Consider the following 57,671-nt stretch of genomic DNA (forward strand, 5'->3'; position numbering starts at 1 on the left):
AGTTTTTTCCTCGGGCGACATCGGTCGTTTGCGGTCTTTTTCGTTGCTGTCCGGTTTGCCCGGCCAGGCGCGAACCCAGAGGTTTTGTATGTCTGAATTCCAGCTAGTCACCCGCTTCGAGCCCGCCGGCGATCAGCCGGAAGCCATCCGCCTGATGGTCGAGGGCATCGAAGCCGGGCTGGCGCACCAGACGTTGCTGGGTGTGACCGGCTCGGGCAAGACCTTCAGCATCGCCAACGTCATCGCCCAGGTGCAGCGCCCGACCCTGGTGCTGGCGCCGAACAAGACCCTGGCCGCGCAGTTGTACGGCGAATTCAAGGCGTTCTTCCCGAACAACGCGGTGGAATACTTCGTTTCGTACTACGACTACTACCAGCCCGAAGCCTACGTACCGTCCTCGGACACCTTCATCGAGAAAGATGCTTCGATCAACGACCACATCGAGCAGATGCGTCTGTCCGCCACCAAGGCGCTGCTCGAGCGCAAGGATGCGATCATCGTCACCACGGTGTCGTGCATCTACGGTCTGGGTAGCCCGGAAACCTATTTGAAGATGGTGCTGCATGTGGATCGTGGCGACAAACTCGATCAGCGTGCGCTGCTGCGCCGGCTCGCCGACCTGCAATACACCCGCAACGATATGGAGTTCGCCCGCGCGACCTTCCGGGTGCGCGGCGATGTCATCGATATCCACCCGGCGGAATCGGATTTCGAAGCGATCCGCATCGAGTTGTTCGACGACGAAGTCGAGAGCCTGTCAGCCTTCGATCCGCTGACCGGCGAAGTGATCCGCAAGCTGCCGCGGTTCACCTTCTACCCGAAAAGCCACTACGTGACGCCGCGGGAAACCCTGCTGGGTGCCGTGGAAGGGATCAAGGTCGAGCTGCAGGAGCGACTGGACTACCTGCGGTCCAACAACAAGCTGGTGGAGGCCCAGCGCCTGGAGCAGCGCACCCGTTTCGACCTGGAGATGATCCTCGAGCTGGGTTACTGCAACGGCATCGAAAACTACTCGCGCTACCTGTCGGGCCGTGAATCCGGCCAGGCGCCGCCGACCTTGTTCGACTACCTGCCGGCGGATGCCTTGCTGGTGATCGACGAGTCCCACGTCAGCGTGCCGCAGGTCGGCGCGATGTATAAGGGCGACCGCTCGCGCAAGGAAACCCTGGTGGAATACGGTTTCCGCCTGCCGTCGGCGCTGGATAACCGGCCGATGCGGTTCGACGAATTCGAACACATCAGCCCGCAGACGATTTTTGTCTCGGCGACGCCGGGCAATTATGAGGCGGAACATGCCGGTCGCGTGGTCGAGCAGTTGGTCCGGCCGACGGGACTGGTGGACCCGCAAATCGAAATCCGCCCGGCGCTGACCCAGGTCGACGATCTGCTCTCGGAAATCTCCAAGCGCGTGGCGCTGGAAGAGCGGGTGCTGGTGACCACGCTGACCAAGCGCATGTCCGAAGACTTGACCGATTACCTGGCCGACCACGGCGTGCGCGTGCGATACCTGCACTCGGACATCGACACCGTGGAGCGGGTCGAGATCATCCGCGATCTGCGCCTCGGCACCTTCGATGTGCTGGTGGGGATCAACCTGCTGCGTGAAGGCCTGGACATGCCGGAAGTCTCGCTGGTGGCGATTCTCGATGCGGACAAGGAGGGCTTCCTGCGTTCCGAGCGCTCGCTGATCCAGACCATCGGCCGCGCGGCGCGCAATCTCAATGGCCGGGCGATTCTGTATGCGGATCGGATCACCGGGTCCATGGAGCGGGCGATCGGCGAGACCGATCGGCGTCGCGACAAGCAGATCGCGTTCAACCTGGCCAACGGCATCACGCCCAAGGGTGTGTTCAAGGACGTGGCCGACATCATGGAAGGCGCCACCGTGCCGGGTTCGCGCAGCAAGAAGCGCAAGGGCATGGCCAAGGCCGCCGAGGAAAGTGCCAGGTACGAAGCCGAACTGCGCTCGCCGGGCGAAATCGCCAAGCGCATCAAGGCCCTGGAAGAGAAGATGTACCAGCTCGCCCGCGACCTGGAGTTCGAAGCGGCGGCGCAGATGCGTGATGAAATCAGCAAGTTGCGGGAGCGGTTGATTACGGTTTGAGTTGTGCGGTGAATGTGAGGGCCTCTTCGCGGGCAAGCCCGCTCCCACAGTGGTTGTGGGTGGACACATAGGGTTTGAACACCTTCAATCACTGTGGGAGCGGGCTTGCCTGCGAAGAGGTTCGTCGAAGCACCGCACCTATCAAATAGTGCGCTTGCCCAGCCGCAACCCCACCTGCAAGCTCCTGACAGGCAACACCCTCCCAAAGCCGATCCCCCCCAATATCGGCTTATATGCCCCACTCACTAGAGCCGGGCAGCCTGCGCCTGTTACCATTCGCCCCCTGTTTTATCTTCGCTTTTCATTCTTTTCGAGACATGCCATGACCACCGTCCGCACTCGCATCGCGCCATCGCCTACCGGGGATCCCCACGTAGGTACCGCTTACATCGCTTTGTTCAACTACTGCTTTGCCAAGCAGCACGGCGGTGAGTTCATCCTGCGGATCGAGGACACCGATCAATTGCGTTCGACCCGCGAGTCCGAACAGCAGATTTTCGACGCCCTGCGCTGGCTGGGCATCGACTGGAGCGAAGGCCCGGACGTCGGCGGCCCGCATGGTCCTTACCGGCAGAGCGAGCGCGGCGACATCTATCAGAAGTACTGCCAGCAGCTGGTCGAGATGGGCCATGCCTTCCCGTGCTTCTGCACCGCCGAAGAGCTGGACCAGATGCGTGCCGAGCAAATGGCCCGTGGCGAAACCCCGCGTTACGACGGCCGTGCGCTGTTGCTGTCCAAGGAAGAAGTGGCTGCCCGCCTGGCCGCTGGCGAACCGCATGTGATCCGCATGAAGGTGCCGAGCGAAGGCGTCTGCGTGGTGCCGGACATGCTGCGGGGCGACGTCGAGATCCCGTGGGATCGCATGGACATGCAAGTGCTGATGAAGACCGACGGCCTGCCGACGTACTTCCTGGCCAACGTGGTCGACGACCATCTGATGGGCATCACCCACGTCCTGCGCGGTGAAGAATGGCTGCCATCGGCGCCGAAGCTGATCCTGCTGTACGAATACTTTGGCTGGGAACAGCCGGAGCTGTGCTACATGCCGCTGCTGCGTAACCCGGACAAGAGCAAGCTGTCCAAGCGCAAGAACCCGACCTCGGTCACGTTCTACGAGCGCATGGGTTTCATGCCGGAAGCCATGCTCAACTACCTCGGCCGCATGGGCTGGTCGATGCCGGACGAGCGCGAGAAGTTCTCGCTGCAGGAAATGGTCGACCACTTCGACCTGAAGCGCGTGTCCCTCGGCGGGCCGATTTTCGACATCGAGAAGCTGTCTTGGCTCAACGGCCAGTGGCTGCGTGACCTGCCGGTGGAAGAGTTCGCTGCGCGCCTGCAAACCTGGGCGCTGAACCCTGAATACATGATGAAGATCGCGCCGCACGTGCAAGGCCGGGTCGAAACCTTCAGCCAGGTGGCACCGCTGGCCGGGTTCTTCTTCGCCGGTGGGGTCAATCCGGACGCCAAGCTGTTCGAATCGAAGAAGCTCTCGGGTGATCAGGTTCGCCAGTTGATGCAGTTGATCCTGTGGAAGCTCGAAAGCCTGCGCCAGTGGGAGAAGGACAACATCACCGCGACGATCCAGGCGGTGGTCGACTCCCTGGAGCTGAAGTTGCGTGACGCCATGCCACTGATGTTCGCCGCGATCACCGGCCAGGCCAGCTCGGTGTCGGTGCTCGATGCGATGGAGATCCTCGGTCCGGACCTGACCCGTTTCCGTCTGCGCCAGGCCATCGACCTGCTGGGCGGCGTGTCGAAGAAAGAAAACAAGGAGTGGGAAAAACTGCTGGGCGCGATTGCCTGATCCTGCGTACCTGAAATTAATGAAATGGCTACCCCCGCCGCCCCCTGTGATCGCCCACTAAGCTTTCACAGGGGGCTCATCGGAGATCATTGCCATGAACAACGTAGCTATCGCCGCCATCGACCTGGGAAAACATACCTTTCACCTGCATGCGCAAGATGATCGTGGGCACGAGGTTTGCCGCAAAAAATTTACACGGGCGGCGCTCACGCAGCATCTGAGCAATCTCGCCCCCTGCACCGTCGTGATGGAAGCCTGTGGCGGCGCCCACTTCATGGCGCAAGAGGTCGCTAGGCTGGGGCATACACCCAAGTTAATTGCCCCTCATCTGGTACGCCCTTATGTGAAAAGCAACAAAAACGACTTCGCTGACGCCGAGGCAATCTGCGAAGCAGCAACTCGCCCGACGATGCGCTTCGTGCCCCCCAAAACCCAGGCCCAGCAGGCGCTGGCTATGCTCAACTCGACCCGTGATGCGTTCATCAAAGACCGCACCGCCACCGTCAACCGGATTCATGCCGCCCTGCTGGAGGTCGGCGTCAGCCTGGCCCCAGGCTTCAAATCCATCAAAGATCTCCCGGCGCTGCTTGAAGCGAGTTCATTTTCAGAATGCATCAAAAAGATTCTGACGACGCTTTATGAGCACTTCGACTATCTGAACGGGCGAATCAAAAACCTGGACAAGGACGTGGAGTGCCAGGCCGCTGAAGATGATCTGGCGGCTCGTTTGATGACCATGCCCTGTGTCGGCCCGATCACCTCCAGCGCCCTGGCTGCCGAGCTCGGTGATGGCAAGCAGTTCAAATGCGGACGAGGTTATGCAGCCTCCATCGGATTGGTGCCCAAACAACATTCCACAGGTGACAAAACCGTGCTTTTGGGCATCAGCAAACGCGGCGATCGAAACCAGCGGCGCCTGCTCATTCAGTGCGCGCGGGTTTATTTGATAAATCTGGAGCATCAGAAAGGCGCTTTGGCGGATTGGGTCCGTCAGCTCTTGGCGTCCCGCCATCACTCCAATCTTGTGGTCTGTGCATTGGCCAACAAGCTGGCACGAATCGCTTGGGCGATTGCGGCCCACCACTCTGAATTCGATGCGGGGCCAGCCGCGATGAACGCCTGACCCCGCTGTCACCCGAGCACCACCTACCTGGTTTTGCGATGCTGGATAACTGATGACGTGAACGGCCAACCGGCCTGACGACAACCCTGAGCTCCTACACGGCTGAAAGGCCGTCAAATTAATTAGGATCGTTGGGCATCGATTCTCATCGAGGCGCGGGGCCATCACCCCACTCAGACGCCGGATAGATGAAAGCAAGCCAAACACGACATCAACAACAGTATTGCAGAAAAGGGGGTAACCATAGATGTAGGAGCCGGCTTGCCGGCGAAAGCGGCCTCGAGCCTTGCGATGCCAGTGAAAACGCTTTCGCCAGCAAGCCGGCTCCTACAGCGATCATTCCTGAACCCCGGTGTTTCCGGGGGGAGGGCGGTAAGTGATTGTTATGTCGGCAAAAAACTTTGAAATATTTCAAAAATAAATTTGACAGGCTTTCGATACGCCCTTAAGATTCGCCCCGTCCTCAGCGATGACATCAACGATGAGGGGCTATAGCTCAGCTGGGAGAGCGCTTGCATGGCATGCAAGAGGTCGACGGTTCGATCCCGTCTAGCTCCACCAATTTACACTTCAAGGCCTGGCCACACCGGCCTTGAAGCGATCAACACTCAGCGTTGATCAGTTGTATAGAAGGGTTTGCGTCCCCTTCGTCTAGTGGCCTAGGACACCGCCCTTTCACGGCGGTAACAGGGGTTCGAGTCCCCTAGGGGACGCCAGTTTTACAGAAGCGATGTTGCAAGATGTCGCTCCGCCGCGAGGCGAAAAATCCGGGGCTTTAGCTCAGCTGGGAGAGCGCCTGCATGGCATGCAGGAGGTCAGCGGTTCGATCCCGCTAAGCTCCACCAATTTTACAGTTCAAGGTCTGGCCACACCGGCCTTGAATCGATCAGCTCTCAGCACTGATCAGTTGTATAGAAGGTTTTGCGTCCCCTTCGTCTAGTGGCCTAGGACACCGCCCTTTCACGGCGGTAACAGGGGTTCGAGTCCCCTAGGGGACGCCACGATTACCCGCTCTGCGGGATTTATAGGGGTCATTCAATCATTGAATGGCCCTTTTGTTTGTCTGGCGTTTGGCCAAATCCCCCTCTTTCTCTCAAACTGTTCTTCAGACCAGCGGTCACATCCACGACTTGCGGAAAATTATTATGAGAATAATATTCTAGTCGTAATATTCGGAGGCAACGATGAACGATAAAAAAGCTCAAACCCGCGAACGCATTCTCAAGGCCGCCAGCACCGCGCTGATCCAGCGCGGCCCGGCCGAACCGAGCGTGGGCGAAGTGATGGGCGCCGCCGGCCTGACCGTCGGCGGTTTCTACGCCCACTTCGACAGCAAGGACGCGATGATGCTGGAAGCGTTCAAGCAATTGCTCAGCCATCGCCGTGGCCTGATTGCCGACATGGATGCCGAGTTGACCGGTGAAGAGCGTCGCGCCCTGGTCGCTGCGTTCTACCTGTCACGCAGGCACCGTGATTCCTCTGAGTCCGCGTGCCCGATCCCGGCGTCTGTCGGCGAGCTGGGCCGGCTGCCGGACGAATTTCGCGTGGCCTTGAATGAGCATGTGGAAATGATGGTCGCGCAGTTGGCGGCCAGCCCCGAAGAGACCGACAAAGCCTTGGCCGACATGGCCTTGATGGTCGGTGGCCTGGCCCTGGCACGCGCGCTGGGGCCGGGCGAGTTGTCCGATCGACTGCTGCGCGCCGCCAAGTCGGCGGTGCTGTGACCTGAAGGCGTTAGCCTGGGGAGTGAGAGCGATGAGCACGTTGAAGTGGGTTCGTGGCGTTAATGGCACTTTGGGCTGGTTCGCACCGAAACTGGTGGCGAGCAAAATGCGACTGGCGTTCATGACGCCGCGGGACCTGCCGCCGCGTGACTGGGAATTGCCGCTGTTGGCCAAATCCGAACGGATCACCTTGCGCTTCGGCCTCTCGGCCTTGCGTTGGGGGCAGGGCCCGGCGGTGTTGCTGATGCACGGTTGGGAAGGGCGGCCGACGCAGTTCGCCAGCCTGATCACCGCGCTGGTCGATGCCGGTTATACCGTGGTGGCCCTGGACGGTCCCGCCCACGGTCGCTCCCCAGGCAACGAAGCGAATCTGGTGCTGTTCGCCCGGGCCATGCTCGAGGCGGCTGCCGAGTTGCCGCCCCTGCAGGCGGTGATCGGGCATTCCATGGGCGGCGCCAGTGCCATGCTCGCCGTGCAGCTGGGCTTGCGTACCGAAACTTTGGTGACCATTGCCGCCCCGGCACGCATCCTCGGGGTGCTGCGCGGTTTCGCGCGGTATGTGCGGCTGCCGCCCAAAGCCCGTTCGGCCTTCATTCGTCAGGTCGAGAGAGACGTGGGCATGCGCGCCGCGACGCTGGATGTCGCGCACTATCAGCTCGACATGCCCGGCCTGATCGTGCATGCCGAAGACGACAATTTTGTCTCGGTCAAGGAATCCCAGCTGATCCACGAAGCCTGGTTCGACAGCCGCCTGTTGCGCCTGGAAGAGGGCGGTCATCAACGGGTGCTGGCCGATCCCCGGGTGATCGATGGCGTGCTGGCACTGCTGTCCGGTCGGAGCCTGCAATCGCGCCAATCGGCCTGAGCATCCGTTACACTCCCGGTCGACATCATCTGACCGGGAGTGGAGCATGGGCTGGGATCGGGCAACGCCGTTTATCATTGATCTGCAAGTGGGCGCCGAGGACATCGACGGGCTGGGTCACGCCAATAACGCGGTGTATGTGACCTGGCTCGAACGCTGCGCCTGGCGTCACTCCCAGCGGCTCGGCCTGGACCTGGTCGAGTACCGGCGGCTGGACCGCGCGATGGCGGTGGTGCGGCACGAGATCGATTACCTGGCGGCCGCCTATGAAGACGACGAGCTGCAATTGGCGACCTGGATCGTCGATTGGGACCAGCGCCTGAAAATGACCCGGCACTTCCAGTTGAAACGCCCCAGCGACAACACCACGTTGCTGCGGGCGCAGACCACCTTTGTCTGTATCGAGTTGTCGACCGGCAAGCCCAAGCGCATGCCGGCGGAGTTTATCGAGGGTTATGGTCCGGCGTTGCAGATGTTGGATACAACCAACATCTGATCATTGTAGGAGCGAGCTTGCTCGCGAAAAACCTGAGAGCGTTGCGTGGAGTCAGGCTGGTCGCGTTATCGTTGACGTCCATCGCGAGCAAGCTAGCTCCTACAGGGGATCTGCGATGTTCTGCAGATTTTCCGCGTAATCCAGTAAACTGCCGCACGTTTTTCGTCGAGTGTGTTTTTCATGCAAATTGCTTTGGCGCCCATGGAGGGGTTGGTCGACAACATCCTGCGGGACGTGCTGACCCGTGTGGGCGGTATCGACTGGTGCGTGACCGAGTTCATCCGGATCAACGACCAGCTGCTCACCCCTGCCTATTACCACAAGTTCGGTCCGGAACTGCTGACCGGCGCCCGGACGGCCTCCGGCGTGCCGTTGCGGGTGCAGTTGCTCGGGTCCGACCCGGTGTGCCTGGCGGAAAACGCCGCGCTGGCCTGCGAGCTCGGTTCCGAGGTCATCGACCTCAACTTCGGCTGCCCGGCCAAGACCGTCAACAAGTCCCGTGGCGGTGCGGTATTGCTCAAGGAACCGGAACTGCTCAACGAGATCGTCGAACACGTGCGTCGCGCGGTGCCGGCGCACATCCCGGTGACCGCCAAGATGCGCCTCGGTTTCGACAGCCCGGACGGTGCCCTGGTCTGCGCCACGGCCCTGGCCGAAGGCGGCGCGGCGCACATTGTGGTGCATGCGCGGACCAAGACCGATGGCTACAAGCCGCCGGCCCATTGGGAGTGGATCCCGCGGGTGCAGGACGTGGTCAAGGTGCCGGTGTTTGCCAATGGCGATATCTGGAGCGTCGAGGACTGGCGCCGTTGCCGCGAAATCAGCGGAGTGGAAGACATCATGCTCGGTCGCGGCCTGGTCTCGCGCCCCGACCTGGCCCGGCAAATCGCTGCCGCGCGCGCCGGTGAGGAAGTGGTCGAGATGACCTGGGCCGAACTGCTGCCGCTGATCCAGGACTTCTGGCTGCAGGCCAAGGCGCAGATGACCGCGCGGCAATCGCCGGGTCGCTTGAAGCAGTGGCTGGCGATGCTGACCCGCAATTATCCCGAAGCGGTAGAGCTGTTCACTGTCCTGCGCCGTGAAACCGAACTGGATCAGGTCTCGCGTTTACTGGGGCTGCAGGTGGCCGAAGCGGCCTGAAAAAAATCTGAAAAACCCCTCTTGAAAACCAGTCAGCGGTCCCTATTTTGGAATTACGCGATGCCGAATTCGGGTCGCGGAGACAAAAAAACTTGCTGATCTGTTTTCAGGAGATTTGAATCATGAGCACTGCATTTTCCATGGCCCCACTGTTCCGTTCCTCGGTGGGCTTCGACCGTTTCAACGACCTGTTCGAAACCGCCCTGCGCAACGAACCAGGCAGCACCTATCCACCCTACAACGTGGAAAAACACGGCGACGACCAATACCGCATCGTCGTGGCAGCCGCCGGCTTCCAGGAAGAAGACCTGGAGCTGCAAGTGGAAAAAGGTGTGCTGACCATCAGTGGCGGCGGTAAACGTGACGTGAATGAAGGCGTCACTTACCTGTACCAGGGCATCGCCCAGCGAGCCTTCAAACTGTCCTTCCGTCTGGCGGACCACATCCAGATCCAGGCCGCCGACCTGAGCAACGGTCTGTTGAGCATCGACCTGTTGCGGGTGGTTCCGGAAGAGGCGAAAGCCAAACGCATCCCGATCAATAACGGGACGCAAAAGCCGGCTCTGCAGCATTGAGCCGGACCCCGGGCAGGGTCGTCCGAGTACGACGCGCCCGGCTGAAGCAAAAAGACCCCGACTTGTCGGGGTCTTTTTTTTGCGGGGCTGGAGTGGATGAATCAGGTCCACCCATACCGGACCAGGTGAAAGAAGATCGGTGCCGCAAAGCACACTGAATCCAGGCGGTCGAGCATGCCGCCGTGACCTTCGATCATGTGCCCCCAATCCTTCACGCCACGGTCGCGCTTGATCGCCGACATCACAATGCCGCCGGCGAACCCCAGCAGGTTGATCAGCAGGGCGATGAGCAGTGACTGCCAGGGATTGAACGGCGTGATCCACCACAAGGCACAACCGATCAACGACGCCAGGAGGATGCCGCCGACAAAGCCTTCCACCGTCTTGGACGGCGACAGGTTGGGGGCGATCTTGCGTTTGCCGAACAGTTTTCCGCAGACGTACTGCAGGACATCCGACATCTGCACCACGATCACCAGGTAGGCGATCAACAGCAGGTTTCGCCCTTCATAGCCGGCGATATCCAGGGTCAGCAGGGCGGGTACGTGGGACACACAGAACACCGCGATCATCAGGCCCCATTGGACTTTCGAGGCGCGTTCGAGAAAGTGCGTGCTGTCGCCGCCCAGGGACGCGAGGATCGGCAGGAGCAGGAACACGTACACCGGAATGAAGATCGAAAACAGCCCGTACCAGTCGTAGTAGATGAGCAGGTACTGCAGCGGCAGTGCCAGGTAGAACGCGGCCACCAGTGCCGGGTAGTCGCTGCGGCGGGTCGGCGTGAGGGTCATGAATTCGCGCAGGGCATAGAAAGACACGGTGTAGAACAACAGGATCACCGCCGTGGTGCCGAGCCAGAAGGCGATTCCGATCACCAGCACCATGACCCACCAGGCATTGATCCGGGCGTTGAGGTTGTCGATCACCGGGTTCGCCGTGCCGCCCGCGCGCCGCTTGAGAATGAAACCGATCACCGAGGCCAGCAGCAGAAACGCGCCAATCCCGCCAAACAACATCAGGGTTTGTCTGTCCATGTCAGGCTTGCTCCTCGGCCAGGCTCAACAGCGCGTCGCGGCTGCGTTCGAGAAATTGCGCCTTGGTTTCTTCTTCGCCAAGGGCCAGGGCGGCGCCAAAGCTGATGGTGCATAACAGCGGCAGCGGCAGGACGCGGCCTTTGGGCATGACGCGGTTGAGGTTGGCGATCCACACCGGAATCAATTGCGCCTGGGGGTACGCTTTTGCCAGGTGGTACAGCCCGCTTTTGAACGGCAGCAGGCCCTCCTCGGGGTTGCGTGTGCCTTCGGGGAAAATAATCAGCGAATCGCCGTTTTTCAGGGCATCGAGCATCGGTTGCAAGGGGTTGTAGTCGGTCTCCTTGCGTTCACGGTCGACCATTACGCCATTGAACACCCGGTTGATGATGTAGCGGCGCAGCGGGCTTTTGAGCCAGTAATCCGCGCCGGCCACCGGCCGGGTGATACTGCGCAAGGCGGGCGGCAAGGACGCCCACAACAACACGAAGTCGCCATGGCTGCTGTGGTTGGCGAAATAGATGCGCTGCACCGCCTGCGGCGCACAGCCGAGCCACAGGCTGCGGGCGCCGGTGAGCAGGCGGGCGCCCGAGATGATGAGGGTGGCAACCGCGGTTGCGAGCATGAAAACTCCTTATCCAGCAAAGGTCAGCCAGGGGCCGGCCATAATGAAAACCAGGGTCAGCAGCACTTGTGCCGCCACCAGCAATGCCTGGCGGCGTAACAACGTCAGAGCGCCAGAGATCCGTTCGTGCCAGGGACGACCGCCACGGTCGGCGGGCTGCAGGCCCAGTGCCGTCAGCGCATGGTCCAGGGCCTGGGTGCGTTCGGGAAGGTCTTGTGCACAGGCGGCCAGGTGCTGGAACAGATCGGCATCGAACGCGACCCGCAGTGCCCAGTATTTTTGCCACAGGCCCAGCACCAGCAGCGCGCCGCTGCAGGTCAACCCCCAGGTTCCCGGGCTGGCCACGACATATTGGCCCAGGCCGAGCAGGGCCCCCAGCAGCGTCAGCCCGGTAGACAGCCGGTCCAGCGAACCACCACGGCGCAACAGGCTGGCGGTCGCTTGCAGCTGCATTTCAGTGGACACAGGCGTGCTCCGTGATCATGGGTAACTGCTGCAGCACCTGCCGGTGCGCACTGCTCAGCACGATCCCCGGACGTGCACGCTGAATCAGCAGGATGGCGTCATCGACACTGGCGGCCCTGCCGCTGCGCAGCAGCCACGCGGCGACAGCCATGGCACTGCGTGAATAGCCCAGGGCGCAGCAGACCAGCAGCCGACCTTGCTGGCGCAGGCTTTCGATCGCCTCGGCCGCTGCCTGGCATTGCGCGGCGGTGGGTACCGTCAGGTCCAGTACCGGCAGCGAGCGGTAAGTGACCGAGTCCGCGTTCAGCGATAGCTCAGCACACAGATCGAGCACCGCCCGAAAGGGCGAGTGCTGCAGTTCCTGTCGACCTGGCAGGCGTCCGAGCCAGACGTCATCGGTCACCCGGTCGGGCTGCGGGTGGTGGCGGGTCCACAGGCGCGAGTTGAGCCGCGCCGCCGCGAGGTAGGGGGCCAGCAGCCAGCGTGCCGCGGGGGACAGACGTCCGTCGGCACGTTTCTGGAAACCGCGGGCATCCAGCACGGCGTAATTGAGCGCTACCAGCAACAAGGCCACCGCGGGCCAGATCAACCACAGCCACGCGCCCCTCAAGGAAAAGGCCGGGATCATGAAGGCTGCGGCACCCAAGCTGTAATACAGCGCCAGTTGCCAGCGTTTTTTATCCACAGCCAGGCGAGCACCGTGCAGAGGGCCGGGACCCTCCAGTGGCCACAACCAGACGCACAGCCAGCCGAGCAGCGCACCGGTGGGCAGGTCGACGAAATGGTGCTGGTAAGTGGTCAGCACCGACACCCCGATCAGGATGAACCAGCCATGCATCAGTCCGCGCCACAGCCCCTGCAAGTGCCGCTGGTAGCAACTCCATAACACCACCAGCAGCGCGATGTGCAGGGAGGGCGCCTGATTGAACGGCTTGTCGAAACCTGCCAGGACATCGAACAGCCAGCCGAACACGCCGTCCAGTTCGGGCCGGGCAAAGGTGAAGCGCAACGGCCAGATCAGAAAACAACTGACCGCGATCAACTGGGCGGTGATCAGGCGCAGGGCATGGCGCCTGAGTTCCAGGCGACTGGCGGGCAGCAACAGCGACAGGCCGTAGAGCAGGTCAATGGACCAGTACGGGACGATGCTCCAGGCCCAGAACGGCATCCGGGTTTCCCAGTCGAACACCAGGCTGGCGACCTCGTCCCGTTGAGTGGTGACCCAGGTGGCGAAGCCGTAGGTGGCGAAGAACAGCGGGGCCAACAGCAACAGCCAGAGCAGTGCCGGTTTCAACAGGCCGGGTTCGCGTCCGAATGGGGCATTCAGGGGCATCATTGCACCCGTTGCGCCAGGGATACGCTGAAAATGCCCCATTCATCGACCCGCATGCCGATCTTGCGAAAGCCGGCGGCGGCTACCAGTTGGTCCATTTCCGCCTGGGTACGCCGGCGCATGACCCAGGCCTGGCCTTCACGGTGACTGGTCAAGGCGCGGGCGATCAGTTCCAGCTGCGGGTGCCAGGGTTGGCCGGTGTAGACCAGATAACCACCGGGTTCCACGGCGTCGGCCAGTCCGGCGAGAGAGCCGCTGACCCTCTGGTTGTCGGCGAACAGCTCGTACAGGCCGGACACCACCGCCAGGGTCGGCTTGGGATCGAGTGCGGCGAGGTCGGCGCGGTCGAAGGCATCGCCCTTGACGAATCGGGCGATGGCGTCCAGGCCTTTGTCGCGGATCAGCGCACCGCCGTCGCGCACGTTGATGTCGCTGTAGTCGCGCAACAGGATCGACTCGGGCAGCGGGTCGACACCCTGCAAGGCTTCCAGAATATAGCGCCCGTGCCCGGCGGCAATGTCGACGATGCGCACTTCGCGACCCTGATCACGCAAGTGCGCCATGGCCAGGCGCAGCAGTTCTTCGACATGCAGCTTGCGTTGGCGAATGCCGCGCCAACCGATGGAGTCCAGGTAGTTACGATCGATCAGCCGGCCAACGGCGGACGTGCCGGTGGGCGTGTTGCGGTAGACGTAGTCCAGGGTACTGCCGGAATCGAAACCGCTGTCGAAACCCAGCTTGAGCCCGGACGACAGCCGGCTGCCGAGGCCCATGCCGGCGCGGGTCATGCGCCAGTACAGGTCACGCGGGGAATTGCGGGGCAATGGCGCGGCCAATGACTCTGATTCGGCGCAGGTCAGGCCCAGGCGGTCGGCGGCCAGCAGGGAAGGGCGGGCAGCCGGTTGTTCGAAGTTGTACAGGATAAAACGACGGACGCTGGCGACGGCAGTCTCGCGGCGTTGCTCACCCAAGGTGTCGTGGAAGAATCCCGGCAGCACATGTTTTTCCTTGTGCAGGCTGCCGAGACGCTCGAAGAACTGTTCCTGAGGTCGGCGATGCACCACGAAATCGGCGCCGGAAATCAACAGCTGCGTCGGCACCTGGATGGCCTGGGCATCGGCCACCACCCGCTCGGCAGCGTCGTAGAGGCCGAGCAGGACATTGACCGAAATCGCCTTGGTGATCAGCGGGTCGTTGTCGTAGCTGGCGACCCGTTGCGGGTCATGGCTGAGGAAACGCGCTTTAACGTAGCTGTTGACGAAAAAGTTGCCTCGCCACCGGCGCATCAGCGCCAGCCCCTGACGCGCGAAGGGCACGTAGAGCTTGACCTTGAACGCCGGTGACGCCAGCACCAGGGCGCGTATGCGTGGCGCGTAGTCGTGGACCCAGGTGGCCACGATCACCGCACCGACGCTCTGGGCAATTACCGCGATATTGTCTTCATCGATACCGTAAGCCGCGCCCAGGTGATCGCAGAAGGTCTGCACGTCACGCACGCTGGTGGCAAAACCCGGGCTGTCGCCCCGGGCACCGGGCGAGAGGCCATGACCGCGGGCGTCCCAGGCAAAGAAATCATGGTCGGGCAGATTCAGTTCATCCACCAGATGGGCAATGCGCCCGGAGTGTTCATGGCCGCGGTGAAACAACAGCACGGCCTGGCGTGGTTCGCCCGGGGCCGTGGTACCCGGCCAGTAGCGGTAAAACAATTCCACGCCGTCATGGGTGGTGAACGTCTGATGTTGGGCTTCGCGCATTGCACTGTCCTTATGCTGAAGAGGTGTCTTCGTGTACTTCCTTGAGGCCCTGGCGGACCCGATTGATCAGCGTGTAGACCAACAACACGGCGATGATCGCGAATACGGCGTTGATCCAAAGCGCGCTGATCCAGCCCAGGGCGATAGCGATCGCCACGACCCCCAGCACAAAAGCCCGATCACTTTTGCCCATGGGCCCGTCATAGCGCCGCGAAGCACCGACCATCGGCCCCAGCACGCCACTGTACTCGCTGAACAGGGCGAGCAGGGCGACCAGCAGCACCAGCCACAGGCTGACGCCCGGGAGCAGGGCGAACGGCAATATCAGCGCACAGTCGGCGACGATATCGCACAGCTCATTGAGATAGGCCCCCAGGTGCGACTGCTGGTTGAATTCCCGGGCGAGCATGCCATCGATGGCATTGAGCGCCATGCGCAGGATCATCCAGGCCGGCACCAGCCAAAATACCCAAGGGTGCTGGACGAAACCGGCAATCACCGCCCCCACCAGCACCGAGCCGATGCCTGCAATCAGGGTGATCTGGTTGGCGGTGGTGCCCTGGTTGAACAGTCGTTGCACCCATGGTCGCAGGAGGTTTTGAAACGCCGGTTTGATCTGGTAGATGCTGGGCACGTCGTTAGGATCTCAGGGGAAAACAGTGTGGGGGGTGAGTTTCGGGCGAGGCGATTTTTCAGTGTAGATGGGTTCTTGGGGGGAGCTCGTTCGGTTGACTGAGGAGATGCAAGCGGTGGGTCCGTCATCAAGGTGAGGGTCAAGGCTTCACCCAGGGTGTGGCAAGCTGCAGCTTTATAAGATAGCGCTCCTCTTTGGGGCGCTTATCGTCTCTGAAACGATTGACTACCAACATCACTTGATACTGGTTGCCCGCTTGCCAGTAAGAGGTGCCACCTTTGTTCACATCCCGCAATCGGGCTCGCCATTGGGCGGTATCGGCGAAGGGAGGATCGTAGTTGACTCGGATCGGTTCCCAGCCTGTTTGACGCCATTGCTCTTGCAAATCCAGCACGATCTTGAGTGTATCGTCGAGCAATAATGGCTCAAGTTGCGGAGACATCCACACACTGCTGACTGACTCATCTTTGTTGAAGCTGACCGTGAAAAAACGGGCCAGAGGGGTCACGAAACCGTACTGAGGATCTATGAAACGGAGACGGGCGTCCGATTTAGGCAAGCGTCCCCAGTAGTGCCCGGGAATGGCTGGACCAATGGCCGCGCTGGAGCGCTGGCGCATGTCTTCCCAAGGCTCGCCAATCATCAGTGCAATTTCCGGGTCATCCGAAAGCGCGTGGATCGCTGCCACGATGAGCAAAGCCGCGACGGCCATTGCCAAAACCCCACGTCGCCAACCTACGCCTCGCAGCAAGCTCATCGCACGCCCCGGCCTGCGGCAATGTCCTTAATCGACTTTTCGATCAGCTGGCGATCGGAGCGCTGTGGCTGCTCGTCAAACTGCGCCGGAGCCTGGAATCCGAAAGCCATGCGCTGATGGATATCGATGAAGTGCGCAGTGGAGCTACTGGCGAACCCAATGGGACATTCGTAATCAATGATTGGAGTCATGGCTTCACTCAGGGTGTGGCAAGCTGCAATGTGATGAGGTAGCGCTCCTCTGTTGGGCGTTTAATGTCCTTGAAACGATTGACCACCAACATTACTTGATACCTGTCGCTCGCTCGCCAATAAGCCTTGCCACCTTTGTTCACGTCCCGTAAGCGGGCACGCCATTGCGGCGTGTCGGCGAACGATGGAAAGTCCTGGAGCCGGATTGGCGTCCAGCCCCCTTGGCGCCATTGCTCCTGCAAACCCAGCACGACTTCGAGTGTGTCGTCGAGCAGCAGCGGTTCTACCTGCGGGGACATGCGGACACTTCTAACCAACTCGTCACTATTAAAACTAACTGTGAAGAAGCGGGCCGGCGGGGTCACAAACCCGTATTGGGGATCTATGAAACGAAGGCGAGCATCGGACTTCGGTATGTTGAACCATGAGTGCCCTGCAATGGCGGGATCAATGGTTGCACTGGAGCGCTGGCGCATGGCTTCGTAAGGTTCGCCAATCATCAGCGCAATTTCCAGATTATCGGAAAGCGCTTGTATCGCCGCCAGCGTAATAATGACAGCGACTGTCAGCGCTAACAGGCCCCGACGCCAACTCACGCGCTGCCTCAGACTCATCGCACGTCCCGGCCTGCGGCAATGTCTTGAATGGCCTGTTCGATCAGACGACGATCAGAATGCCGCAGCAGCTCATCGAACTGCGCCGCAGCCTTAAGCACGAAAGGCATGCGTTGCCGGACATCGGCCAAATTCGCAAGGCGATCATTGCTGAAGCCAATGGTGCGTTTATCATCGACTGGGCGGCACTGGCTGGCCAGGGTTAGTTCGATAGCCTCAGCGGCGCCGGACGGGACGCCGGTGATGTAGGAAACATGGTTGCCGCGCAGCAACCATACCAGTCCTTGGTCGCTGTACATCACTGGTTGCAGTATGTTGATCTGTTCGTGCTCGGCAAGCAGCACAACGCTTTCGGCGATATTGCCCGCCTCAATGGCTTTGAAAGCTTGCAGGATTTGCTTGTAGTCAGTACCGAATTTTAGTGTCTCCTGTGCGACCGGCCACAGCACCGGGTACTGCTTATGTCCATAAATATCGCTCCGAGATGGCAGGCAGGTGTCAAGCGCCTTCAACCCCCGCTCCTTGTAGAAAGCATGCAGCGGAAACACATCCAGAAACAACGTGGTATTGCCCATGGCCAGCATCTCGTACACGAAGTTGTACACCCGCTGTGCGTACGGCAATGCGTCGTCGCCGCCCCCGAAACGACTACCCGGCACCGGATTATTGCGGTCGGCTTGCTCGTAGTCGCGCTGCGCCTGCTCGAACTCCCGCAGTTTCGCCTGCCGTTCACGCTCACTGGGGCCGAGTAGTCCAAAGAAGCCTTTCCTGGCGCTGTTCTTCAAACGTTGTGCCGCTTTATATTCCGCCTGCATCTTTTCGATCTAACTCGCCGCATGCAGCAGGCCACACCCAACCTGCTTGGAAGCGAACGCCGCAAGTCCCGCCCATTGGAAACGCTGATCTTCCAGCCACAACTGCGCATAAGCGGCATTGATCGCGCGATTCCGCGCCTTGGGGTCGGCGATCAGTACGCCGCCCGGCGCTACTATGGCTTCGGCGCGTTGTTGATACCCGCGCCAGAGGTTCTGGCAGACCAGCCCCGGTAATTCACTGAAGGACGGTGAGGGCGCCGTTCGCGCCGGCGCATGGCTGGATGGGCGTGGTACTGGCGGATCATTGCGGGATGCCGGAGTGGCTGGCTGAGCGGCGGCACGGGTACCTTGCGGCGCAACGGCCTCCCTGGAGGAGTAAGTGGCCGTTTTTAGCGAGGGGATCAACTCGGCTCTGCAAGGGCAAGAGCTGAGGCTGTCCAGCGTACCGGCCAAGAACCGGCCCTTGCTTCGCATATGCGAAATCCCGCCGGCTATTGCGTAGGTCTTGCCGGTTATTCCGCAGGAAACCCTATCCCCGTCGCGGGCATGGTTTTCGCCAAACATCGTGATGCAGGGCTCTGCATCCAGCACCGTGCCGCCGCAGGTAGTCTTGTCGCCTTGGCGAATGTAATACCCGATGGCCATTGATAGAGGTCCTTGTCTGCTGGCGACTTGAGCGAGGCGCTTTGGCGCGCCTGCTGACGATCAACTTGCTCTGGGGCCCGAAGGAATTGGGGCAAGGCAAGGTGCAGCGCGAAGGGTCGGCGAAGGGGTTTTCAAGGTAAATCGGACGTTTCTCGGAAGCGTGTAGGAAATGGCGATTCGAATCTTGATGAGGGCGAAGTTTTGGTCGGTATAGAGGGATTACGGTTAGAGGAGTGGGGAGGCTGCCAGGGGCGGTGGCCTCAAGTTTTGCAGCGGCCGTGAAGATGCCTTCGCCGGCAAGCCGGCTCCTACAGGGGAATCGGGTACGGTTGGAAGAGGTTAGTTGGCTGTCGGGATGTCTTCGCCAGCAAGCCGGTCTCGCTCGCATAGGGACGCGAGCCCGCTACGGTAGACGGGGCCGCCCTGCAACCGCGGCGTTATTTCAGGAGTTTCCTGAACGCCTCCACCGGCAACGGCCGACTGTGCAAATACCCCTGATAAAAGTGACAGCCCAGCCCCTGCAGGAAATCCAGCTGGTCCTGGGTTTCCACCCCTTCGGCGATCACCTTCAATTCCAGGCTGCGGGCCATGGCGACAATGGCGCGGATGATCTCGGCATCGTTGGGGTCGGTGGTGGCGTCGCGGATGAAGGACTGGTCGATTTTCAGGGTGTCGACCGGCAGGCGCTTGAGGTAGGTCAGCGAGGAGTAACCGGTGCCGAAGTCGTCCATGGCGAAACTTACGCCGAGTTTTTTCAGGCGGCGCATTTTGCTGATGGTGTCTTCCAGGTTCTGGATGACGATGCCTTCGGTGATTTCCAGCTTCAGCAGCGAGCAGGGCAGGCCGTGACTGGCGAGGCTGCGTTCGATGCGTTCGACGAAGTCGTTCTGGCGGAACTGTCGCGGGCTGATGTTCACGCACAGGCTGAAGTCGAGCGGGTCGATCAGGTTTTTGGCGACCAGCTGTTTGAAGGCGGCGCAGACCTCCTCGATGATCCAGGTGCCCACCTCGAGGATCATCCCGCTGTCCTCCAGCACCTTGATGAACTCGGTGGGCGACTGCGCGCCGAATTCCGGATGGTCCCAGCGCACCAGCGCCTCGGCGCCGACGATGCGGCCGTCCCGGGCGTCCACCTGCGGTTGGTAATGCACGCGAAACTCGCCGCGGGACAGGGCCTGGCGCAGGTCGGTTTCCAGGCGCAGGCGTTGGCTCGCCGCCTTCTGCATGGTGTTGTGATACATCTGTGTGGTGTTGCGCCCCGAATCCTTGGCCCGATACAGCGCGATGTCGGCGCGCTTGAGCAGGTCGGTCGGGGTCGAGCCGTGATCGGGTATCAATGCGATGCCGATGCTCGGGGTCACCTGCAGGCGCTGGCCGTCGAGGAACATCGGTTCGGACAGCAGTTCACGCAAGGTGTCGGCCAGCTCCAGGACCTGATCGCTGACGTCGTTGCGCGTGCCCTCAAGACCGCTGAGCAGCACCACGAACTCATCACCCCCCAGCCGCGCAACGGTGTCCTCCATGCGCACGCTGGCTTCAAGGCGCGCGGTGATGATCTTCAGCACCGTATCGCCCACGGGATGGCCGAGCGAATCATTGATGTGCTTGAAGTGGTCAAGGTCGAGAAACATCAGCGCGCCGCGCAGGTTGTGGCGCTTGAGCAGGGCGATCTGCTGGCTCAGGCGATCCATCAGCAGCGCGCGGTTGGGCAGGTTGGTCAAAGGGTCGTGGTAGGCCAGGTGGCGGATCTGCGCTTCGGCATTTTTCAGCAGGCTGACGTCCCGCGCCGTCAGCAGCAGGCAAGCGGTTTCGTTCAGGGTGATGGGTTCCACCGAGACTTCGACGGTCAGCAACTCGCCGCGTTTATTGCGCCCGAGCATCTCCAGGTGATGCACCCGGCCCTTCATCTGTAGTTCGGCCAGCAGCATCGAACGCTGTTTTTCCTCAGCCCAGATGCCGACCTGGTACACCGTGCGGCCGATCACTTCGTCGGCGCGATAGCCGGTCAGGCGACAGAAGCCATCGTTGACTTCCAGATAGCGTCCGGTGTCGCGCTCGGTGATGGTGATGGCATCGGGGCTGGAGTGGAAGGCCTTGGCGAACTTCTCTTCGCTGGCCTTGAGCGCCGCTTCCGAGCGTTGCTGCTGGGTGATGTCGCGCAGGGTGGTGACGATGCATGGCTGGTTGCCGACGCTGATCTGGCGGCTGGAAATCACGCAGGTCAGGGTCTGCCCGTCTTTGTGCTGAACCACGATCGCGACATTGTTCAGGCCTTGTTCGCGGATGACTTGTTCGATCCGCCGCAGGCTTTTCGCCGAGGCGTCCCACAGGCCGATTTCGTCGGCACTGCGGCCAATCACCTCGGCGGTGCTCCAGCCGAAGGTCTGGGTGAAGCTGGAGTTGATCTCGATGAAAAGGCCGGTGTCCTGGTGTGTCACGCAGATCGGGTCCGGGCTGACTTGGAACAGGGTGGCGAATTTCTCTTCAGAGGCCACCAGCCGCTGTTCGCGTTCCACCTGATCGGTAATGTCGAGCAGCGTGCCGGCCATGCGCAGCGGCGCGCCGTTGTCGTCGCGGTACAGGCGGGCGCGGCTTTCCAGGTAGCGCGAACTGCCGTCCGGCAACTGCACGCGGTAAGTCAGCTGATAATTGCCGGCCGGGCCTTCGCGCAAGCTGCGGTAGGCATCGCGCATGCTGTCGCGTTCTTCGCCGGGCACGCCTTCGAAAAAATCATCGAAGGCTTCATGGAAAGGTTTGGCCTCCAGCCCGTGCAGTTGGGCGGCCCGCGCCGAACCGTAGAGCATGCCGCTGGGAATGTGCCAGTCCCACGTGCCCAGTTGCGCCGAATCCAGGGCCAGGTCGAGGCGTTCCTGGCTGTCTTTCAGGGCGTGTTCGGCGGCTTTGGCCTCGGTGGTATCGAGGAAGGTGCTCAGCAGGTAGGGCTGGCCTTCGAGTTCGACTTTCTGCGCGCTGAGGATGCCATCGTGAACCTGGCCGTTGCTGGCGCGAAACTGCACCTCCATGCTGGTCAATTCGCCCTTGGCCTTGGTGGCCTTGACCAGTTGCGCCCGTTGTTCCGGGTGCACCCACAGGCCCAGCTCGAGGGTGGTGCGGCCGATCGCGTCTTGCACCGGCCAGCCGAACAGGCTTTCGAAATACTGGTTGGCTTCACTGATCAGGCCGTCTTCCTGGCGGGTCAGCAACACCATGTTCGGGCACAGGTGAAACAGCGTGGCGAAGCGTTTTTCCGAACTGCTCAGGGCCTGTTCACGCTGACGCTGGTGGGTGATTTCGCGGATGACGCCAATCATCCGTGGCCGGCCGTGCTTGTCCGGCAGCAGGCTGCCGTTGATCTCCAGCCAGTGCAGGCTGCCGTCGGGCCATTGAATGCGGTGGTGCATCGCCTGTTCCAGCGGGGCGCCGGCGATCACCGCGTGGAAGGCGCGGATGGTTTTCGCGCGGTCCTCGGGTGGCAGCAGGTCGAGGTATTCCAGATCGGCCGGCAGCGGTTGCCGGGGATCGAAGCCGAACAATGCCTGGGTGCCCCGGGACCAGCTGATCTGCCCGCGCTCGATGTCCCAATACCAGGCGCCCAGGCGCGCGCCGTTGAGGGCGGCCAGCAGTTGCGGCGCACTTTCCCAGCTCTGCTCGGACCGTTTCGGGTCCAGCGCCTGAATACGCGGCATCGGCGGAATTCGGTCAACAGATTTCGGCATTTTCAAGCCTTGGGCTGAATTGGGCGTTTAGCACAGGAGTTCACGGCGCAAAAGACGCTATAGACGTAGCACAGCTTAGCCCTGAATCCCTGGCCCATCGATTTGTGCATCCAGCAGGGCCATAAAGGCCCGTGCCGCATTCGAGAGCGTCCGTTCGGTGTGCAAGATATAGCCTAGCTGGCGAGTCAGTTGTATGCCCGGTAAAGGTATTCGTGCAACTTGCTCGTCGAGCATGGTGCGCGGCAGCACGCTCCAGGCAAGGCCGATCGAGACCATCATCTTGATCGTTTCCAGATAATTGGTGCTCATGGCGATGTTCGGCGTCAGGCCCCGGGCTTCGAACAGGCGCTGGACGATGTGGTGGGTAAAGGTGTTGCCGCCGGGGAATACCGCCGGGTGCAGGGCAATGTCCGCCAGGCTGACCGGGCCGTTGCTGATCAGCGAATGCTCCGGGGCGACCACGAAATCCAGCGGGTCGTCCCATACGGGCGTGGCCTTCACCAGGGCGTGGGGCTCCGGCGCCAGGGTGATGACCGCCAGCTCGGCGCGGCCATGGAGGATTTCTTCGTAGGCCACTTCCGAGTCGAGGAACTGGATATCCAGCGCCACCTCCGGGTAGCGCCGGGTGAACTCCCTCAATAAAGGCGGCAGGCGGTGCAGGCCGATGTGGTGACTGGTGGCCAGGGTCAGGCGGCCGCTGACTTCGCCGGTCAGGTTGGTCAGGGCGCGCCGAGTGTCGTCCAGCACATTGAGGATCTGATAGGCCCGGGGCAACAAGGCGCGGCCGGCCTCGGTCAGGCCGACTTCACGTCCCAGGCGATCGAACAGGCGCACCTTCAGTTGCTGTTCCAGCCCGGCGATGCGCTTGCTGATGGCCGGTTGCGTGAGGTGCAGCCGCTCGCCGGCGCCGGAGAAGCTGCCGGTCTCGGCAATCGCTATGAAAGCATTGAGGTTGGCCAGGTCCATTGTCGTATTCCAGTTGGTTATCCAAAGCATGAAAAATATGAATTTGAGTTATTTAATGTAACCCCCTAGGATCGACCTCACAAGCCAAAGGGTTATTGAATCACTCAAGACCCAGGGCATAGAAACACGCTGATGAGGAAACCGTCTGATGGCCGGCAAAACGCTCTACGACAAGCTCTGGGATTCGCACTTGGTCAAGCAGCGCGACGATGGCTCTGCGCTGATCTACATCGATCGTCACATCATCCATGAAGTGACCTCGCCGCAAGCCTTCGAAGGCCTGCGCCTGGCCGGGCGCAAGCCTTGGCGCATCGATGCCAACATCGCGACCCCGGACCACAACGTACCGACCACGCCGGAGCGCAAGGGTGGCATCGAAGCCATTGCCGACGAGGTCTCGCGCCTGCAGGTTCAGACCCTCGACGATAACTGTGACGAATACGGCATCGTCGAATTCAAGATGAATGACGTCCGCCAGGGCATCGTCCACGTCATCGGCCCGGAGCAGGGTGCTACCTTGCCGGGCATGACCGTGGTCTGCGGCGACTCCCATACCTCGACCCACGGTGCCTTTGGTGCCTTGGCGCACGGTATCGGCACTTCCGAGGTCGAGCATGTGCTCGCCACCCAGTGCCTGGTCGCCAAGAAAATGAAGAACATGCTGGTGTCGGTCGAAGGCAAACTGCCATTTGGCGTGACGGCCAAGGACATCGTCCTCGCCGTGATCGGCAAGATCGGCACCGCCGGCGGTAACGGCCATGCCATCGAGTTCGCCGGCAGCGCGATTCGCGACTTGTCCGTTGAAGGCCGCATGACCATCTGCAACATGTCCATCGAAGCCGGTGCGCGTGTCGGCCTGGTGGCGGCGGACGAAAAGACCGTGGAATACGTCAAGGGCCGTCCATTCGCCCCGAAAGGCGCGGAATGGGACTTGGCTGTCGAGGCCTGGAAAGACCTGGTGACGGACAAGGACGCGAAGTTCGACACCATCGTCGAGCTCGACGCGACCCAGATCAAACCGCAAGTCAGCTGGGGCACGTCGCCGGAGATGGTGTTGGCCGTTGATCAGAACGTGCCGGACCCGGCCAAGGAAATGGACCTGGTCAAGCGTGGCTCCATCGAACGCGCCTTGAAGTACATGGGTTTGACCGCCAACCAGGCGATCACCGACATCCAGCTGGACCGCGTATTCATCGGCTCCTGCACCAACTCGCGGATCGAAGACCTGCGCGCGGCGGCAGTGATCGCCAAGGGCCGCAAAGTGGCGTCGACCATCAAGCAGGCCATCGTGGTGCCGGGCTCGGGCCTGGTCAAGGCTCAGGCCGAATCGGAAGGCCTGGACAAGATCTTCCTCGACGCCGGTTTCGAATGGCGTGAGCCGGGCTGCTCGATGTGCCTGGCGATGAACCCGGACCGTTTGGAAAGTGGCGAGCATTGCGCCTCGACCTCCAACCGTAACTTCGAAGGCCGTCAGGGCGCCGGTGGCCGTACCCACCTGGTGAGCCCGGCCATGGCCGCCGCCGCCGCTGTGAACGGTCGTTTCGTCGACGTCCGTGAATTGATCTGAAGGAGCGCAGCATGAAAGCTTTTACCCAGCACACCGGTCTTGTCGCGCCTCTGGATCGTGCCAACGTCGACACCGACCAGATCATTCCGAAGCAATTCCTGAAGTCGATCAAGCGCACGGGTTTCGGCCCGAACCTGTTCGATGAATGGCGCTACCTGGATGTGGGGCAGCCGTATCAGGACAACTCCAAGCGTCCGCTGAACAAGGACTTCGTGCTCAACGCCGAACGTTATCAAGGTGCCAGCGTGTTGCTGGCGCGTGAGAACTTCGGTTGCGGCTCCAGCCGCGAACATGCGCCGTGGGCGCTGGAAGAGTACGGTTTCCGCAGCATCATCGCGCCGAGTTATGCCGACATCTTCTTCAACAACAGCTTCAAGAACGGCTTGCTGCCGATCATCCTGAGCGACGCTGAGGTGGATGAACTGTTCCAGCAGGTCGAGGCGACGCCGGGTTACCAGTTGCAGGTTGACCTGCAAGCCCAGACCGTGACCCGTCCGGATGGCAAGGTGCTGAACTTTGAGATCGACGCGTTCCGTAAGCATTGCCTGCTCAACGGCCTGGACGATATCGGCCTGACGTTGATGGACCATGAGGCGATTGCGACGTTTGAAGCCAAGCATCGGGCGAGCCAGCCTTGGTTGTTTCGCGACGCTTGATTTTGCGTAAGGCGGGATGCCGCCTTCGCGGGCAAGCCAGCTCCTACAGGGTTCTGTGAACGCCGAACCCCCCTGTAGGAGCTGGCTTGCCAGCGAAGAGGCCCGGACAGACACCACAAGACTAAACCCTGAAATAGGAAGTCCAATGACCAACACCCCCCAGCACAGCCAGGTCGTCCAAAAGCAATTCGGTGAACAGGCCGCCGCCTACCTGAGCAGCGCCGTCCACGCTCAAGGCACCGAATTCGCCCTGCTACAGGCTGAACTGGCAGGGCAGGGCGACGCCCGGGTGCTGGACCTCGGCTGCGGCGCCGGTCACGTGAGTTTCCACGTGGCCTCGCTGGTCAAGGAAGTGGTGGCCTACGACCTGTCCCAGCAGATGCTCGACGTAGTCGCAGCCGCCGCTGTCGACCGTGGCCTGAGCAATGTGACCACGGTCAACGGTGCCGCCGAGCGCCTGCCGTTCGCCGATGGCGAGTTCGACTTCGTGTTCAGCCGTTATTCGGCGCACCATTGGAGCGACCTCGGGCTGGCCCTGCGCGAAGTTCGCCGGGTGCTGAAGCCGGGTGGGGTGGCGGCGTTCGTCGACGTGTTGTCACCGGGCAGCCCGCTGTTCGACACTTACCTGCAAAGCGTCGAAGTGCTGCGCGACACCAGCCACGTGCGCGATTATTCCGCCGGCGAGTGGTTGCGCCAGGTCAGCGAAGCGGGGTTGCATACCCGCAGCACCACGCGCCAACGCTTGCGCCTGGAGTACACCAGCTGGGTCGAGCGCATGCGCACGCCCCAGGTGATGCGCGCGGCGATCCGCGAGCTGCAGCAGTCGATGGGCAATGAAGTACGCGAATATTTTGAGATTGAGGCCGATGGTTCGTTCAGTACCGATGTGCTGGTGCTGATGGCTGAACGATAAGCGCTGAATGATAAGCTCTGGACGATAAGTTCTGAACGAAAAGCTCTGAACAATAGGCTTTCTGAACAATAGCCGCCGAGCGATAGACTTTTTCCGGGCGCGCCATGGGCGCACCGACTGATGACATGAGGAAAGCATGAGCAAGCAGATTCTGATTCTCCCAGGTGACGGTATTGGCCCGGAAATCATGGCCGAAGCGGTCAAGGTACTGGAGCTGGCCAGCGACAAGTACAACCTGGGCTTCGAGCTGAACTTTGACGTGATCGGTGGCGCGGCCATCGACAAGCACGGCGTGCCGTTGGCCGACGAAACCCTGGAGCGCGCTCGCACGGCCGACGCGGTGCTGCTGGGCGCCGTGGGCGGCCCGAAATGGGACGCCATCGAGCGTGACATTCGCCCGGAGCGCGGCCTGCTGAAGATCCGTGCGCAACTGGGCCTGTTCGGCAACCTGCGTCCGGCGATCCTCTACCCGCAACTGGCCGAAGCGTCGAGCCTGAAGCCTGAAATCGTTGCCGGCCTGGACATCCTGATCGTTCGCGAGCTGACCGGCGGCATCTACTTCGGCGCGCCACGTGGCACCCGCACCCTGGAAAACGGCGAGCGTCAGTCCTACGACACCCTGCCGTACAGCGAAAGCGAAATCCGCCGCATCGCCCGTGTCGGTTTCGACATGGCCATGGTCCGCGGCAAGAAGCTGTGCTCGGTGGACAAGGCCAACGTATTGGCGTCCAGCCAGCTGTGGCGTGAAATCGTCGAGGAAGTGGCCAAGGATTACCCTGAAGTCGAACTGAGCCACATGTACGTCGACAACGCCGCCATGCAACTGGTGCGCGCACCGAAGCAATTCGACGTGATCGTCACCGACAACATGTTCGGCGATATCCTGTCCGACCAGGCGTCGATGCTCACCGGCTCTATCGGCATGCTGCCGTCGGCTTCCCTGGACACCCACAACAAGGGCATGTACGAGCCGTGCCACGGTTCGGCGCCGGACATCGCAGGCCAGGGCATTGCCAACCCGTTGGCGACCATTTTGTCGGTGTCGATGATGTTGCGTTACAGCTTCAACCAAGCGGACGCTGCAAACGCGATCGAGAAGGCCGTGAGCCTTGTTTTGGACCAGGGGCTGCGTACAGGCGACATCTGGTCAGTCGGTTGCACTAAAGTCGGTACGCAGGAAATGGGCGACGCAGTAGTCGCCGCGCTGCGGAATCTGTAATCTCTCGGGCCCGCTGCAATTTTCACTCTTGAAAGCAGCGGCCCACTTTTTAAAGAAGGTGTAGTTGCGATGAAACGTGTAGGTCTGATCGGTTGGCGCGGTATGGTCGGTTCCGTGCTCATGCAGCGGATGCTGGAAGAGCAGGATTTCGATCTCATCGAGCCGGTGTTTTTCACCACGTCCAATGTCGGTGGCCAAGGCCCGTCCGTGGGTAAGGACATTGCTCCGCTCAAAGACGCTTACAGCATTGAAGAGCTGAAAACCCTCGACGTGATTCTGACGTGCCAGGGTGGCGACTACACCAGCGAAGTCTTCCCGAAACTGCGTGAAGCCGGCTGGCAGGGCTACTGGATCGACGCCGCTTCCAGCCTGCGCATGCAGGATGACGCGGTGATCGTGCTGGACCCGGTGAACCGCAAGGTCATCGACCAGCAGCTCGACGCGGGCACCAAGAACTACATCGGCGGCAACTGCACCGTCAGCCTGATGCTGATGGGCCTGGGCGGTCTGTTCGAAGCCGGCCTGGTGGAGTGGATGAGCGCCATGACGTACCAGGCGGCCTCCGGTGCCGGCGCGCAGAACATGCGTGAACTGATCAAGCAGATGGGCGCGACCCACGCCGCTGTCGCCGATCAACTGGCCGACCCGGCCAGCGCGATCCTCGACATCGACCGTCGTGTCGCCGAAGCGATGCGCAGCGACGCGTACCCGACCGAAAACTTCGGCGTACCGCTGGCCGGCAGCCTGATCCCGTGGATCGACAAGGAACTGCCGAACGGCCAGAGCCGCGAAGAATGGAAGGCCCAGGCCGAGACCAACAAGATCCTCGGTCGCTTCAAGAACCCGATCCCGGTGGATGGCATCTGCGTGCGCATCGGCGCCATGCGCTGCCACAGCCAGGCGCTGACCATCAAGCTGAACAAAGACGTGCCGATCGCCGACATCGAAGGGCTGATCAGCCAGCACAACCCTTGGGTCAAGCTGGTACCGAACAGCCGCGAAGCCAGCATTCAGGAACTGAGCCCGACGAAAGTCACCGGCACCCTGAACGTCCCGGTGGGCCGTCTGCGCAAGCTGAACATGGGCACGCAGTACGTCGGCGCGTTCACCGTCGGCGACCAACTGCTGTGGGGCGCGGCCGAACCGCTGCGTCGCATGCTGCGGATTCTGCTCGAGCGTTGATCGGTTGAAGCAGTGAAAGAGCCCGTGCCTTGCAAGAGGTGCGGGTTTTTTTGTGTTTGGCGGGCCGGGGTTGATGGGTTGCCCCCGTACAGGCCCCTTCGCTGGCAAGCCAGCTCCTCCAGGTCATGAGACAACCCTGCAACCGCGCACAACCGTGTAGGCGCTGGCTTGCCAGCGAAGAGGCCGGAACAGGCGCCGCATATCCCCGCCGAATTGCCTGCACGCCACCCACCCGGTAAAGTGCCGCTCCCCCCGTTTCGCCAGAGGTAAAACCATGAGCCAGTCCATTGATATTGCCGTGATCGGCGCCACCGGTACTGTCGGCGAAACGCTGGTGCAGATTCTCGAAGAGCGCGACTTCCCGGTCGGCAACCTGCACCTGCTGGCCAGCAGTGAATCGGCCGGGCATTCGGTGCCGTTTCGCGGCAAGAACGTGCGGGTGCGGGAAGTCGATGAGTTCGACTTCAGCAAAGTCCAGCTGGTGTTCTTCGCCGCCGGCCCGGCGGTCACCCTGAGTTTCGCCTCGCGCGCCATCGCCGCCGGCTGTTCGCTGATCGACCTGTCCGGCGCGTTGCCGGCCGATCAGGCGCCGCAAGTGGTGCCGGAAGCCAATGCACAGGTGCTCGCCGGTCTGCAAAAGCCGTTCCAGGTCAGCAGCCCAAGCCCGTCGGCCACCACGCTGGCCGTGGTGCTGGCGCCATTGCTCGGTTTGCTCGACCTGCAACGCATCCACCTGACCGCGGCCTTGGCGGTCTCGGCGCAAGGTCGCGAAGCCGTGACCGAGCTGGCCCGGCAAACCGCCGAACTGCTCAACGTGCGGCCGCTGGAACCGACGTTCTTTGATCGGCAGATGGCGTTCAACCTGCTGGCGCAAGTCGGCAAGCCGGATGAGCAAGGCCATACGCTGCTGGAAAAACGCCTGGTGCGCGAACTGCGCCAGGTCATGGCCCTGCCTGCATTGAAGATTTCCGTCACTTGCATTCAAGCCCCGGTGTTTTTTGGCGATAGCTTTAGCGTGACCTTGCACTCGGCGAGCGACATCGACCTGGCGAAAATCAACGCCGCCCTGGAAGACGCTCCCGGTATCGAACTGGTGGAAGCCGGCGATTATCCGACGCCGGTCGGCGATGCGGTCGGGCAGGACGTGGTCTACGTTGGTCGGGTTCGCCATGGAATCGACGACCTGTCGGAACTAAACGTGTGGCTGACGTCAGATAACGTGCGCAAAGGCGCGGCGCTCAATGCTGTGCAGGTGGCTGAATTATTGATAAAACACCTTGTGTAAAAGATACTTGGCAACAATTTTTCCAAGGGCTCCAGCCAACGCTATGCTTGGTCCGGACTGCTGAGGGCGAGCCACCCTGCGGGGCTTTCCTCGGCACGAATGAAACGATCGCGCGCGACGACTCTTCGTCGCCGCGCGCAATGCCTTGCGGCAGCGACTATCAACACCTTCTCGCTGGCCGAGGAATGTTCAAACAAAGGATGAGGCTATGGTTCAAGTTCGCAAACTGGTGTTAGCAATAGCGGCCGCGTCGGCGCTGTCCTCCGGTATGGCGCATGCGCTCGGGCTTGGGGAGCTGACCCTGAAATCGACGCTGGACCAGCCGCTGGTGGCGGAAATCGAGTTGCTCGACGTCAAGGAACTCACCGCTGCCGAAGTGGTGCCGAGCCTGGCTTCGCCGGAAGATTTCGCCAAGGCCGGTGTCGACCGCCAGGCGTTTCTCAACGACCTGAGCTTCACCCCCGTGCTCAACCCCAGCGGTAAAAGCGTCCTGCGTGTGACGTCCAGCAAACCCCTGTCCGAACCAATGGTGAAATTCCTGGTGCAGGTCATGTGGCCCAACGGCCGTCTGCTGCGCGATTACAGCGTGCTGCTCGATCCGTCCAAGTTCTCGCCGCAGACCGCTGAAGCGGCGGCGCAGCCAGCGCCGACGCCAGCCGTCACCGCCGCGGTGCCCGGTGCCACCGAGCCTGGCCAATACACCACCACGCCCCGGGATACCCTGTGGGAAATCGCGGCGAAGGCGCGCAATGGCGGCTCGGTCCAGCAAACCATGCTGGCCATCCAGGCGCTGAACCCGGATGCCTTCATCGGCGGCAACATCAATCGACTGAAAACCGGTCAGGTGCTGCGGCTGCCGGACCAGGCACAAAGCACCAACTTGCCACAGCACAAAGCCATTGCCGAAGTGGCCGCGCAGAACACCGCGTGGCGTCAGGGCCGGCGCTATGTGCCGAAGACCGGGGCAGGGCAGCAGCAACTCGACGCCACCAACCGTCCGCGTGGCGATGGCACGGCTGTGCAACCCGCCCGGGACAACTTGAGCCTGGTGTCTGCCGAATCCGGCAAGGCGGGTGGCAAAGGTGCCGCAGGCGACGCCAAGGCCTTGAACAACAAGCTGGCCATGACTCAGGAAAACCTCGACACGACCCGTCGTGACAACGAGGAACTGAAAAGCCGCATGACCGATCTGCAGAGTCAGCTGGACAAGCTGCAGCGCCTGATCGAACTGAAGAACAATCAACTGGCCAGGTTGCAGGCCGAAGGCGCCGCAGACGCTCCGGCTGGTGCGCCAGCCACTGCGGCGATCTCCGCCGAACTGGCGGCCGATCCCGCGGCAGCGCCGGCGCCAGCGGATGCGGCCACACCTGCGCCTGCCGCCGAGACCGCGCCGGCCGCAACCGAGGCAACCCCGGCACCGGCCGAAACGCCAGTGGCGCCGACGCCGGCAGCGTCCGATGAGCAGAAATACAACGAGTTGCTGACCAATCCGGCACTGCTGGGGCTGGTGGGTGGCGGGGCCGTGGTGCTGCTGCTGTTGCTGCTGTTGCTGGCTCGTCGCCGCAAAGCCCAGCAGGAAGCCGAGAAACACGTGCGCATGGCCCGGGAACTGGCCGAAGAGCAGCAAAACCCTGGCGAACAGGATTCGTCGGAAGACAGCTTCGAAGGCCTGGAAGTGTCGCCGCCAAGCGTGAAGCTCGAGACCGCGCCAACGTCAGCGCCGGCTCCGGTGGCAGCTCCAGCGTTCGCGCCGGTGGCAGCTCCAGCTCCAGCGCCTGCCCGCGCTCCGGTGATTGCTCCGGTCGTGGTCACGCCGCCGATTGCCGCGCCGCTGGTATCGCCAGCGGTCGATCGCCACGACGACGATGTGCTGCGCAAGGCGCATACGCATTTTGCCGCCGGTCGCCTGAATCAGGCTGCCGCACTGCTCGAAGACAGCATCAAGTACGAACCGCAACGCAGCGACCTGCGCCTGAAGCTGATGGAAGTCTATGGCCAGCAGGGCAACCGTGTCGCGTTTGTCGCCCAGGAACGCCAGCTGGTGGCCAACGGCGAGAACTTTACCCGGGTGGAACAGCTGAAACACCGCTTCCCGGCCATGGTCTTCGCCGTCGGCGGTGGTATCGCCGCTGCCTCCATGGCTGCCGAGCTGGACGCGCAATACGTCAGGGAGTTGCTGCTGGACGAGCCCGAGGCGCCAGCGGTGCCTGATGACTTCGACACGGTCTTCGATCTGAACCTGAAGGAACCGCAAAGTCCTGCGGCGGCACCCGCGGTGCCCGATGATTTCGACAGTGCCTTCGATCTGAGTCTGGATGCACCGCAAAGTCCTGCGGCAGCACCCGCGGTGCCCGATGATTTCGACAGTGCCTTCGATCCGAGTCTGGATGAGCCACAAAGTCCTGCGGCAGCACCGCCGGCACCGGCACCGGCATCGGACGCTGTGACGGAACTGGATGATTTTCCGCTGGAAGACGACTTGAGCTTCGATTCGGTGTTGCAACAGCAGACTGAAGTCAGGGAAAACCTCGACGACCTGTCGGACTTCGATCTGGACATGGACCTGGGCGGCGAGGCAACGCCTGCGATCCTGGCCGAAGACGATTTCCTGTTGAACCTGGATGACGAGGTCAAGGATCCCTCTGTTGCTGCAGCGCCGACCGCTCCGGAAATAGCCCCGGACGATCTCGAGTTGCCGGACGACTTCGACCTGTCGCTGGCCGATGAAATGGACGCCGCTGCCGCTCCGGACACCTTTGCCACCGACCTGAACGATGTCAATGCCGAGCTGGACAGTCTGTCGCAGAGCCTTGGCGAGCCGACCTTCACCGCGCAGGATGCCTTGGCTTCAGCCGATGACGAGCCGGAATTCGACTTCCTTTCCGGCGCCGATGAAGTCGCCACCAAGCTCGACCTGGCCCAGGCCTACATCGACATGGGCGATGCCGATGGGGCACGGGATATCCTCAATGAGGTGGTGAACGAGGGGGATGCAGGGCAGAAGGATGAAGCCAAGGAACTGCTTTCGCGCCTGGCTTGATTGATTAATAAGGCTTGAGCAAAGCGGCAGTCCATGGGGCTGCCGTTTTTGTTTATGGCAAGTGATGCGATGGTGCCTGTCAGGCCGTCTTCGCGAGCAAGCCCGCTCCCACAATGAGTGGGGCCGGACATAGATAATTGGGCAACCCCGATCTCCTGTGGGAGCGGCGGTGCGACGATTCGACTTGCTCGCGAAGGGGCCGGTACATCCAACACAGTATCAACGGTTGCACTGGCATCCCGGAGCCGCAGCCTTATAATGCCCGCCTTTGCGTACATCAGCAGGCTGTCACTCCTTGGCAAATATAGATAACCCGGCCGCCGAAATGGCGGCCGACGGCGTTTTCCGGATCGCATTGGGCGTTGAATACAAAGGCTCGCGTTATCGCGGCTGGCAGCGCCAGGCGTCCGGCGTGCTCACCGTGCAGGAAACCCTCGAAAAGGCCCTGTCCAAAGTCGCCGATTCACCCGTGTCGCTGCTCTGCGCCGGACGCACCGACGCCGGTGTGCATGCGTGCGGGCAGGTGGTGCACTTCGACACGCCCGTCGAGCGCTCGATGAAAGCCTGGGTCATGGGCGCCAACATCAACTTGCCCCACGACGTCAGCGTCAGCTGGGCCAAGGTCATGCCGGCGCATTTTCATGCGCGCTTCAAGGCCATCGCCCGGCGCTATCGCTACGTGATCTACAACGATCAGATCCGTCCGGCGCACCTGAACGATGAAATCACCTGGAACCACCGCCCGCTCGACGTCGAGCGCATGGCCGAGGCGGCGCAGTACCTGGTCGGTACCCACGACTTCAGCGCTTTCCGCGCCGGTCAGTGCCAGGCCAAGTCACCGATCAAGGAACTGCATCACCTGCGCGTCACCCGTCACGGCAAGATGATCGTGCTGGACATCCGCGCCAGTGCCTTCCTGCACCATATGGTGCGCAACATCGCCGGGGTGCTGATGACCATCGGTGCCGGCGAACGCCCGGTCGAGTGGATGAAAGAAGTCCTGGAGAGCCGCATTCGCCGCTCCGGCGGGGTGACGGCGCACCCGTTCGGCTTATATCTGGTGCAGGTCGAGTATCGCGACGAGTTCCAATTGCCCGAGCGTTACATCGGGCCTCACTTCTTGACCGGCTTCTCGGAACTTGACGGCTGACGCCTTCGAACGCTTTTGTTACCATCCGGGACTTTCTCGGATTTACCGTGGGGTTGTCTCGACATGTCGTCCGTTCGCAGCAAGATTTGCGGCATTACCCGCGCGGAGGATGCGTTGGCCGCGGTCGAGGCCGGGGCTGATGCCCTGGGCTTTGTGTTCTACGCCAAAAGCCCGCGGGCCGTGACGTTTGAACAGGCGCGCGCGATCATCAAGGCACTGCCGCCGTTCGTGACCACCGTGGGCCTGTTCGTCAACGCCAGCCGCTGCGAGTTGGGGGAAATCCTCGACGCCGTGCCGCTGGACCTGTTGCAGTTCCATGGCGACGAAACCGCGGCCGACTGCGAAGGCTGGCACCGCCCGTATATCAAGGCGCTGCGGGTCAAGGCGGGTGACGACATCGCGGCGGCGTGCGATGCGTTTCCAAGTGCCAGCGGGATCCTGCTCGATGCCTACGTCGAAGGCGTACCTGGCGGAACCGGGGAGGCGTTCGACTGGTCTCTGATACCGCAAGGCCTGAGCAAGCCGATTATCCTCGCGGGCGGCCTGACGCCGGACAACGTCGCCGAGGCCATTGCCCGGGTTCGGCCTTATGCGGTGGATGTCAGCGGCGGGGTAGAGGCAAGCAAGGGCATCAAGGATCATGCAAGGATTCAAGCGTTCATCAAGGCGGTACGCGGGGCGTTGATGTGACGGCTGGCAGACTGCCGCCGTCCACTGCACTGTACAAAAAATATGCACCTGCACAAAGCAGGCATGGCTGAGGATGTTTTGGGTTGTACGCAGGTCGCGTGTCGCTGACCCGGCAACCCATCGATCATCGCCGCACACATGAATTTAGCTCAAGGGCATACGCGGGGCTGCGAACCAGAGCGTTCGGGCCACCGGTACTGGAGAAAGAAAGCATGAGCAACTGGTTAGTAGACAAACTGATCCCTTCGATCATGCGTTCCGAGGTCAAGAAGAGCTCGGTGCCTGAAGGTCTGTGGCACAAATGCCCGTCTTGCGAGGCTGTGTTGTATCGTCCGGAGCTGGAAAAGACCCTGGACGTTTGCCCCAAGTGCAATCACCACATGCGTATCGGCGCCCGCGCGCGCATCGACATCTTCCTCGACGTTGAAGGCCGTGCCGAACTGGGTGCGGACCTGGAGCCGGTCGACCGGCTGAAATTCCGCGACGGCAAGAAGTACAAGGATCGCCTGACCGCTGCGCAAAAGCAGACCGGCGAAAAAGACGCACTGATCTCCATGAGCGGCTCCCTGCTGGGCATGCCGGTGGTGGTGTCGGCCTTCGAATTCTCCTTCATGGGCGGTTCGATGGGCGCCATCGTCGGCGAGCGCTTCGTTCGCGCCGCCAACTACGCCCTGGAAAACCGTTGCCCGATGATCTGCTTCGCCGCCTCCGGTGGTGCGCGGATGCAGGAAGCCCTGATCTCGCTGATGCAAATGGCCAAGACCTCCGCGGTACTGGCGCGTCTGCGCGAAGAAGGCATTCCGTTCATCTCCGTCCTGACCGACCCGGTCTACGGCGGCGTTTCCGCCAGCCTGGCGATGCTCGGCGACGTGATCGTCGGTGAGCCGAAGGCCCTGATCGGCTTTGCCGGCCCGCGCGTGATCGAGCAGACCGTGCGCGAAAAACTGCCGGAAGGCTTCCAGCGCAGCGAGTTCCTGCTGGAACACGGCGCGATCGACATGATCATCCACCGTCAGGAGCTGCGTCCGCGCCTGGGCAACCTGCTGGCTCAAATGATGGGCCTGCCGACGCCTAAATTCGTCGCCGCCCCCATCGAACCGATCGTGGTTCCACCGGTACCTGCCAACATATGACCCAACGTACCCTTGGCGAGTGGCTCGCCTACCTGGAACAGTTGCACCCTTCGGCCATCGACATGGGGCTTGAGCGCTCGCAACAGGTAGCGTCCCGCATGGGGCTGGGCAAGCCGGCGCCTCGGGTGATCACGGTCACCGGTACCAACGGCAAGGGTTCCACCTGTGCGTTCGTGGCCTCGTTGCTGCGGGCGCAAGGGCTGAAAGTGGGCGTCTACAATTCGCCGCACCTGCTGCGCTACAACGAGCGGGTGCAGGTCAATGGCGTCGAAGCCACTGACGCCGAGCTCTGCCAGGCCTTCGTGGCCGTCGAGGCCGGTCGTGGCGACACGTCCCTGACATACTTCGAAATGGGCACCCTGGCGGCGTTCTGGCTGTTTCAACAGGCCGGCCTCGATGCGGTGGTGCTGGAAGTCGGGCTGGGCGGGCGCCTGGACACGGTCAACGTGGTCGATGCCGACATGGCGCTGGTCACCAGCATCGGCGTCGATCACGCCGATTACCTGGGCGACACCCGTGAGTCCGTGGCCTTCGAAAAAGCCGGGATCTTCCGCCAGGGCGCGCCTGCGCTCTGCGGCGACCTGAACCCTCCGCAAACCCTGCTGGACAAGGCGCGCGAGCTCAATTGCCGGTTTTTCCTGCGTGGCCGCGATTTTGACCTGGGCGTGACCGATCACGCCTGGCAATGGCGCGGTCTTGACGCGCAAGGGCGGGTAGTCGAGCTGCGTGATCTGCCGTTGCTCGATCTGCCGATGGAAAACGCCGCGCTGGCGCTGCAAGCCTATCTGCTGCTCGACCTGCCTTGGGACGATGCGCAGATCAGGGCTGCCCTGCAAGCAACGCGGGTGGTCGGTCGTCTCGATCGCCGCCAGTTCGATTGGCAGGGCAAGCGGCTGAACCTGTTGCTGGACGTGGGGCACAACCCCCATGCGGCCGAATATCTGGCCCGCCGTCTGGCCAGCCAGCCCCCTGCCGGCAAGCGTCTGGCGGTGTTCGGCTTGCTGGCGGACAAGGATCTGGATGGTGTTGTCGGCGAATTGAATGCTAGTGTCGAGCATTGGGCCGTCGCGCCGCTGGATTCGCCGCGGGCACGACCGGTCGGCGATTTGCACCGGGCGCTACAGAACCTCGGCGCGTCGGTAACGTCCTATGACAGTGTGGCCGCCGCTCTGGAAGGCCAGTGTGCACAGGCGACGAACGACGACGAGATTCTGTTGTTCGGATCATTTTATTGTGTCGCCGAGGCCCTCGAATGGCTGGCCCGGCGCTCCACGGAGGACGCGGCAAATGGCATTGCTGGATAAGGCATACAAACAGCGCATGGTCGGCGCCCTGGTTCTGGTGGCGCTGGCGGTGATTTTCCTGCCGATGCTGTTTTCCCGCCAGGACGAACAGCGTCAGGTGAGCGTCGAGGCGCCGGCCGCCCCGCAAGCGCCTGTAGTGCCACAAGTGCAGGTCGAGCCGGTGGTGGTGCCCGAGCCGCAAGCCTTGCCGCAGGAGCCGGTGCCGAGCGACGATGAAATCGCTCAGCAGGAGCAACCATCGACGCCGATTGCCCCGAGTGCGCCAGTAGCGCCGGCCCCCGCCGCCAAACCGGTGACACCGGCTCCGGCACCCGTGCCGACGAACAAGCCGACCACTGCGCCGTCCCAGCCGATCACGGCCGGGCCGGGTGCATCGGGCAAACCGGGTACCACCCAGAGCCGGGTCGACGCCAACGGCCTGTCGGTCAGCTGGTCGGTGCAAGTGGCCAGCCTGGCGAACCGGGCCAGCGCCGAAAGCCTGCAGAAAAAGCTGCGCAGCCAGGGCTACAACGCCTATATCCGCGCGGCCGACGGCAAGAACCGGGTGTTCGTCGGGCCGCTGATCGAGCGCGCGGAGGCCGATCGCCTGCGTGACTTGCTGAGTCGCCAGCAGAACCTCAAGGGCTTTGTCGTGCGTTTCCAGCCGGAACGCGGTTAAAACTATCGCGCCGATTTGTAATGCACGGTTAATCGCAGCTTACCGATAAGCATGGGCTCTGCTAAAATGCGCCGCCTTATCCGTCTGTAGGCTGCACTGTGCCATTTACCTGGGTTGATTGGGCGATTGTTGCCATCGTCGCCATCTCCGCATTGATCAGTCTGAGCCGCGGCTTCGTCAAGGAAGCATTATCGCTGGTGACCTGGATCATCGCAGGAGTCGTCGCCTGGCTGTTCGGCGGTGCATTGTCCGAATACCTCGTCGGGTACATCGAAACGCCATCGGCTCGTGTGATCACGGGCTGTGCCATCATGTTTGTCGCCACGCTGATCGTAGGCGCAATGATCAATTATCTTATCGGCGAGTTGGTTCGCGTCACCGGGCTCTCCGGGACCGATCGATTCCTCGGCATGGCCTTCGGCGCCGCGCGTGGCGTGTTGCTGGTGGTCGTGGCGGTCGGGCTGTTGAGCCTGGGGCCGGTACAGCAGGACGAGTGGTGGAAGCAATCGCAACTCGTGCCAAAATTTTTATTGGTCGCTGACTGGTCCAAAAACCTGATTCTCGGGTGGAGCAGTCAGTGGCTGGCCAGCGGTATCAGCGTACCCGCTGAGATACCGTTCAAGGAGCACCTCTTGCCGACGGCCAAAACGCCTCAGTGAGTTGTGTTCAGTTCAGATCCATTAAGTAGGGGTTGCGTCGCATGTGTGGCATCGTCGGTATCGTCGGTAAGTCGAACGTCAATCAGGCGCTGTATGACGCGCTAACCGTCCTCCAGCACCGCGGCCAGGACGCTGCCGGTATCGTGACCAGCCATGATGGCCGGTTATTCCTGCGCAAGGACAATGGCCTGGTGCGTGACGTGTTCCATCAGCGTCACATGCAGCGCCTGGTCGGCCACATGGGCATTGGCCATGTGCGTTACCCGACCGCGGGCAGCTCGACTTCGGCCGAAGCCCAACCGTTTTACGTCAACTCGCCTTACGGCATCACCCTGGCGCACAACGGTAACCTGACCAACGTTGAACAGCTGGCCAAGGAGATTTACGAATCTGACCTGCGCCACGTCAACACCAACTCCGATTCGGAAGTGCTGCTCAACGTGTTCGCGCACGAGCTGGCCCAGCGCGGCAAGCTGCAGCCGACCGAAGAAGACGTCTTTGCGGCCGTCACCGACGTGCACAACCGTTGCGTCGGCGGTTACGCCGTGGTTGCGATGGTGACCGGTTACGGCATCGTCGGTTTCCGCGACCCGCATGGCATCCGCCCGATCGTGTTCGGCCAGCGTCACACCGACGAAGGCGTCGAGTACATGATCGCCTCCGAAAGCGTGTCCCTGGACGTGCTCGGTTTCACCCTGATTCGCGACCTCGCGCCGGGCGAAGCGGTCTACATCACTGAAGACGGCAAGCTGCACACCCGTCAGTGCGCGATCAACCCGTCCCTGACCCCGTGCATTTTCGAACACGTCTACCTGGCGCGTCCGGATTCGATCATCGACGGCGTCTCGGTGTACAAGGCGCGCCTGCGCATGGGCGAGAAGCTCGCCGACAAGATCCTGCGCGAGCGTCCGGATCACGACATCGACGTGGTCATCCCGATCCCGGACACCAGCCGCACCGCGGCCCTGGAACTGGCGAACCACCTGGGCGTGAAGTTCCGCGAAGGCTTCGTGAAGAACCGCTACATCGGCCGGACCTTCATCATGCCGGGCCAGGCGGCACGGAAAAAATCCGTACGCCAGAAGCTCAACGCGATCGAACTGGAATTCCGCGGCAAGAACGTGATGCTGGTGGACGACTCGATCGTGCGCGGCACCACCTGCAAGCAGATCATCCAGATGGCGCGCGAAGCCGGCGCCAAGAACGTCTACTTCTGCTCCGCGGCACCGGCCGTGCGTTACCCGAACGTCTACGGCATCGACATGCCGAGCGCCCATGAACTGATCGCCCACAACCGTTCGACCCAGGACGTGGCCGACCTGATCGGCGCCGACTGGTTGATCTATCAGGACTTGCCTGACTTGATCGAAGCGGTCGGTGGCGGCAAGATCAAGATCGAGAAGTTCGATTGCGCGGTGTTCGACGGCCAGTACGTGACCGGCGACGTCGACGAGGCTTACCTGAACAAGATCGAGCAGGCGCGTAACGATGCCTCCAAGGTCAAGACCCAGGCGGTCAGTGCGATCATCGATCTGTACAACAACTAATGTAACAACCGGCCTGTTGTGGGTGCGCTTGTGTGTAGGAGCTGGCTGGTGTAGGAGCTGGCTTGCCAGCGAATGGGGCGTCACATTCAACATCATAGTTGCCTGTGCCACCGTCTTCGCTGGCAAGCCAGCTCCTACACAGGCCAGCTCCTACAGGGGGCCCCCTCCAGGCCGGTTTTGTATCTATTACGCTTTTTATTTCAAGAGCAGGGCAAGGAGTGACAGCATGAGTCAGGATTGGGATGCCGGTCGGCTGGACAGCGACCTCGAAGGCGTAGCGTTCGATACCCTGGCCGTCCGCGCCGGTCAGCACCGCACGCCGGAAGGCGAACACGGTGATCCGATGTTCTTCACCTCCAGCTACGTATTCCGTACCGCTGCCGACGCGGCGGCTCGTTTTGCCGGGGAAGTGCCGGGCAACGTCTATTCGCGCTACACCAACCCGACCGTGCGCGCGTTCGAAGAGCGCATCGCCGCGCTGGAAAGCGCCGAGCAAGCGGTGGCCACGGCCACGGGCATGGCGGCAATCATGGCGGTGGTGATGAGCCTGTGCAGCGCCGGCGATCACGTGCTGGTATCGCGCAGCGTATTCGGCTCGACCATCAGCCTGTTCGAGAAGTACTTCAAGCGCTTCGGCATCGAAGTCGACTACGTGCCCCTGGCGGACTTGTCCGGTTGGGATGCGGCGATCAAGGCCAATACCAAACTGCTGTTCGTCGAGTCGCCGTCCAACCCGCTGGCGGAGTTGGTGGACATCGCCGAGCTGTCGAACATCGCTCACGCCAAAGGCGCGATGCTGGTGGTCGACAACTGCTTCTGCACCCCGGCCTTGCAGCAACCGCTGAAGCTGGGCGCGGACATCGTCGTGCACTCGGCGACCAAGTTCATCGACGGCCAGGGCCGTTGCATGGGCGGCGTGGTCGCCGGTCGTAGCGAACAGATGAAAGAAGTGGTCGGTTTCCTGCGCACGGCCGGGCCGACCCTGAGCCCGTTCAACGCCTGGATCTTCCTCAAGGGCCTGGAAACCCTGGGCCTGCGGATGAAGGCCCATTGTGCCAACGCCCAGCAGCTGGCCGAGTGGCTGGAGCGGCAGGACGGCATCGAGAAAGTCCATTACGCCGGCCTCGAGAGCCACCCGCAGCACGCACTGGCCTTGCGTCAGCAGAAGGGCTTCGGCGCGGTAGTGAGCTTCGAGGTCAAGGGCGGCAAAGAGGGCGCCTGGCGCTTTATCGATGCGACGCGCCTGATTTCCATCACCGCCAACCTCGGCGACACCAAGACCACCATCACTCACCCGAGCACCACCTCCCACGGCCGTCTGGCGCCGCAGGAGCGTGAAGCCGCGGGCATCCGTGACAGCCTGATCCGCATCGCGGTCGGCCTGGAAGACGTGGCAGACCTGCAAGCCGATCTGGCGCGCGGCCTGGCTGCGCTGTGATCCAATTGTCGACGCCGGGCACCGGCACCAACGGCCGCGTCGCCCTGGTCACCGGGGCTGCGCGCGGCATCGGCCTGGGCATTGCGGCGTGGTTGATCAGCGAAGGCTGGCAAGTGGTGCTGACCGACCTGGACCGGGCACGGGGCTCGAAAGTGGCGAAGGTGCTGGGCGACAACGCCTGGTTCATCGCCATGGACGTCTCCAGCGAAGGGCAGGTGGCGCTGGGCGTCGCCGAAGTGCTGGGGCAATTCGGCCGACTGGATGCGCTGGTGTGCAACGCGGCAGTAGCCGATCCGCATAACATCACCCTCGAAAGCCTCGATCTGGCGTACTGGAACCGGGTGCTGGCGGTGAACCTCAGCGGGCCGATGCTGTTGGCCAAGCACTGCGCGCCGTACCTGCGCGCGCACAGCGGGGCGATCGTCAACCTGGCCTCGACCCGCGCCGGGCAGTCGGAGCCCGACACCGAGGCCTACGCGGCGAGCAAGGGCGGCCTGTTGGCCCTGACACACGCCCTGGCGATCAGCCTCGGGCCGGAAATCCGCGTCAACGCGGTCAGCCCGGGCTGGATCGATGCGCGAGACCCGTCGGTGCGCCGTGCCGAGCCGCTGACCGACGCCGACCATGCCCAGCATCCGGCGGGCAGGGTAGGGACGGTCGAGGACGTGGCGGCGATGGTGGCGTGGTTGCTGTCGAAGAATGCCGGGTTTGTCACGGGGCAGGAGTTCGTGGTGGATGGCGGGATGACCAAGAAGATGATTTATAGCGAGTAGTAGGGCGGGAGAGTTGTCCCCAGCATTGATGTTGAATGTGCCGCCCTCTTCGCGGGCAAGCCCGCTCCCACAGTGATCTAAGGTGTGCACACTATTTTTCACACACTGGATAACCCTGTGGGAGCGGGCTTGCCCGCGAAGGCGGTCTGACTGCAAAAGGATGATTGTGGGTAATGCCATCACCTTGCGAAATGACACGATTTTGTCTTTTTCAGAAAAACTTCAAGCAGGCTATTGACTTAGCTTCGTTAGATGCGTAAATTTCGCGGCCTCAGAGAAGCAAAGGGTGATTAGCTCAGCTGGGAGAGCGTCTGCCTTACAAGCAGAATGTCGGCGGTTCGATCCCGTCATCACCCACCACTTCTTGAGAATCTTGCGCAAGCAAGAAGGAAGCTGAAAAGCCTCCACCGACGCGCAGCGGTAGTTCAGTCGGTTAGAATACCGGCCTGTCACGCCGGGGGTCGCGGGTTCGAGTCCCGTCCGCTGCGCCATATTTGCGAGTCAGGTGTTACCTGGCTCGAGATTGAAAAGCCTCGAAGCTTTCCAGTCACACGAGTTACCTGGACGCAAGTCCACAGCGATACGCAGCGGTAGTTCAGTCGGTTAGAATACCGGCCTGTCACGCCGGGGGTCGCGGGTTCGAGTCCCGTCCGCTGCGCCATATCTGCACCAAGGCCCACTGAACGCCTGGGTGCTACGAAGAAGATTGCTGGCTAGCCAGTGTCTGATTCGAGTCGATAGCAAAGACCCTGGTCGAAAGACCGGGGTTTTTTGTGCCTGCGATTTGGCTTTTGCTCCTTTTCCCTCGCGCCGCCTCTCATGTTCGTGCCCGTCGATCCGGTAGGCGCGCTGATCCTGGCTTCTTCAACGCTGGCGCTCAAAAGGGCCCAGCCCGGCTCAGCCGGGGCCTGCGTGGCCGATGCTGCCCGGCTTTCATTCAGCTCACCCCATTATTCCCCAGGGTAAACCGCATAAAAGGCTTGGTTTGAACTAACAACACTAATTAGAATGAGTCGCATTTAAAATATTTCCTGCGCAGGGTTCCTTGACATGAGTGAAGCAGCGATGCCGGCGGCGCAAAATTTCCACGACTTGTACCGCGACCATCGTAGCTGGCTGGAAAGCTGGCTGAGGCGACGCATGAGCAATGGCAGCGATGCGGCGGACCTGAGCCAGGATACTTTCGTGCGAGTGCTCGCCAGTTCCCAGCGCATTGCCGACCTGCAGGAACCCCGCGCCTATCTGGCGACCGTCGGCAAGCGGCTGCTGGCCAACTTCTATCAGCGGCGCAGTCTCGAACAAGCCTACCTCGATGCCCTGGCGCTGCTGCCGGAGGAGTGTGCGCCGTCGCCCGAGCAACGCTGGTTGCTGTTGGAAACCCTGCAAGCCCTGGACGAATTGCTTGATGGATTGCCGGTCGCGGTGCGACGGGCCTTTCTCTGGAGCCAGCTGGAAGGCCTGGGTTATGCCGAGATCGCCGAGCGCCTGCAAGTCTCGCAGCGCACGATCAAACGCTACATGGCCCAAGCCTACGAACATTGCCTGCTGGTGGAATGGTGATCGCTTCGCCCCCTTCGGCCGAAGCCCGCCAAGTCGTGCGAGCCGCCGCTCAATGGCTGGCACTCATGGAATCGGGCGCCGCCAATGACCGTGACCGGGCCAATCTGCAGCACTGGCGTGACAGCCATCCCAGTCACGAACAGGCCTGGCAGAAGGCCCAGCTGTTGCGCCAACGCTTTGCCGACCTGCCGTCGACACTGGCCATGGCCAGCCTGGATCGGCCGCAGGCCAGTCGGCGCCAGGTGCTCAAGCGCGCCGTGGGGGCGGTGGCGTTGGTGCCGACCGCCTGGCTGATCAGCCGGCAGCTGCCGCTGGATGCCTGGCGCGCCGACCTGCGCACCGCCACCGGGGAGGGCAAAAAAGTCCAGTTGGCCGATGGCAGCTCGCTGCAATTGAACACCGCGAGTGCCGTCGATATCGACTTGAAGCACCGGCGACTGACCCTGGTGGAAGGCGAGATAGCGCTGAACGTGCCCGGGACCTCGCCGCTGACGATCCAGACGCACTTCGGCCAAGTGGTCGTCAGTCAGAGCCAGGTCTGCGTGCGTCAGGGGCAGACGGGGTGCAAGGTGTCGGTGCTCAAAGGCGCGGTGCAGTTGCAGCCATTGCGCGGCCCGGTCTTTTCGTTGCGCGCCGGCCAGCAAGTCAGCCTGCTGGCGGCGGGGGCCGGTGCGGTGGAGCCATTCGACGTGCTCGCCCCCGGCTGGCGTGACGGCGTGCTGATGGCGCAGAACCAGCCCCTGGGGGATTTTCTGCGGGAACTCGGCAGCTATCGCCCGGGCGTGTTGCGCTGGGAGCCGGCGCTCGAATCCCTGCGCGTCACCGGCAGTTTCCGTCTGGAAGACACCGATCGCATCCTGTCGTTGCTGGCGTCCAGCTTGCCGCTGGAGGTGCATAGGCGCACCCGGTATTGGGTGACCTTGCGGTCGCGCAAAAATACTGCATGAGGGCTGTCCCTTTTTTTCGCGCCGCTTGTCATTCAAGGCAAGTGAAACGAAATCAGAGAGATTCTCAATGCCCGTAGTGATGCCCCGCAGTACGCGCCTGGCGCCTTCCAGGTTGCGCCCGTTGTTGCACCTGAGTCTGCTGTTGAGTCTGGGTGCCTGTCCTTTATTCGCCGCAGTGAGCTACGCCGAAGACGGTCCCCGTCGCAGTTATCAGGTGCCCGCCGGCAGCCTCAGCGCCGCGTTGACCCGTTTCGCCGGACTGGCCGGGGTCAACCTGTCGGTAGACCCGGCGCTGGTCAGCGGTCGCAACAGCCCCGGGCTGTCGGGGAACTACGCGGTCGAGGAGGGCTTCGCGCGGTTGCTGCAGGGTTCCGGGCTGCAACTGCAGCCGGTGGGCGAGCAAGCTTACATCCTGACTCCGGCGCCGGAAGGCGGCAGCCTGCAACTGGCCCCCACGTCGATTCTCGGGGCCACGGGCGGGGAGGGCGGCGATGTCTATGCGGGTGGGCAGGTCGCGCGCCGCACTTCGCAAGGCTTGCTCGGCTCCAAGGACTTCATGGAAACGCCCTTCAGCGTGACCACCTACACCAGCGAGGCGGTCAAGAACCAGCAGGCGCGTACCTTGGGCGACCTGATCGCCAGCGACCCCTCGGTTCGTGCCACCAACCCGGCGGGCGGGCGGTATGAGCAGTTCACCATTCGCGGGTTGAGCCTGTTCAACAGTGATGTCGCCTACAACGGGCTGTACGGCATCCTGCCGACCTATACCATCGACATGGAGATGGCGGACCGCGTCGACGTCATCAAAGGCCCGAGCCAGCTGATCAACGGCATCTCGCCGCGGGGCAGCGTGGGGGGCGGGATCAACGTGGTGCCCAAGCGCGCGACCGACAAACCCATCACCTCGTTTACCGGCATGTATGCGTCCGACAGCCAGGTCGGCGGTGCCGTGGATGTCGGCCGGCGCTTTGGCGAGGACAACAAGTTCGGTCTGCGTTTCAACGGCGTGAAGCAGTCCGGCGACACCGAATGGGATCACCAGAACGTCGACCGCGAGATGGCCGTGCTGGGCCTGGATTTTCGCGGTGAACGCCTGCGGCTCTCCACGGATATCGGCCGTACCGAACGTGACACTGATGCGCCGCAGGAACGGGTGCAGGTCGGCCCCAACGCGCAGGTCCCCCGTGCCAGCGATGTGCGCCGCAACTATGCGCAGCCCTGGAGCCAGGCGAGCACCAACGACACCTTCGGCACGGTGAGCGCTGAATACGATGTCAACGATTCCGTCATGGTGTACGGCGGCGCGGGCGCGCGCAAAAGTAACCATGACTTCCTGCGCCATGCCGTTGCGGTCACCAACGACGCCGGCGATTTCAGCGTGCAACCGCGTGATTTCACCCGTGACGAAAATGTCCGCACGGCCACGGCAGGGGTGCGCAACTGGTTCCATACCGGCCCGGTGAGCCACGAAGTCAACCTGGCCGCCAGCTACTTCTACATGGACTTTGAAAACGGCGGCGCCCGTTATGGCGCGGCCCCGAGCAACATCTACAACCCGGTGGAAACACCAACCCCGAACACCCCGACCCGACTCGATTCGAAGGTCTACACCGAGAACCGCTTCAGCGGCGTGGCGTTGTCCGACACCCTCGGCTTCTTCGATGACCGGCTGCTGCTGACCCTCGGCGCCCGCTGGCAGCGGGTCCAGGTGGACGACTGGACGGATAACGTCAAAGGCGCCACCGCCTACGACGAGGAAAAGGTTTCGCCGTCGGGCGGTATCCTGTTCAAGGCGACCGACAAGCTGTCGCTGTATGCCAACTACATGGAAGGCCTGAGCCAAGGCAAGATCGCGCCGTCGACCTCGGTGAACGAGGACGAGATCTTCCCGCCGTTCATCAGCCGCCAGATCGAGGCCGGTGCCAAGTATGACGCCGGTGCATTCGCCGTGACCGCCGCGGTGTTCCGGATCAAGCAGCCGGCCTACGAGACCAACGCCACCACGCGCGTCTTCGGCCCCAACGGCAAGCGTGAGAACACGGGTGTGGAGCTGAGCGTGTTCGGCGAACCGCTCGACGGTTTCCGCCTGCTCGGCGGTGTCATGTACATCGACAGCAAGTTGAAGGAAACCACCAATGGCACCTTCGACGGCAACCGGGCGCCGGCCACGCCCAAATACAACGTCAACCTGGGCGCCGAGTGGGACGTGCCGACCGTCCAGGGCCTGACCCTGACCAGCCGCGGCATCTATTCCAGCTCGCAGTACCTGGACCAGTCCAACAACAAGGAAATCGATTCCTGGGAGCGTTTCGACGTGGGCGCACGCTACGCGTTCAAGGTCGAGCAAAAGAACATCACCCTGCGGGCCAATATCGAGAACGTGGCGGACAAGCGCTACTGGAGCTCGGCCGGCGCCTCGGATGACAGCGAGCCTGGCTTGACGCTGTCGACCCCGCGCACTTACCTGCTTTCGGCGACCGTCGACTTCTGATTTATCCGCTTCATACGCCCCAGGGACGGGGCGTCTTCGTTGGACGGATTCGTATAGAGGAAAATCATATGCACACTGTCAGTTAAATAACGAACAAGACACTTGCGGATAAGTTGCTGTCTGTCGGCGACCGCTATCGAAGCTGTTTTTGCATCACAAGATCATGGCTAGATCATGGCGCTTTTCGCAGTTCATACCAAGTTCATTAACTTGGGCTTTGGCGTGCCTGATTGTTTTTAAAAGTAGTTCAAGTCGCTATAGGCCAATGTCCAAATAATTAGTAAGAATTAGTTGCAACAACTTGTTAATGAGAATAAGTTGCATATCGAATTTAACGAGGGTGAACCGATGTTGAATGATGGCGTATTGCACTCTAATCCACTGCAAAAAACCAATGCCGACTATCTGGCTCGACAAAGCAAATTCGAATCCAATGTGCGCAGTTATCCCCGCAAGTTGCCACTGGCCATCGCCAAGGCACACGGGCTCTGGGTCACTGATGTCGAGGGCCATGTTTACCTCGATTGCCTGGCCGGTGCCGGCACCCTGGCCCTGGGCCACAATCACCCGGCCGTCATGGCCAGCCTCGACAGCTTCCTCGCTTCAGGCCTGCCGATGCACACGCTGGACCTGACCACCGCGGTCAAGGACGCCTTCAGCGAAACCCTGCTCAGCCTGCTGCCGAACCAGGGCCGTGATTACTGCCTGCAATTTTGCGGGCCGTCCGGGGCGGATGCGGTGGAGGCTGCGCTGAAACTGGCCAAGACCTATACCGGTCGCAGCAACATCATCAGCTTTTCGGGGGCCTACCATGGCATGACCCACGGCGCCCTGGCCCTGACCGGCAACACTGCGCCGAAAAATGCCATCGCCAGCCTGATGCCCGGGGTGCAGTTCATGCCGTACCCCCACGAGTATCGTTGCCCGCTGGGCATTGGCGGTGAGGCCGGGGTCGAGGCCTTGACTCACTATTTCACCCAGTTCATCGACGACGTCGAAAGCGGCGTGTCACTGCCGGCGGCGGTGATCCTGGAAGCGGTGCAGGGCGAGGGCGGAGTCAACTGCGCCCCGGCCAGCTGGCTGCGGGCGATCCGCGAGGTGACACGCAAGCACGGCATCCTGTTGATCCTCGACGAAGTGCAGACCGGTTTCGGCCGCACCGGCAAAATGTTCGCCTTCGAGCACGCCGGGATCGAGCCGGACCTGATCGTCATGTCCAAGGCGGTCGGCGGCGGGTTGCCCATGGCGGTGCTGGGCATCCGTCGGGAATTCGACGCCTGGGAGCCCGGCAACCACGCCGGGACCTTCCGCGGCAACCAGATGGCCATGGCCGCCGGGTTGGCGACGTTGCAGGTGCTGCAACAGCAAAACCTCGCCGCCCAGGCCGAGCGCCAAGGTCAGTGGCTCAAGGACCGGTTGCTCGAGTTGCAGGCGCATTACCCGGCCCTGGGCCAGGTGCGTGGGCGTGGCCTGATGCTGGGCATCGAGATCGTCGACGAGCGCCAGCCGGCCGATCGCCACGGGCATTACCCGATGGACCCGGCGCTGGCTGCGGCCATCCAGCAACAATGCTTCAAACAAGGCCTGTTGCTGGAACGCGGGGGGCGCCAGGGCAATGTCATTCGTTTGTTGCCGCCGTTGATTATCGACGATGAACAATGCCGGCAAGTGATCCAGCGTTTTGATAACGCCGTGGCGGCAGCGGTCGTGCAATTACGCACTTGAATGAACTAATCGAAGTTGCATGAGTCGCCAGTCCTGTTGCAGTTAATGTCAGTGGCGCCAGTCACTTTGAGCATCGTCTTAGAGTTTGAAAGGTTCAGTGAAGTGATCTCGTTACGTGGGGTTATGTCGACTGTTCAATCAGTCGGTCAATGACTCATTTTTTTTCGCCATATAACGTATCCAGTGACCTCACAGGGCTACTGTGGAGCACCCATGAATCATCCAGATCGCAAAGTTTTATCGAATATGGTCAGTGAATTGGCGACGACCTGCGCGTTGCTCAATTGCTTGATCAAAGAGTTCGCCTTGCCGGAAAACTGCCTGAGTTACAGTTGGCCGACGCAGATGCAAGGCATCGCCCCGGGCAGTTATCTCGAGGGCCTGGAGTGGAAGGGCATTCCCCTGACCATCAAGCTGCCCAACCGACAGCAGTTCTTTGTGATGGTGGACCGTCGTGATGGTCTCGGCAGCCATCGCTACCTGTCGGATGTCTATGCCCGGCGCGGTGAGGGCGACTGGTCGAGCCTGAGGTTTGCCGAGTTCGTCGAGCAGATGCTCGCGGCGTGCGAACACATGACCCGCGCCAGCAACGACGAGTTGCTGGACCAGGTGTTGCAAAGCCAGTTGCTGACCGCGGCCATCGTCGGCCACAACTCACCGATGGCCGCGGACCCGCTCAGCGGCTACCTGGCCAGCGAGCAGGGCTTGTGGTTCGGCCATCCGAATCACCCGGCACCCAAGGCGCGCCTGTGGCCCGCGCATCTGGCCCAGGAAACCTACGCGCCGGAGTTCCAGGCCCGCACACCGTTGCACCTGTTCGAGGTGCCGCTGGAAGGGCTCAGCGTCGGCGCCAACGGCCTGAGCAAGGCCCAGGTGCTGGCCGGTTTTGCCGATCAGGCGCAGGCGCGGCCCGGGCACGCCGTGATCTGCATGCACCCGGTCCAGGCGCAGTTGTTCATGCAGGACGCCCGGGTGCAGCGCTTGCTGAAATCCGCGGCGATCGTCGATCTGGGCGCCACGGGCCTGATGGCCAATCCCACCGCGTCCATCCGCACCTGGTACATCGAGGGCCACGGGTTTTTCATCAAGGGCTCGCTGAACGTGCGCATCACCAATTGCGTGAGGAAAAACGCCTGGTACGAACTGGAAAGCGCGCTGATGATCGACCGGATCTTCCGCACCCTCCAACTCACGCAGCCGGAAACCCTCGGCGGGCTGTCGGTGGTGGCCGAACCGGGCCTGCTGAGCTGGGCGCCGCACCCGGCCAGCGAAGCCGACAGCCACTGGTTCCGCGAACAGACCGGGGCGATCCTGCGGGAAAACTTCTGCCTCGACACCGGCACCGACTGCAGCATCATGGCCGGCACACTGTTTGCCCGGGGCCTGCATCTACGGCCGTTGGTGCACGAGTTCCTCAGCCGCTTCAACGGCGACGACCTCCTCGACCAACAGCTGTTGAGCTGGTTCGACGACTACCAGGCGCTGTTGCTGCGGCCGGTGCTGGCGCTGTTCTTCAACCACGGCATCGTGATGGAACCGCATCTGCAGAACAGCGTGCTGGTGCATGACAACGGGCGCCCGCAACGCCTGCTGCTGCGGGACTTCGAAGGGGTCAAGCTGACCGGTGAACTGGGCGCTTCGCGAATCGACGCCGAGGTTCATCCGCGGGTGCGCGAGTCGCTGCTCTATTCCCGTCAGCAAGGCTGGAACCGCATCGTCTACTGTCTGTTCGTCAACAACCTGTCCGAGGCGGTGCTGGCCCTGAGCTGGGAGCGGCCGCACCTGGCGCCGCTGATGTGGCAAAGCGTTGAACAGCAACTGATCAGCATCCGCGCCGAATTGACCCGTGCCGCGCCGGAACTGGATGCGCTGATCGCCGGCCAGCCGATTGCCTGCAAGACCAATCTGAAAGTGCGCCTGGCCGCCAAGGCGGATCGCCAGGCCAGCTACGTCAACCTGGTGTCCCCGTGGGGCAAGGAAGCCCAGCATGGATAAGCTGCCCGCAACGGTCGTGGCCGCCATCGACCAGGCCCGCATTCAGCAGGAAGATCCCCTGGCCCTGTTCATCTATGACCTGGACGCGCTGGCGCAGCACGTGACGCAGGTGATGGCGGCACTCCCTGCAGGCGTGGAGCTTTACTATGCGATCAAGGCCAACAGCGAACCGCAGATCCTCGCCACCGTGGCGCCGTTGGTGCACGGGTTCGAGATTTCCTCCGGGGGCGAGATCGATCGCCTCCAGGCCTGCCCGACACGCAAGCCGTTCATCTTCTCCGGTCCCGGCAAACTGGATTCCGATCTGCGTGCGGCGCTGCAGCATCAGGTCGAAGCGATTCACATCGAAAGCCTGAATGAAATCGTCCGTCTGCAACGGTTGGCCCAGGAAGCGGGACGGGTGCAGGACGTACTGCTGCGGATCAATCCCGAACTGCCGTCGCCGCTGTCGAGCAAACTGGCGATGGCCGGCACCGCCACGCCCTTCGGGATCGATGAGTCGGAACTGGCCCGGGCCGTGAGCTGGGTCGATAACGCCAGCCACCTGCGGCTCAAGGGTTTTCATGTGCACGCGATGTCCCACCAGTCGCAGGTGGAGCGCCACGAGCAATTGCTCGATCTGTACCTGCAGCGTTGGCCGCAATGGAAGGCCTTGTCGGCGCTACCCGCGACTATCACCCACCTCAACGTGGGCGGCGGCCTGGGGGTCAATTACCTCGGCCCGCAGCAATTCGACTGGCAGCGGCTGTGCGCGCACCTGGGGCGGAGCCTGGCAGCCTGTGCCGATGCGCCCGTCGTGCGCTTCGAACCCGGTCGTTTCATCAGTGCCTTCTGCGGCTATTACGCCATCGAAGTGCTGGACCGGAAAACCAGTCACGGCAAGCACTTCCTGGTCTGCCGCGGCGGCACCCATCAGTTCCGGCTGCCGGTGGCCCAAGGGCACGATCACCCGGTCATTCACCTGCCCCGGTCTCGCGTGACACCGACGGCGACTCAGCAGGACTGGACCATCGTCGGGCAGCTCTGTACGCCCAAGGATGTGCTCAGCCGAGACTGCCCGCTGACCGGGGTGGAGATCGGCGACATGCTGGTGCTGCCGCTGGCGGGGGCCTATGGCTACAACATTTCCCACGCCGATTTCCTCTGTCATCCGCGACCGCCGCAGGTGTTTGTGCAAGCAGCCGGAGTCGCCCCGTGGGATTGACCTTTACCGTTCCGCGCTGGCTGGTGGTGGTCAATGTGCTGTTGGGCACGCTGACGGTCAGCCTCAACAACAGCTCGCTGAACCCGGCGTTGCCGGCGTTCATGGAGGCCTTCGACATCGGCCCGTTGTTGGCCACCTGGATCGTCGCCGCGTTCATGGTGAGCATGGGCATGACCATGCCCCTGACCAGTTTTCTCAGCCAGCGCATGGGCCGCAAATCCCTGTATTTGTGGGGCGTGGCGTTGTTTGTCTGCGGTTCGCTGCTGGGGGCGCTGGCCAATTCCATCGCCTTGGTGATTGCCGCGCGGGTGGTGCAAGGCATTGCCAGCGGGCTGATGATTCCGCTGTCCCTGGCGATCATTTTTTCGGTGTACGCCAAGGGCGAGCGGGGCCGGGTCACCGGCCTGTGGGGCGCGGCGGTGATGCTGGCGCCGGCCTTGGGGCCGTTGTGCGGCAGCCTGATGCTGGAGTGGTTCAGCTGGCGTTCGCTGTTCCTGATGAACGTGCCCATCGGCCTGCTGGCGTTGATCCTTGGCGTCGGCGTGCTGCCGGCGTCGCCAGCCTCGGAACGCAAACCCTTCGACCTGGCGGGTTACCTGCTGATCGCGACGGGCATCGGCCTGCTGATGGTCGCCGTGGGGCGCCTGCGTCACGCCGAAGCCCTGGCCGATCCGTTCAACCTCGGCCTGTTGCTGGTGGCGATCCTGTGCCTGGTGGCGTTCGTGCGCCTGGAACTGCACCGCGCCGCGCCGCTGCTCAACCTGCGCATCTTTGCCCTGCGCGGTTATCGCCTGAGCGTGATCATCGCCGTGGTGCAGTCGGTCGGCATGTTCGAGTGCCTGGTGCTGCTGCCCCTGCTGGTGCAGATGGTGATGGGCTACAGCGCGATCTGGACCGGCCTGTCGCTGCTGTGCACGGCCCTGTTCGCCAGCCTGTTCGGCCATCTCGGCGGCAAGTGGCTGGACCGGCACGGCCCGCGCGGCGTGGTGTTCTGGGGGTTGCTGTTGACCGGTGGCGCCACGCTGGGCCTGGGCCTGCTGGATGCCAGCGCTTCAATCGCCGCGGTGTTCATGTTGATGATGGTCCGCGGCGCCGGGCTGGGCCTGTCCTATCTCCCCATCACCACCGCCGGGCTCGATGCCCTGCCTGAACCGATGGTCACCCAGGGCGCGGCGATGAACAACATCTCCCGCCGCCTCGTGTCGTCATTGGCCATCGTGGTCGCTTCGCTGTGGCTGGAATTCCGCCTGGCGGGCGAGGCCGGGGGCGGGGTGGTTGCGATGGCCAGCCCCGGGGCGATCAGCGAGGTGTTCATGGCCACCGGCATCCTGATTCTGCTGGCATTGCCCTGTGCCTGGCGTTTCCCGCTTCCCGTATCCGACGAGCCGGCCGAGGCACTGCCTTCGGCCCTCGAACAGCGTTAATTCTTTTGACTTACAAGGTTCATGACTATGGCGACTTCTTCACAGGCAACACATCAGGCCGCGGGTTCTGCGCCAGGCGTCTGGCTGGCGACGGCCGCGCCGCGCCACTATCAGCAAGTGGAACAGCGCGTGGTGGGTCAACTGCTGCAAACGCTGCTGTATGAAAACGTCCTGCCGTATCGCCATTCGCCCCTGGAGGATGGCCAGCAGCGTTTTGTCGTCAGCGGCGTCGATGCCCGGCAACAACCGGTGGAGTACCGTTGCAACGGATTGCTCAGCGCCAGCTTCGAGCTGATCCGCCTCGACTATGCCAGCCTCGAGCGCGTGGATGCCGCGGGCGAGCACCGCCGGCCGCATCTGCATCAGGCCTTGGCGGAGTTGTTGGGCGAACTGCAGGACAGCCCGCACCTGCCACGCTTCACCCACGAGCTGGAACAGACCCTGCTCAAGGACCTGCAATCGCGCAGCCAGGGTTATCACGCGGCGCAACCCAGCCATCAGCTGGACGTCGATGCGCTGGAACAGCACTTCATGGACGCCCACAGCTACCACCCTTGCTACAAGTCGCGCATCGGCTTCTCGCTCAAGGACAACGCCAGCTACGGGCCGGAATTTGCCGCGCCCATCGCCATTGTCTGGCTGGCGGTGGCCAAATCCTGCGGGGCGATGAACATTTCCCGGCACCTGGATTACGATGGATTTATCCAGCAGGAATTCGGCCTTCAGCGCTGGCAGCAGCTCGCGGCGAACCTGCGCGACCAAGGCAAGGCGCTGGACGATTACTGGCTGATGCCGGTGCACCCGTGGCAGTGGGAAAACGTCATCGTCCCGGTGTTCTACCCGGAACTGGTCAGCGGTGAAGTGATTCATCTGGGCACCACGGATGATCGCTATCAGGCACAGCAGTCGATCCGCACCCTGGCCAACGTCACGGCAAAACAGCGGCCTTACGTCAAGCTCGCCCTGAGCATGACCAACACCTCCAGCACCCGCATCCTGGCCCGGCACACGGTGATGAACGGCCCGATCATCACCGACTGGCTGCACCAGCTGATCCGCAGCGACAGCACCGCCCGTGACCTTGGCTTGGTGATTCTCGGCGAAGTGGTCGGGGTCAGCTTTGACTACGATCATCTGCCCGCCACGCGGATGTCCCAGGCCTACGGCACCCTGGGCACGCTGTGGCGCGAAAGCATTCACCCGTACCTTGAAGACGATGAGCAAGCGGTGCCGTTCAATGGCTTGAGTTCGGTGGACAATCGCTACGGCAGCGCTGAACAAACGCCGTTCATCGATGCCTGGATCACGCAATACGGCCTGCAGGCCTGGACCCGTCAACTGTTGCAGGTGGCGGTGTCGCCGATCATTCACATGCTGTACGCCGAAGGCATCGGCATGGAATCCCATGGGCAGAACATCGTCCTGATCGTCAAGCAGGGCTGGCCGCAACGCATTGCCTTGAAAGACTTCCACGACGGCGTGCGCTATTCACCGCAGCACCTGGGCCGTCCCGAGCTGTGCCCGACCCTGGTGCCGCTGCCAGCCAGCCACGCCAAGCTCAACCGCAACTCGTTCATCCTCACCGACGACCTGGATGCGGTCCGGGATTTCTCCTGTGATTCGTTCTTTTTCATCGCCCTGGCCGAGATGGCGATCTTCCTGCACCAGCACTACCAGCTGGAAGAGAGCCTGTTCTGGCAGATGACCGCTGAAGTGATCAGCGGCTACCAGGCCGACCATCCGCAACACCGAGTGCGTTATGCGGCGTTTGATGTGTTCGCGCCGTTCTATGAAGTCGAAGAGCTGACCAAGCGCCGCCTGCTGGGCGACGGCGAGCGTCGTTTCAAATCGGTGCCCAATCCGCTGCACGCCTTCCGGCCGCAATCATGCTGAGGACCAATCTGCTCAAGCAGAAACTCAGTGCGAGGGAGCCGGTCTACGGCTTGATCAGTTCGATTCCGGCGCCGGCGGCCATCGAGCTGATTGCCGAAGCCGGTTTCGATTTCGTGATCATCGACATGGAGCACGTGCTGATCAATCCGGAAACCGTGGAGAACATGATCCGCACCGCCGAGAGCTACGCGCTGACACCCCTGGTGCGGGTGGCGGACCTCAACCCGAAAACCTTGCTGCGCCTGCTCGATGGCGGCGCCCAGGGCATCGTGTTGCCGATGATCGAAAGCGCCGAGTCCCTGGCCGACAGCATTCGGGCCTGCAAGTACCACCCCCAGGGCACTCGCAGCCTGAACGCCGGGCGCCCCGGGGCCTTTGGCAAACACAGCCTGGCCGACTACATCGGGCTGGCCAACGAGCAAATCATGGTGGTGGCGATGATCGAAAGTGCCGAAGGCGTGCGCCGGGCGGCCGAGATTGCCGCGGTGCCTGGCCTGGACATGATCCTCGAGGGCGCTGCCGACTTGTCGCAATCGCTGGGCACGCCCTGGCAGATCGACCGGCCCGAGGTGCAGCAGGCGTTGCTCGCCAGCTGGCAGGCCGCCAGTGCCGCCGGTGTGCCGTATTGCGCGATTCCGCGCCAGCCGGGCGATCACCAACGTTGGTTGGCTCGTGGGGTAAACAGTTTTGTTTTGGGTGACGAGCGTGGCATCGCTTTTCGTGCTCTCCAGGCCAGATTGGCCGCCACTTCAGCAGAAGGAAAATAATCGGATGATTTTCACCGCAATGGCCGCCGACAAAGTGATGCAGGATCTGGTCGACTGCTTGCTGGCCGAACATTTTTTCGGCACCGAGCCGCTGAACCTGGTGGCGCCCTCGGCTGCGGCCGATCAGCCTTTTACCGGGTTGAGCGCCGGGCAACGGATCTGGGAATGGCCCTGCGAGTCCCAGGGCTGCATCGTCATTGCCCTGCGTCCCGGCATTACCCAGCAATGGGAAAAAGTACCGGGCACGCCGGTATGGGCCCGACGGGATGAGCAGCTGACCGAGCTGTCGCCCGAGGCCTTCACCACCCAGGTGCTGGCCGGGATGACCGATCGCTACCCGGACAATGAAAAGGGCTTTGCGCTGTTCCTCGATGTGCTGCGCACCAGCGTGCGGCAAACCGAGTTGTCCCTGAGCCATGGGGTCGACAGCGCGCGCTTGCTGGAAAAAAACAACGCGGATTTCTTCCTGACCATGGAGCAGTGGGCGTCGCTGCGAGATCGTCCTTATCACCCGCTGGCCAAGGCCAAGCAGGGGTTGAGCGAGACGGAATATCAACAGTACCAGGCCGAGTTCGCGCGCCCGGTGGCGTTGCATTGGGTGGCGGTCGATCGCACCTTGCTGCAGTGCGGCGACGGGGTGACGGACCTGGCGCAGAATTACCCCGCCCAGTACCTGTTGCCGCCGCTGTTGCAGGCCGACCTGCAGCAAGAGCAGCAACAGCGGGGCATTGCCGGGAGCCATGTGGCGCTGCCCGTGCACCCATGGCAGTTCGAGCATGTGCTGCAAGCGCAGCTCGGCGACGCGTTTGCCCGCGGCGACTGCCAGCGACTGGACTTCACCGACGGTGACTTCTTCGCCACCTCGTCGTTGCGCTCGATGACCCCGTGCTTCAACAGTGCCGACTACCTCAAGTTGCCGATGGCGATCTATTCCCTCGGCGCCTCGCGTTACCTGCCCGCGGTGAAGATGATCAACGGCGGCCTGAGTGAAGCCTTGCTGCGCCAGGCGCTGGCCAAGGATGAGGTCCTGCAAGAGTCCCTGCACCTGTGCGATGAAACCAAGTGGTGGGCGTT

The 57,671-nt window shown here is 62.2% G+C and carries 47 protein-coding genes and 7 tRNA genes (1 of these 54 cut by a window edge); 41 read left to right on the plus strand and 13 right to left on the minus strand.

Annotated elements, in window-relative coordinates; all coding sequences use genetic code 11:
• Positions 1 to 88: 88 nt before the first annotated feature.
• From uvrB to ELQ88_RS11930, 12 genes are all read left to right on the plus strand, one after another.
• Positions 89 to 2,104, plus strand: a complete 2,016-nt coding sequence (gene uvrB / locus ELQ88_RS11875; protein WP_128870956.1) for an excinuclease ABC subunit UvrB — start codon at positions 89 to 91, stop codon at positions 2,102 to 2,104.
• A gap of 322 nt (positions 2,105 to 2,426) precedes the next feature.
• Positions 2,427 to 3,908: a glutamate--tRNA ligase gene (gltX, locus tag ELQ88_RS11880; protein ID WP_128869426.1), complete on the plus strand. Its 1,482-nt coding sequence runs from the start codon at positions 2,427 to 2,429 to the stop codon at positions 3,906 to 3,908.
• 94 nt (positions 3,909 to 4,002) lie between these two features.
• Positions 4,003 to 5,031 (plus strand): IS110 family transposase, encoded by a 1,029-nt coding sequence (locus ELQ88_RS11885; protein WP_138964776.1) that lies wholly within the window; start codon positions 4,003 to 4,005, stop codon positions 5,029 to 5,031.
• Positions 5,032 to 5,516: 485 nt separating this feature from the next.
• Positions 5,517 to 5,592: transfer RNA gene (locus ELQ88_RS11890), tRNA-Ala, on the plus strand.
• 79 nt (positions 5,593 to 5,671) lie between these two features.
• Positions 5,672 to 5,747 (plus strand) — tRNA-Glu (locus tag ELQ88_RS11895).
• A 53-nt stretch (positions 5,748 to 5,800) separates the two neighbouring features.
• A tRNA-Ala gene (locus ELQ88_RS11900) sits at positions 5,801 to 5,876 on the plus strand.
• A gap of 80 nt (positions 5,877 to 5,956) precedes the next feature.
• A tRNA-Glu gene (locus tag ELQ88_RS11905) sits at positions 5,957 to 6,032 on the plus strand.
• Positions 6,033 to 6,215: 183 nt separating this feature from the next.
• Complete coding sequence (locus ELQ88_RS11910) at positions 6,216 to 6,755, plus strand: TetR/AcrR family transcriptional regulator (protein WP_138965214.1); 540 nt, start codon at positions 6,216 to 6,218, stop codon at positions 6,753 to 6,755.
• A 31-nt stretch (positions 6,756 to 6,786) separates the two neighbouring features.
• Positions 6,787 to 7,620: an alpha/beta fold hydrolase gene (locus tag ELQ88_RS11915; protein ID WP_128869424.1), complete on the plus strand. Its 834-nt coding sequence runs from the start codon at positions 6,787 to 6,789 to the stop codon at positions 7,618 to 7,620.
• 46 nt (positions 7,621 to 7,666) lie between these two features.
• Positions 7,667 to 8,116 carry a thioesterase family protein gene (locus ELQ88_RS11920; RefSeq protein WP_138965216.1) on the plus strand — a complete coding sequence of 150 codons (450 nt, stop codon included), beginning with the start codon at positions 7,667 to 7,669 and terminating at the stop codon, positions 8,114 to 8,116.
• 180 nt (positions 8,117 to 8,296) lie between these two features.
• Positions 8,297 to 9,256 (plus strand): tRNA-dihydrouridine synthase, encoded by a 960-nt coding sequence (locus tag ELQ88_RS11925; RefSeq protein ID WP_128869422.1) that lies wholly within the window; start codon positions 8,297 to 8,299, stop codon positions 9,254 to 9,256.
• A 122-nt stretch (positions 9,257 to 9,378) separates the two neighbouring features.
• Positions 9,379 to 9,831, plus strand: a complete 453-nt coding sequence (locus ELQ88_RS11930) for an Hsp20 family protein (protein ID WP_138965218.1) — start codon at positions 9,379 to 9,381, stop codon at positions 9,829 to 9,831.
• Positions 9,832 to 9,932: 101 nt separating this feature from the next.
• On the opposite strand, the gene ELQ88_RS11935 is transcribed toward ELQ88_RS11930, so the two are convergent.
• From ELQ88_RS11935 to ELQ88_RS11990, 13 genes are all read right to left on the minus strand, one after another.
• Positions 9,933 to 10,865, minus strand: coding sequence for a phosphatidate cytidylyltransferase (locus ELQ88_RS11935; RefSeq protein WP_128869420.1), 933 nt, complete (start codon positions 10,863 to 10,865; stop codon positions 9,933 to 9,935).
• A 1-nt stretch (position 10,866) separates the two neighbouring features.
• A complete protein-coding gene (locus ELQ88_RS11940; RefSeq protein WP_138965220.1) occupies positions 10,867 to 11,487 on the minus strand; it encodes a lysophospholipid acyltransferase family protein in 621 nt (206 codons plus the stop codon).
• 9 nt (positions 11,488 to 11,496) lie between these two features.
• On the minus strand, positions 11,497 to 11,952 hold the full coding sequence (locus ELQ88_RS11945; protein WP_138965222.1) for a hypothetical protein: 456 nt from the start codon (positions 11,950 to 11,952) through the stop codon (positions 11,497 to 11,499).
• Complete coding sequence (locus tag ELQ88_RS11950; protein ID WP_138965224.1) at positions 11,942 to 13,285, minus strand: phosphatase PAP2/dual specificity phosphatase family protein; 1,344 nt, start codon at positions 13,283 to 13,285, stop codon at positions 11,942 to 11,944. Before ELQ88_RS11950 ends, ELQ88_RS11945 begins: the two co-directional genes overlap by 11 nt.
• The gene (locus ELQ88_RS11955) at positions 13,285 to 15,039 is read right to left on the minus strand and encodes a bifunctional alpha/beta hydrolase/class I SAM-dependent methyltransferase (protein ID WP_138965226.1); all 1,755 of its coding nucleotides are present in this window, start codon (positions 15,037 to 15,039) and stop codon (positions 13,285 to 13,287) included. Before ELQ88_RS11955 ends, ELQ88_RS11950 begins: the two co-directional genes overlap by 1 nt.
• A 10-nt stretch (positions 15,040 to 15,049) precedes the next feature.
• The gene (locus tag ELQ88_RS11960) at positions 15,050 to 15,673 is read right to left on the minus strand and encodes a CDP-alcohol phosphatidyltransferase family protein (protein WP_138965228.1); all 624 of its coding nucleotides are present in this window, start codon (positions 15,671 to 15,673) and stop codon (positions 15,050 to 15,052) included.
• Positions 15,674 to 15,812: 139 nt separating this feature from the next.
• A complete protein-coding gene (locus ELQ88_RS11965) occupies positions 15,813 to 16,430 on the minus strand; it encodes a hypothetical protein (RefSeq protein ID WP_138965230.1) in 618 nt (205 codons plus the stop codon).
• Complete coding sequence (locus ELQ88_RS11970) at positions 16,427 to 16,621, minus strand: hypothetical protein (protein ID WP_138965232.1); 195 nt, start codon at positions 16,619 to 16,621, stop codon at positions 16,427 to 16,429. The genes ELQ88_RS11965 and ELQ88_RS11970 overlap by 4 nt, the downstream gene beginning before the upstream one ends.
• A gap of 8 nt (positions 16,622 to 16,629) precedes the next feature.
• Positions 16,630 to 17,235: a hypothetical protein gene (locus tag ELQ88_RS11975; protein WP_128869747.1), complete on the minus strand. Its 606-nt coding sequence runs from the start codon at positions 17,233 to 17,235 to the stop codon at positions 16,630 to 16,632.
• A complete protein-coding gene (locus tag ELQ88_RS34600; RefSeq protein ID WP_228761597.1) occupies positions 17,232 to 18,050 on the minus strand; it encodes a hypothetical protein in 819 nt (272 codons plus the stop codon). Before ELQ88_RS34600 ends, ELQ88_RS11975 begins: the two co-directional genes overlap by 4 nt.
• Positions 18,051 to 18,059: 9 nt before the next feature.
• Positions 18,060 to 18,695, minus strand: a complete 636-nt coding sequence (locus tag ELQ88_RS34605) for a PAAR domain-containing protein (protein ID WP_228761598.1) — start codon at positions 18,693 to 18,695, stop codon at positions 18,060 to 18,062.
• Between the two features lie 437 nt (positions 18,696 to 19,132).
• The gene (locus ELQ88_RS11985) at positions 19,133 to 22,411 is read right to left on the minus strand and encodes an EAL domain-containing protein (protein WP_138965234.1); all 3,279 of its coding nucleotides are present in this window, start codon (positions 22,409 to 22,411) and stop codon (positions 19,133 to 19,135) included.
• 75 nt (positions 22,412 to 22,486) lie between these two features.
• Complete coding sequence (locus ELQ88_RS11990) at positions 22,487 to 23,377, minus strand: LysR family transcriptional regulator (protein ID WP_128869748.1); 891 nt, start codon at positions 23,375 to 23,377, stop codon at positions 22,487 to 22,489.
• Between the two features lie 148 nt (positions 23,378 to 23,525).
• Here ELQ88_RS11990 and leuC point away from each other — a divergent pair, with 148 nt between their 5' ends.
• The 29 genes from leuC to ELQ88_RS12135 form a co-directional block, all read left to right on the plus strand.
• Positions 23,526 to 24,944, plus strand: a complete 1,419-nt coding sequence (leuC, locus tag ELQ88_RS11995) for a 3-isopropylmalate dehydratase large subunit (RefSeq protein ID WP_128869749.1) — start codon at positions 23,526 to 23,528, stop codon at positions 24,942 to 24,944.
• 11 nt (positions 24,945 to 24,955) lie between these two features.
• Positions 24,956 to 25,600: a 3-isopropylmalate dehydratase small subunit gene (gene leuD, locus ELQ88_RS12000; protein WP_128869750.1), complete on the plus strand. Its 645-nt coding sequence runs from the start codon at positions 24,956 to 24,958 to the stop codon at positions 25,598 to 25,600.
• 145 nt (positions 25,601 to 25,745) lie between these two features.
• Positions 25,746 to 26,513 (plus strand): class I SAM-dependent methyltransferase, encoded by a 768-nt coding sequence (locus tag ELQ88_RS12005; RefSeq protein ID WP_138965236.1) that lies wholly within the window; start codon positions 25,746 to 25,748, stop codon positions 26,511 to 26,513.
• 136 nt (positions 26,514 to 26,649) lie between these two features.
• On the plus strand, positions 26,650 to 27,732 hold the full coding sequence (gene leuB / locus ELQ88_RS12010; protein WP_138965238.1) for a 3-isopropylmalate dehydrogenase: 1,083 nt from the start codon (positions 26,650 to 26,652) through the stop codon (positions 27,730 to 27,732).
• 69 nt (positions 27,733 to 27,801) lie between these two features.
• The gene (asd, locus tag ELQ88_RS12015; RefSeq protein ID WP_128869752.1) at positions 27,802 to 28,914 is read left to right on the plus strand and encodes an aspartate-semialdehyde dehydrogenase; all 1,113 of its coding nucleotides are present in this window, start codon (positions 27,802 to 27,804) and stop codon (positions 28,912 to 28,914) included.
• Between the two features lie 274 nt (positions 28,915 to 29,188).
• Positions 29,189 to 30,199 (plus strand): aspartate-semialdehyde dehydrogenase, encoded by a 1,011-nt coding sequence (locus ELQ88_RS12020; protein WP_128869753.1) that lies wholly within the window; start codon positions 29,189 to 29,191, stop codon positions 30,197 to 30,199.
• A 208-nt stretch (positions 30,200 to 30,407) separates the two neighbouring features.
• Positions 30,408 to 33,239: a FimV/HubP family polar landmark protein gene (locus tag ELQ88_RS12025; RefSeq protein WP_138965240.1), complete on the plus strand. Its 2,832-nt coding sequence runs from the start codon at positions 30,408 to 30,410 to the stop codon at positions 33,237 to 33,239.
• Positions 33,240 to 33,564: 325 nt separating this feature from the next.
• Complete coding sequence (truA, locus tag ELQ88_RS12030) at positions 33,565 to 34,389, plus strand: tRNA pseudouridine(38-40) synthase TruA (RefSeq protein ID WP_128870266.1); 825 nt, start codon at positions 33,565 to 33,567, stop codon at positions 34,387 to 34,389.
• 63 nt (positions 34,390 to 34,452) lie between these two features.
• On the plus strand, positions 34,453 to 35,079 hold the full coding sequence (locus tag ELQ88_RS12035; RefSeq protein ID WP_128870263.1) for a phosphoribosylanthranilate isomerase: 627 nt from the start codon (positions 34,453 to 34,455) through the stop codon (positions 35,077 to 35,079).
• A 212-nt stretch (positions 35,080 to 35,291) separates the two neighbouring features.
• The gene (gene accD, locus ELQ88_RS12040) at positions 35,292 to 36,212 is read left to right on the plus strand and encodes an acetyl-CoA carboxylase, carboxyltransferase subunit beta (RefSeq protein ID WP_128870262.1); all 921 of its coding nucleotides are present in this window, start codon (positions 35,292 to 35,294) and stop codon (positions 36,210 to 36,212) included.
• The gene (folC, locus tag ELQ88_RS12045; protein WP_138965242.1) at positions 36,209 to 37,516 is read left to right on the plus strand and encodes a bifunctional tetrahydrofolate synthase/dihydrofolate synthase; all 1,308 of its coding nucleotides are present in this window, start codon (positions 36,209 to 36,211) and stop codon (positions 37,514 to 37,516) included. Before accD ends, folC begins: the two co-directional genes overlap by 4 nt.
• Positions 37,500 to 38,174: an SPOR domain-containing protein gene (locus ELQ88_RS12050; RefSeq protein ID WP_138965244.1), complete on the plus strand. Its 675-nt coding sequence runs from the start codon at positions 37,500 to 37,502 to the stop codon at positions 38,172 to 38,174. Before folC ends, ELQ88_RS12050 begins: the two co-directional genes overlap by 17 nt.
• A gap of 98 nt (positions 38,175 to 38,272) precedes the next feature.
• Entirely contained in the window at positions 38,273 to 38,833 is a 561-nt protein-coding gene (locus ELQ88_RS12055; protein ID WP_064676838.1) for a CvpA family protein, read from the plus strand.
• 41 nt (positions 38,834 to 38,874) lie between these two features.
• Entirely contained in the window at positions 38,875 to 40,380 is a 1,506-nt protein-coding gene (gene purF, locus ELQ88_RS12060) for an amidophosphoribosyltransferase (RefSeq protein WP_128870259.1), read from the plus strand.
• Positions 40,381 to 40,606: 226 nt separating this feature from the next.
• Positions 40,607 to 41,818, plus strand: coding sequence for an O-succinylhomoserine sulfhydrylase (locus ELQ88_RS12065; protein WP_128870258.1), 1,212 nt, complete (start codon positions 40,607 to 40,609; stop codon positions 41,816 to 41,818).
• A complete protein-coding gene (locus ELQ88_RS12070) occupies positions 41,815 to 42,591 on the plus strand; it encodes an SDR family oxidoreductase (protein WP_138965246.1) in 777 nt (258 codons plus the stop codon). Before ELQ88_RS12065 ends, ELQ88_RS12070 begins: the two co-directional genes overlap by 4 nt.
• A 284-nt stretch (positions 42,592 to 42,875) precedes the next feature.
• Positions 42,876 to 42,951: transfer RNA gene (locus ELQ88_RS12075), tRNA-Val, on the plus strand.
• Positions 42,952 to 43,005: 54 nt separating this feature from the next.
• Positions 43,006 to 43,082 (plus strand) — tRNA-Asp (locus tag ELQ88_RS12080).
• Between the two features lie 93 nt (positions 43,083 to 43,175).
• Positions 43,176 to 43,252, plus strand: a tRNA-Asp gene (locus ELQ88_RS12085).
• 389 nt (positions 43,253 to 43,641) lie between these two features.
• Positions 43,642 to 44,151, plus strand: a complete 510-nt coding sequence (locus ELQ88_RS12090; RefSeq protein ID WP_128870257.1) for a sigma-70 family RNA polymerase sigma factor — start codon at positions 43,642 to 43,644, stop codon at positions 44,149 to 44,151.
• Complete coding sequence (locus ELQ88_RS12095) at positions 44,145 to 45,098, plus strand: FecR domain-containing protein (protein WP_138965248.1); 954 nt, start codon at positions 44,145 to 44,147, stop codon at positions 45,096 to 45,098. Before ELQ88_RS12090 ends, ELQ88_RS12095 begins: the two co-directional genes overlap by 7 nt.
• 67 nt (positions 45,099 to 45,165) lie before the next feature.
• Positions 45,166 to 47,589, plus strand: coding sequence for a TonB-dependent receptor (locus ELQ88_RS12100; RefSeq protein WP_138965250.1), 2,424 nt, complete (start codon positions 45,166 to 45,168; stop codon positions 47,587 to 47,589).
• Between the two features lie 348 nt (positions 47,590 to 47,937).
• A complete protein-coding gene (locus tag ELQ88_RS12105; protein WP_138969500.1) occupies positions 47,938 to 49,314 on the plus strand; it encodes a diaminobutyrate--2-oxoglutarate transaminase in 1,377 nt (458 codons plus the stop codon).
• A gap of 213 nt (positions 49,315 to 49,527) precedes the next feature.
• Entirely contained in the window at positions 49,528 to 51,309 is a 1,782-nt protein-coding gene (locus ELQ88_RS12110) for an IucA/IucC family protein (protein WP_138965252.1), read from the plus strand.
• Complete coding sequence (locus ELQ88_RS12115; RefSeq protein WP_138965254.1) at positions 51,302 to 52,513, plus strand: type III PLP-dependent enzyme; 1,212 nt, start codon at positions 51,302 to 51,304, stop codon at positions 52,511 to 52,513. The genes ELQ88_RS12110 and ELQ88_RS12115 overlap by 8 nt, the downstream gene beginning before the upstream one ends.
• Positions 52,510 to 53,937 carry a DHA2 family efflux MFS transporter permease subunit gene (locus ELQ88_RS12120; RefSeq protein WP_138969501.1) on the plus strand — a complete coding sequence of 476 codons (1,428 nt, stop codon included), beginning with the start codon at positions 52,510 to 52,512 and terminating at the stop codon, positions 53,935 to 53,937. The genes ELQ88_RS12115 and ELQ88_RS12120 overlap by 4 nt, the downstream gene beginning before the upstream one ends.
• Positions 53,938 to 53,964: 27 nt before the next feature.
• Positions 53,965 to 55,830 (plus strand): IucA/IucC family protein, encoded by a 1,866-nt coding sequence (locus tag ELQ88_RS12125; protein WP_138965256.1) that lies wholly within the window; start codon positions 53,965 to 53,967, stop codon positions 55,828 to 55,830.
• A complete protein-coding gene (locus tag ELQ88_RS12130) occupies positions 55,824 to 56,597 on the plus strand; it encodes an aldolase/citrate lyase family protein (RefSeq protein ID WP_178084682.1) in 774 nt (257 codons plus the stop codon). Before ELQ88_RS12125 ends, ELQ88_RS12130 begins: the two co-directional genes overlap by 7 nt.
• Positions 56,598 to 56,601: 4 nt before the next feature.
• Positions 56,602 to 57,671 carry the 5' portion of an IucA/IucC family protein gene (locus ELQ88_RS12135; protein WP_138965260.1) on the plus strand. It continues 778 nt past the right edge of the window, so the window shows 1,070 of its 1,848 coding nt (coding positions 1-1,070); its start codon is at positions 56,602 to 56,604; the stop codon falls past the right edge of the window.

The organism is Pseudomonas sp. MPC6, assembly GCF_006094435.1.
Taxonomy (GTDB): Bacteria; Pseudomonadota; Gammaproteobacteria; order Pseudomonadales; family Pseudomonadaceae; genus Aquipseudomonas.

Excerpts from the sequence above, each read along its gene's own strand:
- ELQ88_RS11975 (WP_128869747.1), bottom strand. The coding sequence starts at position 17,235 with ATGAGTCTGAGGCAGCGCGTGAGTTGGCGTCGGGGCCTGTTAGCGCTG.
- ELQ88_RS11915 (WP_128869424.1), top strand. The coding sequence starts at position 6,787 with ATGAGCACGTTGAAGTGGGTTCGTGGCGTTAATGGCACTTTGGGCTGG.
- ELQ88_RS11920 (WP_138965216.1), top strand. The coding sequence starts at position 7,667 with ATGGGCTGGGATCGGGCAACGCCGTTTATCATTGATCTGCAAGTGGGC.
- ELQ88_RS12065 (WP_128870258.1), top strand. The coding sequence starts at position 40,607 with ATGAGTCAGGATTGGGATGCCGGTCGGCTGGACAGCGACCTCGAAGGC.
- ELQ88_RS12105 (WP_138969500.1), top strand. The coding sequence starts at position 47,938 with ATGTTGAATGATGGCGTATTGCACTCTAATCCACTGCAAAAAACCAAT.
- ELQ88_RS11885 (WP_138964776.1), top strand. The coding sequence starts at position 4,003 with ATGAACAACGTAGCTATCGCCGCCATCGACCTGGGAAAACATACCTTT.
- ELQ88_RS34605 (WP_228761598.1), bottom strand. The coding sequence starts at position 18,695 with ATGGCCATCGGGTATTACATTCGCCAAGGCGACAAGACTACCTGCGGC.
- truA (WP_128870266.1), top strand. The coding sequence starts at position 33,565 with ATGGCGGCCGACGGCGTTTTCCGGATCGCATTGGGCGTTGAATACAAA.
- ELQ88_RS12115 (WP_138965254.1), top strand. The coding sequence starts at position 51,302 with ATGGATAAGCTGCCCGCAACGGTCGTGGCCGCCATCGACCAGGCCCGC.
- ELQ88_RS11965 (WP_138965230.1), bottom strand. The coding sequence starts at position 16,430 with ATGAGCTTGCTGCGAGGCGTAGGTTGGCGACGTGGGGTTTTGGCAATG.
- ELQ88_RS11925 (WP_128869422.1), top strand. The coding sequence starts at position 8,297 with ATGCAAATTGCTTTGGCGCCCATGGAGGGGTTGGTCGACAACATCCTG.
- ELQ88_RS34600 (WP_228761597.1), bottom strand. The coding sequence starts at position 18,050 with ATGCAGGCGGAATATAAAGCGGCACAACGTTTGAAGAACAGCGCCAGG.
- ELQ88_RS12110 (WP_138965252.1), top strand. The coding sequence starts at position 49,528 with ATGAATCATCCAGATCGCAAAGTTTTATCGAATATGGTCAGTGAATTG.
- ELQ88_RS11985 (WP_138965234.1), bottom strand. The coding sequence starts at position 22,411 with ATGCCGAAATCTGTTGACCGAATTCCGCCGATGCCGCGTATTCAGGCG.
- ELQ88_RS12050 (WP_138965244.1), top strand. The coding sequence starts at position 37,500 with ATGGCATTGCTGGATAAGGCATACAAACAGCGCATGGTCGGCGCCCTG.
- ELQ88_RS11955 (WP_138965226.1), bottom strand. The coding sequence starts at position 15,039 with ATGCGCGAAGCCCAACATCAGACGTTCACCACCCATGACGGCGTGGAA.
- ELQ88_RS12095 (WP_138965248.1), top strand. The coding sequence starts at position 44,145 with ATGGTGATCGCTTCGCCCCCTTCGGCCGAAGCCCGCCAAGTCGTGCGA.
- ELQ88_RS11950 (WP_138965224.1), bottom strand. The coding sequence starts at position 13,285 with ATGCCCCTGAATGCCCCATTCGGACGCGAACCCGGCCTGTTGAAACCG.
- accD (WP_128870262.1), top strand. The coding sequence starts at position 35,292 with ATGAGCAACTGGTTAGTAGACAAACTGATCCCTTCGATCATGCGTTCC.
- ELQ88_RS12100 (WP_138965250.1), top strand. The coding sequence starts at position 45,166 with ATGCCCGTAGTGATGCCCCGCAGTACGCGCCTGGCGCCTTCCAGGTTG.
- ELQ88_RS12035 (WP_128870263.1), top strand. The coding sequence starts at position 34,453 with ATGTCGTCCGTTCGCAGCAAGATTTGCGGCATTACCCGCGCGGAGGAT.
- purF (WP_128870259.1), top strand. The coding sequence starts at position 38,875 with ATGTGTGGCATCGTCGGTATCGTCGGTAAGTCGAACGTCAATCAGGCG.
- ELQ88_RS11930 (WP_138965218.1), top strand. The coding sequence starts at position 9,379 with ATGAGCACTGCATTTTCCATGGCCCCACTGTTCCGTTCCTCGGTGGGC.
- ELQ88_RS12125 (WP_138965256.1), top strand. The coding sequence starts at position 53,965 with ATGGCGACTTCTTCACAGGCAACACATCAGGCCGCGGGTTCTGCGCCA.
- folC (WP_138965242.1), top strand. The coding sequence starts at position 36,209 with ATGACCCAACGTACCCTTGGCGAGTGGCTCGCCTACCTGGAACAGTTG.
- gltX (WP_128869426.1), top strand. The coding sequence starts at position 2,427 with ATGACCACCGTCCGCACTCGCATCGCGCCATCGCCTACCGGGGATCCC.
- leuD (WP_128869750.1), top strand. The coding sequence starts at position 24,956 with ATGAAAGCTTTTACCCAGCACACCGGTCTTGTCGCGCCTCTGGATCGT.
- ELQ88_RS11910 (WP_138965214.1), top strand. The coding sequence starts at position 6,216 with ATGAACGATAAAAAAGCTCAAACCCGCGAACGCATTCTCAAGGCCGCC.
- asd (WP_128869752.1), top strand. The coding sequence starts at position 27,802 with ATGAAACGTGTAGGTCTGATCGGTTGGCGCGGTATGGTCGGTTCCGTG.
- ELQ88_RS12090 (WP_128870257.1), top strand. The coding sequence starts at position 43,642 with ATGAGTGAAGCAGCGATGCCGGCGGCGCAAAATTTCCACGACTTGTAC.
- ELQ88_RS11990 (WP_128869748.1), bottom strand. The coding sequence starts at position 23,377 with ATGGACCTGGCCAACCTCAATGCTTTCATAGCGATTGCCGAGACCGGC.
- ELQ88_RS12025 (WP_138965240.1), top strand. The coding sequence starts at position 30,408 with ATGGTTCAAGTTCGCAAACTGGTGTTAGCAATAGCGGCCGCGTCGGCG.
- ELQ88_RS11970 (WP_138965232.1), bottom strand. The coding sequence starts at position 16,621 with ATGACTCCAATCATTGATTACGAATGTCCCATTGGGTTCGCCAGTAGC.
- ELQ88_RS12020 (WP_128869753.1), top strand. The coding sequence starts at position 29,189 with ATGAGCCAGTCCATTGATATTGCCGTGATCGGCGCCACCGGTACTGTC.
- uvrB (WP_128870956.1), top strand. The coding sequence starts at position 89 with ATGTCTGAATTCCAGCTAGTCACCCGCTTCGAGCCCGCCGGCGATCAG.
- ELQ88_RS12005 (WP_138965236.1), top strand. The coding sequence starts at position 25,746 with ATGACCAACACCCCCCAGCACAGCCAGGTCGTCCAAAAGCAATTCGGT.
- ELQ88_RS12130 (WP_178084682.1), top strand. The coding sequence starts at position 55,824 with ATGCTGAGGACCAATCTGCTCAAGCAGAAACTCAGTGCGAGGGAGCCG.
- leuC (WP_128869749.1), top strand. The coding sequence starts at position 23,526 with ATGGCCGGCAAAACGCTCTACGACAAGCTCTGGGATTCGCACTTGGTC.
- leuB (WP_138965238.1), top strand. The coding sequence starts at position 26,650 with ATGAGCAAGCAGATTCTGATTCTCCCAGGTGACGGTATTGGCCCGGAA.
- ELQ88_RS11940 (WP_138965220.1), bottom strand. The coding sequence starts at position 11,487 with ATGCTCGCAACCGCGGTTGCCACCCTCATCATCTCGGGCGCCCGCCTG.
- ELQ88_RS11935 (WP_128869420.1), bottom strand. The coding sequence starts at position 10,865 with ATGGACAGACAAACCCTGATGTTGTTTGGCGGGATTGGCGCGTTTCTG.